The following is a 57,671-nucleotide window of genomic DNA, read 5'->3' on the forward strand; positions in this document are numbered from 1 at the left end:
GAGGTCGATCCACGAGGAGTTTGATCACGTCGGACGGGATCCATGTGATCGCGACGGTCCCCGCGAACGCAGCCGCCGCCTGCAGCCGGCGAGACCGCAACCACACCAGCGCCGTGATCACGATGGTGATCACGATCGCGGGCGCTGGTGAGAACGCGGCGTACACGCCGTTACTGATCGCAGCGATGACCCCGACATGTGCACTGTTCAACCATGTGGTGAGTGACGCGTCGACGGGGTGACTGCGGAGGAGGAACCCCAGAACTGTGATCATCACCACGACGGCCGCTGCGATGAGAACCGTCCGGCCAGGGCGCTGCTCCTGTCGCAGGATCCCTGATCGATCGACGCGTTCGTGGTGAATGATCTGGCCAGTCATGAGCTCACCGCATCTCACCGCCACTAAGAATCGACACAGGCTTATTGCTTAGCGGAATCTGAGTGCCGTTCCGTGAGCCTTAAAACGTGAAGCTGACGTTGACGAAGGCTCGAATGGGAGCGGTTCCTGTCCGCCGTATGCAGGGTGCTGTACGCGCTGAGATCGATGCGTACTGGAGGTCGCGCCCCGTCGACCCCGACGTGGTGTTGTACGAGTCGTTCGCCGGTAACGGTGCCTCATGCAACCCGGAGGCGATCTGGAGGGAGTTGCTGGCTGCTGATGACTTACACCATCTCCGTCACGTGTGGGCGCTTGATGCAGGTGCGATCCGCTCCATCGGTCCAGCGCTTCGCCGCAGCCCACGGACAAAAGTCGTGCTGCGCGACTCCAGCGAGTACCTGCGGTACCTGGCCACCGCGGGCACCCTGATCAACAACGCGACGTTTCCCGCTTCGTTCTCACGCCGGTCCGGGCAGCGGTACCTCAACACATGGCACGGCACCCCGCTGAAGCGGATGGGGTTCGACGAGCCCGACGGTGCGACAGCCTCGGCGAACACGATCCGCAACTTCCTCCAAGCCACGCACTTGCTCTCACAGAGCGAGTGGATGACGGAGCAGATGTACGAGCGTGCGTACCGCTTGGGTGCTATCGCTACGGCGGACGTGCTCGAGGTGGGGTATCCGCGCGTCGATCGTCAGCTTGGTCAGGACTCAGCCAGGCTGCGTCGGTGGTTGAGAGATGCCGGGGTCCAGGTCGGAACGGAACCGATCGTGCTGTATGCACCGACGTGGCGGGGCGATCGGTTCACTGCTCCTGAGGACCGATCGGCCGAGATGGCGCTTCTGGTGGATCACGTCGAAGCGTTCCTCCGCCGGCGGGGCATCGCCGGCACGATTCTCGTCAAGCCGCATCAGGTCGTTGCGAAGTACGCACGAGCAGAGCCTCGACTGACGGGACGGCTTGTCCCCGAGGATGTGCCGGTCAACCTCATGTTGGGCGAAGCCGCAGTGCTCGTGTCGGACTACTCCTCGATCGTTGTCGACTGGCTGGCGACCGGGAAGCCGGTGGTGTTCGCCGCGGACGCGGACCACGAGTACGAGTCCACCCGTGGGCTCTATCTGTCTGCGGGGTGGCCGGGACCGCGCTGTACGACCGCGACTGAGGTTGCCGGCGCCGTCGCCGACGCGCTCCGCAGCGGTGTCGCCGACGCGGATCACGACGCGTACACCGAGATGCAGCACCGACTGGTGCCGTTCGACGACGGGCACGCGGCGCAGCGAGTCGTCGACGTGCTCTTCCGCGACCAAGCTCCTGTCCGTGGCAGCATCCGATCGCTGCGCAGCGACGAGCGCCCGACGCTACTGATCCACGTCGGCACGCTGCGCTCGAACGGGATCACGAGCGCCGCGGTCAACGTGCTCCCGCGGCTGGTGGATGCTGGCATCGACGTGACTGTGACGTACAACCAGACCAGCCGTGGCCCCGGCGTGGTGAACCGCCGTCGCCTCGACCCACGTATCCGCCAGCTCCAGCGCGTCGGCGGCATGAACGGGTCGAAGCTGCTGCACTTGCATCGTCGGGTTACGGAACGACGCGCCTCGACCTGGGCACACGCAACGTCACCCGGGCTGCGCGGGCTCTGGGACGCGGAGTGGCGACGCTGCTTCGGCGACGCGCACTTCGACGCCGTCGTGGACTTCAGCGGCTACTCCCCGTTCTGGGCGGAACTGCTCCTCCATGCCCCCGACCCGGTACGACGATCGATCTGGCTGCACAACGACATGCGCGCCGAATTCGACCGCGAGGTCGACGGCAAGCCCACCATGCGCCGATCACTACGATTCGTCGCTGGCCTGTACCCGCAATACGACCGAGCAGTCTCGGTGTCTCCGACGCTTGCGGCCCACAACAAGCAGGCGTTGCAGGGCATCGCGCCCGCGACGTACGTCGCGGTCTCGAACGTGATCGACGCTGACCGCATCCGTGCCATGGCGGAGGCTCCGATCGAGGCGTCGCCGTGGCGAACGTCGCTCGTCGACCGGGCAGACGGCAGCATCTGGTTCGTCACGGTCGGGCGGCTCTCACCCGAGAAGAACCACGCCCGCCTCCTACGCGCGTTCGCGATCGTGCACGCAGAGCAGCCGGAGACCCGTCTGCTGATCGTCGGTGGGGGGTTCCTGCTGCCGAGCCTTCGGGAGCTGGCCGACTCGCTCGCGGTCAGTGACGCCGTCGTGTTCACGGATGTGACGGAGAACCCGTTCCCGCTCGTCGCCGCGGCAGACTGCCTCGTGGTGTCCAGCGACCACGAAGGGCAACCGATGGTGATCCTCGAGGCAGCGGTCCTCGGGAAGCCGATCGTGACAACCGGGTTCATCTCGGTCACCGACGCACTCCCCGACGGTGGCGCCCACGTCACCGCACTTTCCGATGACAGCCTGGCTGACGGTCTCCGAGCGTTCATCCGAGGCACAGTGGCGTCGACTTCGTTGGATGCCACGGCGTACAACGAAGCAGCCACAGCCGCGTTCGTACGCACCGTCCTCCCGGGACGGCCGGAGGATCATCGTGAATACGGGACGCAGGATCAACGACGGGGGACACCATGACCATCCGTTCCCAGATTCGCCGGTTGCGGCGCCGGATGGGCAGACGTTGGTCTGCCGAGGTCCGCGCCTTCTGGTCCACCCGATCAATCGATGCCGATCTTGTCCTGTACGAGTCGTTCAACGGCAACGGGGTGCTGGACAGTCCGGAAGCGGTGTTCCGCGCGCTCCTTGATGATCCGCGGCACCAGACGACGCAGCATGTGTGGTCGCTCTCCGACGAGAACGACAACCGGTTGATCCGTGCGGAGTTCGCGGGGCATCCACGTGTCCGGTTCGTTGCACCGGGATCGGCTTCGTACCTGCGCGGGCAGGCCACCGCCGGGTGGCTCATCAACAACGCCACGTTCGACCGGCAGTTCGACAAGCGTCCAGGCCAGGTGTACGTCAACACGTGGCACGGCACCCCGCTGAAGCACATGGGCTTCGACATCGGTGATCCGGCGTTCCGTGTTGCGAACGTCATCCGGAACTTCCTGCACGCCGACGTCCTCGTGACCCCGAACGAGCACACCACCGAGTCTCTCTACCGTCGCGCACACCGCTTGGACGGGATCGTAGAACGGCCCGTCCTCGCGACCGGTCTGCCGCGGATCGACCGGGAGTTCCTGGACGACGTCGGCCGCGAGGACGTGCGCGCTGCCTTGGAGCAGCGCGGGCTGGCCGTCGGTGACCGGCGGATCGTGCTGTGGGCGCCCACGTGGCGCGGCACCTCGTTTGTCCGCCCCCGCGACGACGCCGACCTCCTCCTCTTGCAGCTCGGGCAGGTGCAGGCCGCACTCGACCCGAATCGGTTCGTTGTGCTGCTGAAGACCCACCAAGTGGTGCATCGCTTCGCCACTCAGAACCCCGCCGCCACCGGAGTGCTGGTGCCGAACGACATCCCGACGAATCTGCTGCTCGGTGTGGTGGACACGCTCGTGACGGACTACTCGAGCATCTTCTTCGACTTCCTCCCGCTCAGCCGGCCCATCGTGTTCTTCACACCAGACCTCGACGAGTACGCCTCCTACCGAGGTCTGTCCATCCCCACCAGTGAATGGCCCGGGCCGCTGGTCTCGACACCGGAACAGGTCGCTGAGGCGATCAGCACTCGGGTCGATGTCGGTGATCGGGCCGACGTCGATGCCCGGGCCGAGGCGATGCGAGCGCGAATGAACCCCTGGGACGACGGTCACGCCACCGACCGGCTGATCACCGCGGTGTTCCACACCGACGCAGCGACCAGCAGTCTCCCGGCACCCCCGCCCTCCGTGCTCGTCGTTGTCCCAGCCGCCGCGGGTGCCCCGCTGGTGGAGGACATTGTGGGAGGGATCAACGGTCTCGATCTCACGCGGGTTGACGTGTCCGTGTTGCTGTCGGACGCACGGTCCGAGTGGTACCTCGACGCGCAACGGCGGCTCGATCCGCGGATCCGCCAGTTCGCTCGCCAAGGGTCTCGGAACGGGTCCGCTCTCCCATCGTGGGTGCGGCGGCTGGTTAAGTCCGCCGCACCCACGAGTCGCGGCGAGTGGCACCGGATGGTCGCCGACACCTGGTTCGACGTCGTGGTCGATGCATCCGGGACGTCGACGTTCTGGAGCGGGCTCGTCGGGTCAGCTCCGGCGCACGCTCGGCTCTCGTGGAGCGGAGCGGACACTCCGCAGCAGATCATGCGGACGGTGGACGTCGTCAGGGGTGCCTCGTGAATCGCCTAGCAGCCACCAATCGCCCGTGGTTCATCCCCACCCTGCTCGGCATCATCACCATGCTCGTGGCCGCGACCGGATCGTGGGTGCCGTCGTTGTGGGGGGACGAGGGCACCAGTGTGCTGTCCGCACAGCGCTCCTGGTCGAGCTTGTTACGGATGACGCAACACGTGGATGCGGTGCACGGGGTGTACTACGCCGGCCTGCACCTCTGGGTCGACATCTTTGGGGCGTCCGCGTTCTCAGTGCGGTTCCCGTCCGCGGTCGCTACGGGTGTTGCCACGGCAGCGGTCGTCCTGATCGTGCGTGAACTCGCCGGCACTCGCCTCGCCCTGCTCGCCGGCATCGTATGCTGCACCTTGCCGCGGATCACGTACGCCGGTGAGGAAGCGCGTTCCTACGCGTTCAGCGCCGCCCTCGCAGGTTGGACGTTGTGGGTGCTCATCCGGCTTCTCACCGGGCAGGCTTCGGGATGTCGGTGGTGGGTCACGTACGTTGCGCTGCTGACGGTCAGCATCTGGGTGTTCCTGTTCTCAGCCCTGCTCCTCGCGGTCCACGCCGTCATCATCGCTTCGGTGCGCCCCCAACGGCGGTTCATCCGCCGATGGGGCGGTGCCGTCCTCATCACCATGGTGCTCGTCAGTCCGATCGCGGTCGCGGGTGCGACGGAGAGCAGCCAGATCGCTTTCCTCGCGCACCGTACGACCGTGACGTTCACCTCGCTGACCGTCGGCCTCTGGTTGAGCAGCGCCTCGTACGCGTCCCTCGCGTGGGCGCTGATCGTCCTCGCCCTCGTTGGGGCGATCGCCGGAGTCCTGCATCACCGACCCCGATCGATTCCAGCTGGCACGCCGGGACGGTCCACTGCACGGGCCCTGCCCCCGGTGTCGCTGACCGTGGTCGCGGCGGCGTGGCTGCTCGTCCCGGTCACGCTGCTGGTCCTCGCGAATCTGGTGCACCCGGTGTTCTCCGGCCGGTACATGACCTCATCGGCGCCGGCCGCCGCGATCCTCATGGCCCTCGGACTGGACCGTCTGGGCCAACTCGTTCGCCGTCCGGTGGTAGTTGCGATCGTCGGTGCGGTCGTGATCACGGGAGTCGCCGCACCCGTCTGGTTGCAGCAGCGAGGACCGCACGCGAAGAACGACAGCGACTGGGCGGACATCAGCCAGACGATCGGTTCGCACGCGAGCGCCGGCGATGCGGTCGTGTTCGACGAATCCACCAGGCCCTCACGGAATCCGCGGCTCGCGCTGCACACCTACCCGGCCGGATTCCGCAACGTCCGGGATGTGACGCTCGAGACCCCGTACTGGCGACGGGACACGTGGCGCGACTCGGCGTACACGCCGGCGGAAGCGGCAGCACGGGGCCGGTTCGGTGGGGTCACTCGGGTGTGGCTGGCGGAGTACGCCATCAAGGGGCGAGCCGACACGTACGGCGCTGCCGACCTCGCGCGGCTCGGATACAAGCCTGTTCGCACGTTCCACGAGCACCGCAGCACCGTAACCGAGTACCAGCTCGACCGCTGACGAGGCGGGCACGGCGTCCCTGCCCGGGCGTAGAGCCGTCGTCTCGAGCTCCAAACGTATCGGGGCAGTCATGCTCGAGACCAAGCACCTGACGTCTCGCGAGCCAAGGAGGGCGCGCGGCGCCGCGGGCCCAGGTGCTATTCGGGTTCAGCCCGCGGTGCTAGCGAACTGCTGACGGGTGTGTGTCGCGCTCACCCATCCCACCACAACAACGATCGCGGCGACGAGGAGCGCGCTCACCAGCCCAGTGCCGACATCGAGTCCGCCGCGGCTGGGGGAGACGGCGACCCAGTCGGCAAAGGAGGCGCCGACGGGTCGTGTGAGGACGTAGGCCGTCCAGAACGCAGCCACCGGACCGAGCACACCGCCGAGCCGGCCGAGGACGACGAGAACCATGAGCCCAACGAAGAGTGCTCCGCCGCCGAAGTAGCCGAGGTGAAGGGTGCTGGCAGCGAGGTCCCCGGCAGCGGTTCCCATCGCGAACGTCGCGATGACGGCGGCCCAGTAGAACAGTTGCCGACGGGTGCTGGTGATGGTGTGCACGTCGACGGTGCCCTCAACCTGTCGCCAGAGGACGAACACGACGATCAGTGCAGCGAGGAAGACGGGTGTCGACACGAGGTAGGGGACGCCGAGTGCGACGTGGGTGACGTCGGCGACCATGGTGCCGAACACGCCCACCATGGACACGGTGCCCCAGTAGAGCCAGGGCCGGTACCGGTCTGCTCGGAGCTGTGCGGTGAGGATGATGGCGAAGAGCGCCGCCGTGATCAGCACCGTCGGGGCGGGGTCGAACCGGGTGACGAGGAAGTCGGAGAGCGCTTCCCCCATCCCCGTGGTGAGGACCTTGATCAGCCAGAACGACGTCGTCGGTTCGGGAACGCGATTCTGCTGGGCCATCGTGCTGCTCAACGCTCTCGGTCCGTCCGCTCGGCGGGGGCAGCGGATGCTTCCCGGTGCTTCCGGGTGACGTGGCGTTTGCGAAGCGCGCCGATGACGATGGGGAGGACCGAGACCAGGATGATGACGATCATCAGCGCGTCGATGTTGTGCGCGATGAGCGGGATACCGCCGAGGAGCACGCCGACGACCGTCAGCCCACAGGCCCAGGAGATCGCGCCGATGAGGTTGAACAGCAGGAAGCGTCGGTAGTGCATCTGCGCGGTGCCCGCCGCGAGTGGCACGTACGTTCGGACGATCGGAACGAAGCGGCCCAGCACCAGGCTGAGGCCACCCCACTTCGTGAAGAACGCTTCCGCCTCGTCAAGGCGGGCGGTGGTGAGGACGCGGGCGTCGTCCTTGAACAGCCGCCGACCGTAGCGTTTGCCGATCCAGTACCCGACTTGGTCGCCCGCAATCGCGGCGATCGATGCGACGACGGCGACCTGCCACGGTGTGACGCCGAGCGTGCTGCTGATGATCGCGGCGGTGACGAGGAGGGAATCGCCGGGCAGGAAGGGGAACAGCACGCCGGACTCGATGAAGATCAGTACGGCGATGCCGGCGAGGACATACGGGCCGAGAGCGTGGAGGACGGACGCGGCGTCGAACAAGCTGACGGCGAGCGGAAGGGTGTGCAGCACAAGGAGCCTTTCACGGCAGCGCTAGTGCCGCCGCCTCGGCGGCGGCACTAGCCGGAGGGTCAGACGGTGAGGCGGACGTTCTGCGCAGAGGCGTCGCGGCGGAGGCGGATCACGAGGTAGCTGATGATCGCGGCGATGACGACGAAGAACACGACGCTGGTCGTGATCGTCCCGATGCCCAGGCCGCCGTCCTTCGTCGACGCCGACAGCAGGTCGCCGGTGGATGCTCCGAGCGGACGGGTGAGGATGTAGGCGATCCAGAAGCAGAGGACCGGTCCGCGGCGGCCGATGAACCAGACGGCGGCAGTCAGCGCGATGGCTCCGGCGAAGAGCAGCAGGGACGGGAAGTAGCCCAGCCCAGTCTGTTCGGCGATGAGGTCGCCGGCGGCGGTACCGAGGGCGAAGGTGAACAGGATCGCGAGCCAGTAGAACGCTTCGCGGCGGACGGTGTCGATGCTGTGGATCGAGAGGGTGCCCTCGGTGCGGTACCAGATGGTGAACACGGCGAGCAGTGCGACACCGAACACGGCGGTGCTGACGGCGAGGGGGACGCCGAGGCCGTCGGTGAGGTTGTCGGTGACGCAGGTCCCGACGATGCTGATCAGCACCACGGTGACCCAGTACAGCGGTGGCCGGTAGGCGCGGGCCCGGAACTGCAGGACCAGGAAGACGGCCAGCGCGACTGCCATGATCAGCGTCGTCAGGGGCAGCCCCAGTCCGACGGTGTCGCTAAGGAGGTCAGCGGCGGTTTCCCCGACGGTGGTGGCGAGGACCTTGATGATCCAGAACGATGCGGTCGGGTCCGGCACCTTGTTGGCGCGTGTCCGGGTCGGCAGCGGCACTGCGGGCGAGTGGGACATGGTGTTCTCCTCGTCGGGACGGGCCGAGCCGCGGGATTCGCGGAACCGGCGATGCACCGACGGTAGGAAGGTGCGCGCAAGACTTCACCAAGAATCGCGTCTGGGACTCGGGCTGGTACTTTCTTGGCGGTTCCTTGGCTGGCTGCGGTGAAGATCGATTCGCCCGATGCTGCTCTGAGCGAGGCAGGATCGAGCCAACACGGTGACGCCGGAACGCATCCCCCCTCGCGTTCCGGCGTCACTTGTACGGAAGGGATCAGATGTCAGTTGGATGGCGGTCAGCAATCGCAGACACGGTGACCAGGTGGTCGTTCCGGTCCAGTTCGGAAGCCGACCCGGACCGGTTGGCGTACCGCCGGTCAGTGATCGGCATTGCGCTCCGCGTCGCGATCGTCTCGGCCGCGCTCGTCATCGCGATCATCGTCCTCGTCGTGGCGTACGTGCTGTGGCAGCTGACACCGAACCAGCTGCACGAGCGCCCCGGGCCGACAGATATCCACATCTACCTCGACACCGTCGACCTCAGCATCGCGGTAATCGGGGTCGGCGGTCTCGCGATCGTGCTCGCCGGTATCGCCGCGTGGCTGATTGCCCGCCGCGCAGTCCGGCCGATTGCCGACGCCGCACGGATGCAACGCACCTTCGTCGCTGACGCCAGCCACGAGCTGCGCACCCCGCTGACGGTGCTCAACGCCCGCGTGCAACGCCTGCAACGCATGACCCCGGCAGACGACCGACGGCGCGCCGTGGTTGACGAGCTCCGCGGGGACACACAGATCTTGATCGACATCGTCAACGACCTCCTCGAAGCCGCCGCCGGAACAGTGGACGCCGAGGGCAGCGTCGACCTGCGGGCGGCGATGGAGGCGGTGCACCGTGACATGCGCGTCCTCGCCGCCGACCGGGACGTTCATCTCGACGTCGATCCGATCGGCGTCCACGTGCGCGTCTCGGAGACGCAGCTCCACCGCTGTCTCGTCGCACTGACCGACAACGCCATCGGCCACACACGCCCTGGTGGCCAAGTCCACGTCACCGCGACGACGACCGGAAACCGCGTCACGATCCGCGTCACAGACAACGGACCCGGCATCGGCGGCATTGAACCGGCAAGGGTGTTCGATCGCTTCGCCCACGGCACCCCAGTCGAAGCAACAGGGACGACGACGAGCACCCGTACCGGATATGGCATCGGGTTAGCGTTGGTCCGCGACATCGCCGTGCGAGCCGGCGGCGACGCGGTCGTCGAACGCACCGACAGCAGTGGGACCGTGTTCGCGTTGCACCTCCCGATTGCCGCTGACAGCGCACCGGATCACGATCGGAAGGCCCGCGCATGATGCCCCGACTCCTCCTCGTCGAGGACGACCCCCGCCTCGGCCCGCTCGTCGCCGATGAGCTAGGTGAGCGGTGGAGCGTGACGCTTTGCGCTGACGGGGAATCGGCGCTCGAGACTGCCGCCGCGGAGTACTTCGACGTCATGGTCATCGACCGTCGGCTCCCGGGTATCGACGGCACCACCGTCGTCGCGACTCTCCGCCAGCAACGCATCAGCACGCCCGTGCTGATGCTCACCGCCCTCGGTGAAGTCCACGACCGTGTCTCCGGGCTGGATGCCGGCGCCAACGACTACCTCGTGAAGCCGTTCGACTTCGACGAGCTCGCCGCCCGACTCCGGGCCCTCACCCGCGACTACACCGGCGTCGGCACCAGCATCGACATCGGCGGGTGGGCGTTCTACCCCGACGATCACAGCATCACGTCTCCGTACACCGGCCGCGTGATGTTGACCGAGAAGGAGACCGCGCTGCTTCGGCTCCTCGCGAACGACCCGTCACGTGCGTTCACACGGCAGCATCTGCTGTCCGCGGTGTTCGACAACGGTGAGCAGCTCGGCACGGTCGACACGTACGTGCACTACATCCGGCGGAAAACCGACCGAGACCTCATCAACACCATCCGCGGCGTCGGGTATCGGCTCGGCACCCCGGCCTAACTTCGCGCCTCAGTCGTCAAGGAACGTTTCCTGCTCCACTTCTGACGCCACCGCGAGCAGCGCAGCCCCGACCGACCCGACGACCACCAACAGCGACACGATGACCACTGCGAGGACAACCCACACACCCAAGAGAACCACCTCCGAAAACCACCTTCAGAGCAAGCCGCCAAGGATTCACCCAGACGTCGCCTCCATTTCCCAGCGAGCAACGCAGCGCGACTGACGGTCCGAACAGGGTTGACGGTCAAGGCTTCGCGCGCATGCTTCCATGAGCTCCCCGTCGTCGCCCGCCCTTGAGCGCTTCCTCACCGCTATCAGCGCGGCACGATGAACATCGTCGTGTCCAAGACCTACGACGGACTCGAGCACGTTGCCGCGGCGCCTCAAGGCTCTGAGTTCGACCACCGCATCAACAAGCGAGTCGTCCTACTTTCCCCGAACTGAGATGTCTCAATAGCCGATCCGCTACCGGACTCGGCAGCGTCGCGCACGCGGGTCGCTGGCTACGACCGAGGTCACTGCATCGCTGAGACCCTCCTACGCGCGCTGGCTTCCGGCAGTCTCCGTCTCACATAGCTGGTCCGCGACCTTTCGCACTGAAGGTGCGTCATGCGGACGTGTCACGCGAGCTGCCCGGTCCTGACCTTGCGGGGCAGGACCGTGGCGACACCCGCCCGCGCACACGGCGACAAGTTGCGTGCGAAGGAGACACGTTATTCGCACGGCGACAGAGGTGTCTGGTCGCTTCTACCCCCGCCAAGATGATCCGAGAATGACTATTATCGGAACTGAGATAGTCAGAGGCACAGGCCCGTTCTGAACACGCAATTGGCAGCGAGGCGACGCCGAGCCGTCACGCCGAAGGGAGAGCTGTGCACACGAAGTCCGAGGCGCACCGGTGAACGGCGAGCCGGGGGAGGAAGTCGTCCTAGCCAGCGACGCGCGCGACGATCTCGTCCCAGAGCTCATCGCTGACGACCGGCTGACACGCCGGCCGCTGCGGGCAGTGTCGGGCAAGGCGCTGACCGCCGAGCAGCGCGCGGCCGCCGAGCGCAGTCGCACCGCGGCTGCCGTTCGTCGTGCTGCAGCACGGGGGCCGCGGCCGCCTGTCGTGGCGAAGACGGCTGAGCAGTTCGCCCTCGAGGCGAAGTCCGAGAGCACGGTGCGCGCCTACCAGAGTGATCTCCGTCAGTTCGCGCGCTGGCTCGCTGGCTTCGAGGACGACGAAGTGCATGATCCAGCCGACATCGCCGGCGTGCGCACAGCGCCGCGGACGCCCAAGGAGGTTGCTGACTTCCTGGCGGCCAAGGCTGCCTCGGAGGTGTCGCCAGGGGTCCGCCGCTATGTGCCGTCGACGATCGCGCGGTACCTCGCCGCGATCAACTGGGAGCACGAGCGCCGCCACTTCGATCCGCCCGGGAAGCACCCGCGCGTCCGCGACACCATGCGGGGCATCCGTCGCGATGACCCACCACCCGTCGAGCGTGCCGCTCCGCTGACGCTGAAGCTCCTGCAGCGCACCCTGCGAGCGATCGACCTCACCGACTTCCAGCGTGGCGCCATCAACACCCGCGACTACGCCCTGATCCTGTTCGGCTTCGTCGGTGCGTTCCGTGAGAGCGAGCTCGTCGCAACCGACGTCAGCGACTACCGCCTCGTGCCCGACGAGGGCGTCCGCATCCGGATGCGTCGATCGAAGACCCGGCAGGAGGGCGACGGACCGCCGAAGGTCATCCGCTTCGGCTCGAACCCGCTGACGTGCGGGCCCTGCGCGTTCGTGCGGTTGTATCGGCTACAGGTCGAGCAGCATCAGCGCGGAGAGGCTGGGATGTTCGCTGTGCTCAAGGACGTCGCGACCGACGTCCACATCTGCGACGAGGGACTGCCACCGCACGAGGAACGTCTCGACCCCGCCGCGCCGTTCTTCCCAGCGGTGAGCAAGTGGGGCTTCTTCCGCGAGACCCGGCTCACCCCGACTGCCGTCGGCAAGGTCGTCCAGTCCCGGATCTGGAAGGCCGGCCTGAACGCCGCCGGCTTCAGCGGACACTCGATGCGCGCCGGTTTCATCACCGAGGCGCGCAACGCCGGCGCGACCGACGACGAGATCATGAACCAGACCGGCCACAACTCTGCAGCGACGCTGCGGATCTACGACCGCGAGTACGCGCCGCTGGTGCGCAACGCCTCGACCCGGATCAAGCTGTGACCGGGACGCCGCAGCTCGAGCGGCACTGGGCACGCTTCGAGGCCTGGTGCACGGCGTCGGGGCGGGACGCCCTCCCGGCGACGCCTGAGACAGTCGAGGAGTTCCTCGTGCTGTTCCCCGGGTCGAAGACGCAGCAGCGCATCCGACGCCGGGCGATCGCCGTCCAGCACCTCGCCGCGGGGGAGCCGTCCCCGATCATCGTGCCGCCGTCGGATCGTGTCTGGAAGGGAGAGGCGTCAGTCGCGGACGTCGAACGGGCGCTGGCGGAGATTCCGAAGTACCGACACCCTGTCGGCCTCCGGGGCCGGCGTGACGCCTTCCTCGTGGTCCTCGTCGGGTTCCTGCAGCTGAGTCGCCAGGAGGCCCGGAACATCTCGCCCGGGCTGATCGAGCTCGGCAGCATCGTGAAGATCCACGGCCGCGTCATCCCCAGCAGCGACGACCCGGTCACGTGCCTGGCTTGCGCCGTCACACGCTGGCTCCGGGTGGTCGGGAACGCCTACCTCGGCCATCAGCACGAGACCCGGGCGCTCCTGGACTCGACGAAGGCTGATCTCTCCGAGCACGACTGCGGCCGCCCCGTCACCGAGCCGTGGCGCCGTGCGGTCAAGATGCTGCTGTCGCTCGACACCTACGGCTGGGCCAGGACGGACGTGCCGCTGTCGAAGCGGTCGGTCACGTCCATCGTCCCGGCCAGGCGTAGCTCGTCCGGGTTCGTTGAGGACGTCGGGCCGCACACTCGGAAGCCGAGCCGTTTCGACGCTCTGAGCGCCGCCGAGACCTACAAGGAGGCCGGCGAGCTCGAGGTGCGGGCGGCCGCAGCGTTCGCACGATCCGCCGAGGTGCTCGCGGAGGCCCACCGGCTCGGCCTGGCGATCGACGACCTGTTGGTGCCGATGCCCGACGACGACGATGGCTGGTGAAAGATGACGCCCCGCCGACCGAAGCAGGCGGGGCGTCCGGCCTGATCTAGATCAGGCCGGGGAGAGCCTCGAGGACGACCAGTACGACAGTGCACACCATGGTGATCACTGCCCCCAGTCGACTCGACGTCCGCGATGCCGGTCATGATTCCTCATGGCATCACCTCCCATCGTGTCGACGCCCACGGACACGAGAAGCGGGGAGGCCAGGGATGCCCATGCGTCGCAGATTGCAAGCTGTTCTCAGGCTCCGCGCACGCTCGACCGCGTGATGAAGCGTGCTTTCTGGTCTCTCTACGGGTGTGAGTAGCGAACGGTTTCGGTGGAAGGTTGTTCTCGAGGTTGATGGCGTGGTTTGCCAGACCATCGTGGAAGCGGCATCTGTGTGGGACGCGGTGGTCGAGGCGAGGGGTGCCGACGCGGGCGCCCCTCGGCTGCTGTTGGTCACCGATGCGCAAGAGTAAGAGCAGGGAGTTCGACCGCGCGCTGCGCGATGCGATCGTCGATGAAGCAGTCGGTGCGTTGCCGGTTGCGATGACGGTTGAGCAGTTCCAGGAGCTCGTGGCGGCCGCGCCTGCTGACGCCGCGCTGTGGGAACGGCAAGGGCGGTTGCGGCCGGTGATGGTGGCCGGACGCCGGTATGTGTTCCCTGGGCTGTTGCGGGCGCTGTTGTTGGAGCGGGGTGTGCTTCGATGTCCGCGATCGACGTCGTGCCCCGCGTTCGCGCGTGGGCCAGGAATCGTGCGGCCAGTGGTGTCGGGGCCGGCGCTGGAAGTGTTCGTCTTCGAGGCTGGTCGCGCTGGTGTCTCGGTTGATGAGTACACCGCCGAGGTGCTGGAGCGATACGCGTTGGATGGGCGTGTGAAAGAGCCGGCAGTGCGGATCCTGCACAACCTGGCTGTTCGGCGCTGGTTCAGTTGGCGACGGTGATCGTTACCGTCGTGCTGGCGCCGTTGCCGTAGGCGACGGTGAGTGTGTGGGTTCCGGAAGGGAGCCCGCCCTGAATGCCGGTGCGGATGTGGCCGCTGAACTGCTGATCGCTGCCGATCGTGATCGTGCGGAGCAGGATGTCGTCGACGCTGACGGCGACGGTGCTTCCCGCCCATCCCCGGATCGTGACGGGGATCGGTCCCCACGGCACGATGTCGCCATCGGCCGGATCGGTGATGGTGGGGACGAACGCGAAGGGGCTGCTGGCGGTCAACGCGGACGTATTGCCGGCGGTATCGGTCGCTATGGCTTGCACGCCCGACGCCGTCGGCGGGAGACCCGGCAGTGTTGCCCGCCACGTTCCGTCTGCTCCGGTGATGGTCTCTGCCTCGAGCGGTTGTCCGGTGGCGGAGATCGCGATCGTGCTGCCGGGTTCTGCTGTACCGGTGAACTCCGGCGCAGCGGTGTCGGTGTCGCGCCAGGTGGTGGCGATCGTCGGTGCTGCCGGCGCAGTCGTGTCGACGGTGATCCACATCGTCGCGGGAGCGGACACGGTGTGGCCGGGAGCGGTCGCGGTGACCGTGACCCGGTGGACGCCGTCGGTTGCGAACTGCAGCTGGGTGCTCCACCGTCCGGCCGCGTCCGTGGCGGTGTCGACTGTTCCGCCACCGGTCTGCAGCACAATGCGACTGTCCGGACTCGCGGTCCCGGAGACATCGACGACGAGGTTTGCGACGAGGAAGGTGCTATTCGTCGGCACGGGGGATGCGGAACGGGGCGTGGGAGTGCTCGGGTCGGTGGGCGTTCCGGCGGGAGGGGATTCGACCGTCGGTACCGGCACCGGCGTTGGCGTCAGGGGACTCGCCGCGGCTGCCTGCACATCGGAATGTGCCTGCTCGTCGGGGGTCGGATCCATGGCCGTGTGAGACCGTCCGCCAGGTGCCGGTGCCGGTGCCGGTGTGATGGGTCGGGGGAGCGCGAGGTGTGGCGGCGTCGCCGGGACAGACCGTGGAACGGTTGGCGCCTCGGGAGCAGTGGGGGCGTCGAGAGCAGCAGCGTGCGATGTGGTCGGGTCGGGACGCTGGTCGTCCAGCAGTGGAGCGGTGACGGCGACCGCGATGGACACGGCGACGGCCGTGCCGCCGGCCACGATCGTGACCACTGCTCCGGCTCGTCGGGGGCCGGTGGGTCCGCGTGCGGGGGCGGCGGATGCTGCGGAGGTCGGTGGGGTAGTGGACGCTGCTCGCGCGGCGGCGAGACCGCCGACGGTTGGGAGGATGGCGGCGGCGATCCTCGCGGCGAGGCGTCTGGCGTCCTCCACAACCGGCGGGCAGTTCGCGCACCCCTGGATGTGTGTTTCGAGGCGGCGTCGGTCTCGGGCGGCGAGCGTTCCCGCTTCGTACGCGCCGAATCCCGCGAGGTGCTGACGGCACTCCTCGGGCAAGTTCTGCAGCGCCAAGTGTTCCTGGACCCATGCCGCGCGGAGTGCCTGTCGCGCTCGGTACGCCAGGGACGACACGGCTCCTGGTTTCAGGCCGACCAACGGGGCGATGTGTCTGGGTCGCATCTGTTCGACGTCGAGGTACCAGAGCACGCTCTGCCATCGTTCTGGTAAGGATCGGAACGCCCGGCCCAGCGTCGAGCGGTCCGCGGCTTGCGCCATCTGGGCTGACGCGTCGACGGCGTCATCCTCCAACGTGTCGAAGTCGATCTCGCGGTCGGTGTTGCGAGCACGCCTCCGGAACTCGTCCCCCGCGAGATTTCGGATCACGGTATACAAGTACGGTCGGAACAGCTCATCCGGCCCCGCGCCGCGGGTGATGGCGCCGATGACACTCGTGAACGCATCCGAAGCGACATCTTCAGCGTCAGATGCGCCGACGAGCGTGCGGGCGTGCAGCACCGCTGAGCGGTGGTGGCGGCGCCAGAGCGCTGCGACCGCCGACTGGTCGCCCGTCCGGGTCGAACTGATGAGCGCGGCGTCACCGCTCACCTCATGGACAACAGGCACGTCTCGACCTCCTCGCGTCCAGGAACGTGTCGCGCCAGCGTGTCCCCCAGACCGAACACACCGACTCCTGACTACGAGTGCCCGCCCGCGGTTTCATCACGCGATTGTGATGACCATGTTGCGAGGCTTCGCCAGAGCCACCAGCTCAGGCGCGTGTGGCTTCGATGATGAGATTCTGGGTTGAGGGTGATCCGTCTGGTCGCTCCAAGCACGTGATCAGCAACAGCCGGTTCGGCGCATCGTGCCACACACGCTCGTCGTGGTCGATCTTGTCCTTTGCCACAAGGGTCGAATTCGACACGGTGTAGTCGACGCCGGCAACTGAAACGACCGCGCCGGCTGGCACGCGGCTCCGCGCATGATCGACATCCGCGAGGTAGTTGCCAGGGGCTACGCCACCCCCGCGCAGCGAGTGCATGACAACGACCACGGTTCCGTCCGCTGCATCCTCGGGACCGACACCCATGTTCCGTACAAGGTAGGCGGATGTGAAGCCGGGTGGTGTGATCCTCCCGCCGACAGCATCCAGCGAGCCGATCGGAACGTCGAGCCCGACGGATCTCACGCGCAGTTGGCCGGCGCCATTCGGCGTCGCATGAGCGTTGGGGATCGGGTTCTCAGACGTTTCAAGACGTACCGGACTGCCGTGCATGTCTTGGACGGGACTCGAGGTGTCCGACTCGGTGCCGTGCACGATTCCGGTCAGTCCCACTACGAGGATTCCCGTGGCCGCTGCGGCAGCGGCCATCGCCAGCACGGGTGACCAGCGCCGTCGACGAGGTCCGGCAGCGCGCATGTTCGAACCTCCAGATACGAGTGCGTTGCGGATAGGTGAGCCGGTGCACGCTTCGGGTGCTATACACCGGCTCACGAGCTGACCTGTTCGTTCGGGTCGACAGATCGGCATGGATGGCTTTGCTCCTGTTCGGGTCTGGGAGCAACGTCATCCGGGGGTACCGGTGGATGCGCTGAGCGCACCCACCGGCTCACTGGACGGCCTGTTGGCTAGGGACCACAGACCGGCCAGGCGCTCTACTCCGGGTTCAGGGATACGGAGCAGAGCCGTCTGGGGCGGGGCGCCGGATCAGCGGCGGGCCCGCCTTGCTTGGGACACCCAGCCAGCCAGCAGGATGAGCAGTGTCAAGCCGCCGGCGCCGACCAACGCGATCGACGGCCACGGCAACCCGTCGTCAACAACGGTGCCCCCGGTTTCGACTGCAGCACCGATCGGCGCCGTGGAAGGCGTCGGCGATCCGGTTGGCGCAGTGGAAGCGGGAGGCGTTGCAGTCGCGGATGGCTTCGGGGTGATCGAGGGGGCCGGCGTCTTGGTCGGAACGGGCGGTTGGCTCGGGGTCGGGGTCGGGGTCACCGTCGGCGTTGGAGTCGGAGTACTCACAGGTGCGGTTCCTGATCCGTTGCCGCCGCCGCCCTGGTGCACCACGGTGCTGGTGACCGGGGTGGAGTCACCACCGTCGATGGTGATCGTCGCTCGGTTCCTGTACGTGCCGGCGAGGCCGCCGTCAGTGACCTTTGTCGCGAAGTGGACGTCGTAAAAGTAGCCCTGCCGCGTGGTGAACGTGACCGTGCCCCCAGCGCTCGCGAAGGCATCGCGTGGCGCTGGGCGCATGCCGGTGATGTTCTCGTGTCCGTCGGAACCGGTCGTCTTCTGATTCGTCTCCCACAGGGCTGGGAAATCGTAGCCGCGGAACTCCGTCACGAACTCCTGGTTCGCCCCCGGCTCGTCGGTGACGGTGACCCGTTGTCCACCGGTCATGCCGTCGGCGCCGGAGCCGACCACGACGGTCCACTCGATCACGCCGTTCGCGGCGTCGTAGTTCCCCCACTTGCCGCTGGTGCGGCCGGTGAAGTCGCAGCCCACGGTGCACACGCCGGTACCCGGGTTCGACGGCGCGGGCTCGACATTGATTGTCACCGCTTGTCCACCGACCTCGTAGGTCGTCGACGTCGCCGCGTCGGTCTGGGTCTGCACCGTGACCCAGAACGAGAACGATCCGTGCAGATCGTTCGGATGTGCTGCGATGTAGTCGCTGTCGACTGCGCAGTTCAGCTGCGTCGTCGACACCGTGCACCGTCCCATCGCCGACCCGTCCGGGGCCAGCAGGGGGAAGCCGTCTGAGCGGCCCTGGAGTGCTTCGGGCAGATCGATGACGAAGCCCGCTGGTGTCGCCGGGTCGTCCGGCAGGGACCACGTTCCGGACAGTTCAGCGGAGCTGCCCGAGGTCACGGTCTCGGATGTGAAGTGCAGCTCGTCGATGGATGCGTTCGTGGTGTAGCCGTCGGCTGCCGATGCCGGCAACCCGGCAGCGACGCCTCCGGCAACGGCGGCGGCGGCAGCCATCGCGGTCGCGATGGTGAGTGCCCCGCGTCGGCGACGCTGGGCAGCAGTGTGATGGTGCATTGGGATTCTCGGGTTTCTGATGGATGTGCTCGCAGCACCATGCGAGCGCGGTTCCACTAGATCGCGATGTTGGGCTTCGGTGCTACGCAGGATGAGTGTCGACGCCACGAAACGTCACGCGGTTCGTCAAAAGTTCTTTTTGGAAGCTGCTGAGTGGGGCGCGGGATCCTCAGCTGGGCTGGGGCGCATCGGGGGCGCCAGTGCCAGTGCCAGTGCCAGTGCGTGTGCCGGTGCCGAGTTGCTGGGCGAACCACACCCGCATCACCCGGTCCTTCCGCATCGTTGTCGGGGCGTCGGAAGAGTAACCATAAAAACGGCTCAACTGCAAGGTTTTTGTTTCGGAGAGCGGTACGCTCGCTTCGTGACGAACGGAAAACGGCGCGGACCGTACGCGAAGACTGCAGCGCAGCGGGAGAACATCCTTGCGGCGGCGCGGCGAAGCTTTGCCAGGTTCGGGTACAGCGGGTCGTCGATGCGTGGCATCGCGGATGAGGCCGGTATGACGTTCGCTGGCTTGCGCCACCACTTCCCGACGAAAGACGAACTCCTGATCGCGGTTCTCGAGCACCGCGATCAGGAGCACCAGGCCCAACAGCGGAAGCTTCACGGGACGGCGTACGTCCGCGACTTGACGCGTCTGCTCATGCAGTCGCTCGGTGAGCCGTCGATCACGGAGGTGTTCACGACGCTCTCCGCCGAGGCGGTGGCGCGGGATCACCCGGCACACGAGTTCTTCACGACTCGGTATGAACGGGTCCGACGTCAGTTCGCGGACGAGCTCCGCCGGGCGGAGGACGAAGGGTGGTCGCCGCGGATCGGCCCGGACGACGCGGCGGTGCTGATTGCTGCCGTGATGGATGGACTGCAGTTGCAGTGGCTTCTTGACGAGCGGATCGACGCGCCGCGGATCTTCGGCGAGTTCATGCATGCCGCGGGTCTTGAGACGGGGGCTCTGGTCACGGCTCCCGCTGGCGCGCCCGAGGAGGCGCAACACGTATCGGAACACCAGCAACAGCCCGATGGCCGCTGACGTGCACGGCGCCGTGTCAGCGGATTTCGCAGCCGTCGCCGACGCGTTCAAAGCGAATTTCGTCCACGGGGCAGAAACCGGTGCCGCGGTCCTCAAGGCAGCGCATCAACCCGAGGTACTTCGATGACGTCCAGCGCGCAGAGCTCGAACTCGCTCGCCAGAGTCGCATTAGCAGTGGCGGCCATCGTCGCGACCACGTACACCCTGCTCGCACAGCTGCTCGTCATCGTGCCGGTGTCGTGGACGAGGCCCCTGCTGCAGTGGGATGTCTCTCAATTCCTGATCATCCTCCTCGGGACGCTGCGCGATGCGCTCGGCGTCTGGAACGTGGTCGTCGGGATCGCCGGCGTCGCTTGCGCCGCTACACTCTGGCGCGCACCTTCGGCACATCGCGGACGCGACCGACCTGAACGGACGGAACGGTCGCGCCGCCGCTTCCCGCTGGTCCTGCTGCTGACCGGGTCAGTCGGAACCCTCAGCGCGATCACGATGACGACCGTCCTCGCGGTGTCGATCGCCTCGCTCGGCGTCTCCTCAGACCCGTTGCTGCCGAAGCTGCCGTTCACCGGACTGAACAGCACCCCAACCAGGACCGTGACGGTGGGCACAGCCGGGCACACCCCGCTCCTGGCGGACCTCTACCTCCCCCACGGGACCGCACCGAAAGCGGGATGGCCCGTCGTGCTCTCCATCCACGGCGGCGGATTCTCCACCGGCACCCGGGGACCGAACGCGTACACGGGATTCCTGCCAGAGCACGGCTATGCCGTCCTCGACGTCGACTACCGCCTCGCCTCCGCGAACTACCACCCATGGAAGACACAAGTCACGGACATCGGCTGCTCACTCGCCTGGATCGGCAAAGCTGGCGTCAAGGAGCAGCTCGATCCGAGCAGGATCGCGACGCTGGGGTTGTCCTCCGGCGGAAACCTCGCCGTCAACGCGGCCTACATGTCCGCGAACCACAACCTCACCTCGAGTTGTGAATCGTCGGGCGCTCCCATGCCCAGGGTGCGGGCTGTGATCGCGGGCTATCCGGCCGTCGACCTCAGCGGCATCGGGAACCGCAGCGCGATCGGCCGTCTCGTTGAGCAGTGGTACGTCGGGGGCACGCCCGCTCAGTACCCGGATCGTTACCGTTTCACGGACTCAGCCACCCACATCAGTGCCCACACGCCTCCGACTCTGGTCTACCAGGGGGCACGTGATCACCTCGTCTTCGCAGACCGTGCACGCCACTTCGCCGACATCCTCACCAAACGTCATGTCACACACCGCTACGTCGAGTATCCCGGCCTGGAACATGGTGCCGGAGATGCGAACGGAACGCTCACTGCTGCCGCAATGTCAAGCCGGCAGCTCACTCTTGATTGGCTCCGACGCCACGACACCTGAACCAACGACCGACCGGCAATCGAAGGATCGGATGATTCAAATCGACCACCTCGACCACCTCGACCACCTCGTCCTCACTGTCGCGTCGATCGATTCGACAGTCGTGTTCTACGAACGGCTCGGTTTTGAACACGTCGTCAAGGACAGTCGGCACGCACTCCGGTTCGGGCAGAGAAAGATCAACTTGCACCAACACGGCCACGCGTTCCCGCCGGCGGCCGCGCACCCACGCCCGGCAGCGGAGATCTCTGCTTCATCGTCGACGCCACCCCAACAACTATCCACGCGGCCATCAGCAGCGCTGGGATCCCGATCGAAGAGGGCCCCGAGGAACGCTCCGGTGCACTCGGACCACTGACCAGCATCTACGTCCGAGACCCAGACCAGAACCTCCTCGAGTCCTCGACATATCAATGACCTGACAGGCCCGTACCTGCTGGGTCTGCCGAATTCACGGTGTCACCGGGCTCGCGTTCCTGGGCTCTGAGACGCCCATCGAGCGGCGTCGAAGACGACCGACTTCATAGGCACCATGAGCACGAGAGGGTGCTGCTGTGGTTTCATTCACGTCGTTCGATGCCAAGGTCGGACACTGCTTCGCGCACCCCAGGCGTGATGAAGGTGCAGACAACACATTCCACGGATGCCGGGTGCGTCAGCGCTCCGACAGCGCGACCGTCTCACTCCCGGTCCTCGTGTTCGACGTGACGGACGGCACCTGCAGTGTCGAGGCGAGCCCCGTGCCGAGGTGGACGAGGGCAGTGCCTGGCTCGATGCGGTTGGAGATCGACGACCGCGAGATCCGGACGCCGATGAGGTCACCGGCGAGCGTGTCCTGCGGGGACAGGAGCGCACCGCGACGGTTCTTCTTGGCGTCGACCTGCCACCCGCCGAACCCGACTGCGAGGCCCGTGGTGTTCCCGCCGAGCAGGAGCCCCTGACGGTTGTCCGCGGCGGCTCGGCCCCACTCGCGCAGCCACTTCGCGGCGGAGCAGTCGATGAGGAGCTCGCCGTCGTCGACGACGAGGACCGTCGGCCTCCCGGATGGCGCGAGGACGGAGGCCAGGTCCTCCACAGTGACGTCGTCGCCGGAAAAAACCGCGCGGACCCCGGGCAGCCCGTCGAGGTCGCGGACCGCCCCCTGGCGTGGTGCGAGTACCACGAGTTCCGTCCCGCTAGCGAGCAGCGACCGCGCCATCGAGGCGAGCATCGTCGACCGTCCAGACCGCGACGGCCCGGCGACGATGAAGGTCCCGCCACCGGTCGACAGGTCGACGGTCTGCAGCTCCATGTCGTCGCCGCCGATCCCGGTCACGGCGACCATCGGCGACAGCGACGGTGCCGACTCGAGCGCGAGTGCCCCGTCGAGGTCCAGGTCCTTCGGCAGGGCGTCGACGCGGAACGGTCGCGGAGACGGCGGCACGACACCATCGGCACGCAGCGATGACGCGAGGTCTCGGACGGCGGCGGTCTGTCCCGCTCCGGAGACATCGGACCCGAGCGAGGCGAACTGCACCTCGATGCCGGAGTCCGCCCGGAAGCCTCGTCCCGCCGGGATCGTCGCGGGGAGCTTGCGGTGGTTGATGCCGCCGAGCGAGTAGTCGAGCCGGTCGGTCAGACGCAGCACGATCTTGTCGTCGGTGAGCGTCGACATCCGTGACGACAGCAACGTCCGGTCGCCGGACACAACGACGTGGATGCCGGCCGCGGCACCGTCACGCAGCAACGCCTGCAGCGCGTCGGTGAGTGCACCGCCGTCGACCTCACCGAGCGATGTGGCGAAGTTCTCCCACCGGTCGACGAGGAGCAGTACGTGCGGCAGGCGTTCGCCCGGCTCGGCGAGGAGCCGCTGCTCGGTGATGTCGGACGCGCTCGCGGCGGCGATGACGTCGTGCCGACGGGCGGTCTCGCGGCTGAGCCGGTCGATGAGCCGCGTCGCGCGCTCCACCTGGGTGCGCTGCACCACCCCGCCGCAGTGCGGCAGCGTCTGCAACGATGCCAGAGCGCCGTTGCCGCAGTCGATCGCGTACAGGTGCAGGTCGGTCGACGGAATCGACGCGGCAGCGGACGCCGCGATGGTCCGCAGCGCCAGCGACCGTCCGGACCCTGGTGCGCCGACGACGTAGAGGTGGTTGAAGCGGTCGAGGTCGATCTCGGCGGCGCGCTGCTCCTGGGTGTCCGGCAGGTCCTCGGTGCCGTAGGGGAAGCGGAGCGCTCCGTCGACCGCGGCGTGGGTCCGTCCGGCCCCGACGGCTGTCGTGCCGACGTCGTCGAGCGGGAGCAGTTCGGGCAGCGGCGGCAGCCACGGACTGTGCAGGTGGCCGATGCCGAGTCGGTCGCGGGCGTCGGTCATCGCGCCGACGAGGACCGATAGGTCGGTCGCGGCGGTCGCGCGGTCGCTTCGGACGGGGCGGGCGGGTGGTGCGGTCGCGAAGTCGCGCCAGTTGAGCACGCGGACGAACGGGAGGCTTGTGGCTGGGTCCTCGTCGCCGGCCCACTTCCCGCCCACGCGCGCGGACTGGAAGGGCACCACGGAGGAGTGCCCGAGGCGCGCGAACGCGCGCCCTGGCACGCTCTTCTGGATGCGTGCGGCGTCGGCGATGTCGATGACGTCGGTGCTCTCCCCGGAATCGGTCATGCGGAGGGCGACGCGCAGGTTCGTGTTCGCGCGGATGTCCGGCCCGACCACGCCGCCGGGCCGCTGCGTCGCGAGGATGAGGTGTACACCGAGCGAGCGGCCACGCTGCGCGATGCCGATCAGCCCGGAGACGAAGTCGGGCAACTCGGTGGCCATCGCCGCGAACTCGTCGATCACGAGCACGAGCCGTGGCATCGCCTCGCCGGTGCCGCCGCGGGCGAGATGGGCCTGGTGGTCCTCGATGTCCTTGACACCGGATGCGGCCAGGATGTGCTCGCGTCGGGTGAGTTCCGCGCGCAGCGACCGGAGTGCACGTTCGACCAGGTGCTGGTCGAGGTCGGTGACCAGCCCGACGGTGTGCGGCAGGTCGGACGCCACGCTGAAGGCGGCCCCGCCCTTGTAATCGACGAGGACGAAGGTCATCTGGTCGGGTCGGTTGCCGAGCGCGAGCGACGCGACTAGGGTCTGCAGGAACTCGGACTTGCCCGAACCGGTCGTTCCTGCGACGAGACCGTGTGGGCCGTCCTTCACGAGGTCGAGCGCGAACGCCCCGTCGATCCCCACGCCCACAACCGCCGACGTCGTCGCTGGGCCGCGCTGCCACCGCTCCGCGACGATCGCCCCGGACGGCTGCGGCAGGTCGACCACGTCGAGCAGCCGCGCAGCGTCGGGCACCAGGCCGTCCCCGTCCGAGCCGCTCGTGTCCCGCAGCGGGGACACGGCACGGGCGACGTCGTCGAACCAGTCGTCCTCGACGCGGTCGGCGAGCACGAGCTCCACGGGCGCGGAGAGCTGCCGCCGCAGGACCAGCTCGGTCTCGGTCCGGTGCGTGACGGTCGCGACGCACTCCTCGGGGAGCTGCCACTCCTCCTCGTCGATGCACACCAGTCGGATGCCACACGCCGGCCCGTCGCGGAGCAGTCCCACGACGCCCGGCATCGCACGCAGCCGACGGGCGCCGTCGAGCACGACGACGATCTCCGGCAAGAAGCGCGCGCGCATCGAGCCGTTCTTGGTCCGCTCGGCCCGGCGCTCGGCGAGCACCTGGGTCAACTCGGCCAGTCGACGACCGATGGTCTCGCCGTCCGCGCCGATGAGGGCGAGAGCGTCCTGCCCGCCGGTCGGCCGCATGTGGGGGAGCCAGAGCGTCCATGCCCACTGCGGAACGTGCTGCTGGGCGGTGAGCACGACGAACTGCACCTCGCGCGGACTCTGCGTCACGGCGAGCTGCCCGAGCACCCACCGGCCGAGTTCGCGCGGCGACGCTCCGGCCCCGGCGATGCCGAGCACGCCGACCTCGGCGAGCGGCACGGTTACTGGGACGCCCCTGGTGATCCGGTCCTCGTGCGCGAGGCCGTCGAGGTCGCGGTCGTCCTCGACGGTGACCGTCGAGGGCAGGTCACCGATGCCGATCCGGACGTGCAGGTGGTCGGCGTCCGAGGGGCGCCGCTCCCAGAGTCGACGCCCCGGGGTCGTCGCGACGACGCGCAGCGACCCGGCGTCGGACGATGACGACCTGCGCTCGTCCCGCTCGGCGAGCACCGCGGCGTCGATCGCACGCTCGAGCGCCGAGACCCGCTCCCGGTGCTCTGCGGTCTGCTTCCGGTGGCTCTTCTTGCCCGTCCGTCTGGCGGTGACGGTCTGCCCGATGACCATGATCGGCGTCATCGCGGCGAACAGCAGGTAGAACGGCGAGTGGAACACCGTCGCCATGACGATGCCGAACATCGCCGGGACGAACACCATGATCCACGGGATCGCGGACCGCTGCGGCGGCACGGGCGGCTTCGGGATCCGGAACTGCGTCGTCAGAAACGGGGGCAGTAACCGGGGAGGCCGGTTGAAGTCCAGCTGTCCCGAGTCCGGCGGCCGGAGCAGCATGCGATCCACGACCTCGACCGGGCGCACCGTGAGGACGGTCGAACCGAGGCGCACGAGCGCGTCGGGGACCCAAGCCATCCACTCGTCGCCGATCTCGTCCTGCTCGATCGTGACCGAACCGGCTGAACCGATTACCGGCTCGTCCGTCGGTGCCTGCCGGACCGTCACGCTCCCGTCGAAGGCGATCCGGGCCTCCAGTCCGGGGTGGTCCGCAGCGTCCGCGCCGACCGTCGGCGACCCGTCGTCAGCGGCTGCGATCCGGAACGTGCCCGGCGAGAGCCGACGCGTCCGGCCTGCGTCGACACCACCGACGACCAGCAGGTGGACGACCCCTCGCTCCGTCTCGGGGCGGTCCGGTCCGCCGACGTGCAGCACCGCACCGTCGACCAACCCGCTCCTGGCGAAGGGGACGTCGCCGTCGGGTGCGTCCTGCGGCATCGCTGCGCCGCCGGTGCGGCGAGCGAGCGCGTCGACGACACTGCGCATCGGGGTCTGGCCCGGTGCGTCGACGAGCACGTCGGAAGAATCGCCTGTGACGTCGTCGACGACGGTGACGACGACGCGCATCAGGCGTCCGCCTCCATCGGGAGCACTGTCGGATCGAGCTGCGTTGATGCCGCAAGGGGCCTGGACAGGCCGACGTCCATCCACCGGACCGTCCCGAGGACGTCCGAGACGTGTGTACCGTCGCGGCGGGCCTCGACCGTCCACCGGGCGAGCGGGTGCGGCGCGGCCGCGACACAGGCCCACCGGCCACCCGGCCGCTCGAGGAGCCGGGCGAGCTCGCGACCGTCCTCCCCGGACGGCACCTTCGCCACGACCAGGAGGCCCGGGGTTGCGTCCGCCGCGACGGCCGCGATCGCGTCGTGCACCGACACGGCCACACCGAACGCGGAGCCGGTACCCACGCTGAGCGAAGCGGTCCCCGTGGCCCACGGAGCGGTGCGAACCTGGTCGACCACGCGGCGGAGCACCGCGTCCCGTGCGGCCTGCTCACCCCGGAGCGCGACGATCCCGCGCACACGACGCAGGTCGACGAGGACGTTCTCGTCACCATCGGTGCCTAGGGAGACCACCGTGGCGAATTCGCTCGGGGCCGGTGCGGTGAGCGGCACGGCCTGCAGCGCCCACATCGGGGCCGACCACGAACGGCCGTCCGGGGTCGCGGCCCACGGCTGCGGCGGTGCGATAGTCGGGGAAGCGAGGTCGAGCCGCACGGTCGTGCCGACCAGGATGCGGACCGCGCCGGGGAAGACGACCCCGGCGGCTGCGCACGAGGCGTCCACCGCGCGGAGGACCCGGTCGATGCCCCACGGCGCGGCCGGGTCACGGCGGACCTGATCGGCCCACGCGAGCGCGTCGGTCGCCGTGCGCCGACGGACGGTGATGATCGTCGGGATCACGAAGGCCAGGGTCCCGAGGAACAGCACGACCGACATCGTCAGGAGCAGGTGCGACTCGGGGTGGGCGAAGGACCAGGTCACGCGGCTCCTCCGAGCTCGGCCAGACGGCGTTCGAGGGTGGTCGGTTCGGCTCCGGGGACGTCGGTCCACCGGAACGTGGTCATGATCGCGTCGAAGAGCGAGACGAGCGCATCGGTGAGCCGCTCGTCGGTGCCCGGGAGGCAGATCGCCGAGAAGGACATCACGACCCATCGGCCGGGCCGATGCGGGACCGGGATCGTGTACACGACCTGGCGGTCGTCCACGACGGGCAGGTCCTCGCCGATGCTGGGGAGCTCGGCGCCGGGGTCGGCGCGACGGACCACCGTCTCCGTGCGAGCGGCGATGCCGCCGTCCACCTCGCGGATGCCGGGGTCGTCCTGCTCCCGACGGTCAGGCAGGGCATCGGCGAGGATCTGCGCGATCACCTGCTCCGGGGCCTCGTCGGACTCGTCGTCCACCTCAGTCTCGATGACGGACACCGGGGGCGTGAAGCTGTCGACGGGCTGCACGGGCAGGTACACCGCCGTCGCGCCGTTGTCGCCGGCCTCGACCACGGTCGCGGTCAGGCGCTTCCGCATCTCCTGCCGCAGCGGTTCGGCACGGTCGCGGGGCAGGTCGCCCGGGAGCGCGTTGGCGATCACCTGCCGGACGATCTCACCGAGTTCTTCGCGATGGGGCACGTCTGCGGGGAGCCGAGCCCACCCCGGCGGGACGACCATGAAGAAGGACGCGGTCGGTTCGGTCATGCGGCCACCTCGTTCCGGATCGCAGCGAGCAGGTCGACGACCTCTGGTCCGAACACCGGGACAACGTCGAGGTCCCTGGTGCGCCAGAGGACGCGGGTGTCGACGGCGGGGCCGTCTCTACCGCCTTCCCGCCGGACCGCACACACCGTCGCCCAGATCGCGCCGTCGTCGTCGAGGTCGTACCGGGTGACGACCGGCCCCTCGCCCCCGACGTGCTCGGGAAGCTCGTCGACCGCGGGCTGCTCCACCGGGAGCCCACCATCGGCACCGGCGAGCTCGAGGAGCGCGCGGGTGCCGCGTGCGTCGTCTCCGTCGGTGACCCCGACCGAGACCACGACGGGGAGCGGCCACCGGTTCGGGACACCGAGACCCGCGACGAGCCGGTCGCCGCCGTAGAGCGAAGCGCGGAACTCGAGCAGGGTGTCGAGTGCCGTCTGCGGGTCGACCTCCCGCCCATCGTCGAAGATCCGCTGCTCGCCCTCGGCCTCGCCGTCCACGTGCACGATCGCCTCGAACAACCGCAGCACCTCGGCACGCCACTCGGGGGTCGCGTCGGCGACGTCCGGGATGACGAGCCACTGCGGGGACTCGACGTCGATGCTCGACGTGACGGCGGGTGCTGCTGTGGTCATTGCGCTGCTCTCAGACGGCGATCGGGTGCTTGATCGCGTTCCAGTCGTCGGTCCACGGACGCTTCTTGTCCGCGCCGTCGCCGATCGGGTTGATGACGAGCCCGGCGATGGAGTAGTTCTTGCCCCACACGGCCATCCCGCCGTTGACGTAGGTGTGCCACTTCGGGGCGTTCCCGACCAGCGTGCCGAGCCCGTTGGCGCCGCCGAATTTGCCGAGGTCGTTCCGCAGTAGCTGGAAGTCGACGCCGCCGATCCGTTCCGCCCAGCTCGTGAAGCCCTGCCTGGTGAACCGGTCGGCACCGAACTGTTTCGAGATCGTGGCCCAGTCGTTCTTGATCGTCGTGCCGACCTTCGGGATGTTCCACCAGTTCGGGTTGTCCTTGAACTTGCCGGCGAAGTCGTCCAGCTTGTTCAACCCGTTAGTCCTGACCTCGTTGCCCAGCTGGTTGGCGTACCGCACCTTGGTTGCCGACCCAGCGCTCGTCCAGTCCTTGATGGCGGCGTCCCGGATCTTCGAGATCTTCCCGAGGTCGACCTTCGTGGCGTTCTGGATCGCAGTCTTGCCGGCGGTGACGCCCTTGCCGACCGCGACGGAGGTCGCCTTCGTGATCCCGGCACCGACCCCGAGCGTGACCACGCCGACGACCGCCATGACCAGGTCGAACACGTTCCCCTCACCGAGCGCGGTCAACCCGATCTGCGCGACGAGACTGACCCCGGCCGCGACGGCGCCCATGATGGCCAGCACACCGACGCCGGGGATCAGGATCGCCAGCGCAGCCAGGGCTATGCCGATGTACGTGAAGATCTTGACGATCAGCTTCAGCAGCTTCGAGAAGAACGCCTTGATCTTGTCGCCCAGGGTGTCGTGCAGGCCGTCGTCCCATGCCGCCCGGATCGTCGACGCCGCCGCCTTGCCCGCACCGTCGAGCGCCGACAACGCGTTCCGCAACTTGGTCTTCGCCGCGTCCATCGCGTCGTTCGACCTGGTCGTCGCCGCGTGCTTCGCGTCGATCTGCCCCTGCTCGTCGTCGGTGAGCGGGGGAGCGTCGTCGGCGCGGTTCTCGGACGGGTCCGGCATCGCCGACGCACTCGCACCCGACTGCTGTGCGGTCTCCGCTGCCTGCAGTGCCGCGGCCGACTCGCTGAGCCCGTCCTCGAGCGCCGGCAGGTACCCCGTCAGCGCATCCCGGATGGCGTCGTACCGGCCTGACATCTTCTGCAGGGACTCCGCGACCTCCTTGCTCTTCTTCCGGACGGCGTCAGCGGTCTCGCCCTTGAACTTGCTGTCGTCGCCGTCGCCGATGCTCTTCAGGACAGCCGCCTCGGAGGTGATCTCCGACGCCATGTCCTTGTAGTAGGTGATGAGCTCCTGCATCACGCCGGTGTCCGCGATCACCGGGTCGGTGGACTCGCCGAGCAAACCCCAGTTGCCCTCGCGCACCGGCATCAGGCGTTCCCCGCGTCCGTCGTCTCGGTGGTGAGCTTCTCGCTGAGGTCGTGCTCAAGGTCCGTCCAGTTCTGAGTGACCTTCTGCATCTTGTCCCGCAAACCGGCGATGGCGCCCTTCATCTTGTTGCGGTGGATCTTCCAGTCGCCGGAGAAGTCGTTCATGGCCTTGTACACGTCGTGCTGGCCGTAGACCTGGTCGAGCGCGCGGTCGTCGGACTTCTGGTGCTCCAGCTCGTCCGAGATGTGCTGCAGCTTGGTGGTCGAGTCCTCGAGGACTTCCTTCGTGATGATGAGGTCTGCCATGACTGCTCCTGGTCGGTGAACGGGATCGGAACCGGATCGGCCCCGGTGCTCGTCGTCATGACGAGGACCGGGACCGATTCGCGGTCGCTACTTGATGGCGTTCGCGAGTTCCTGGTCGGTCTGCTGGAGCGCCTCGGACGCCTTGTTCAGGTACATCGACATGCCCTCGAGGCCCTCGATCGTCTTCGTCGCACCGTCGTTGAACTCCTGGTACGAGCTCCCGAACGCAACCGATGACTGGTCCGTCACATAGCCGCCCGAGATGAGCGAGTCGACGAGGGACTTCAGCTCACGCAGCTTCGAGGTGATGTCCTGCTCACCGTTCACCAGCCGAGTCGCGGCATCCTGCATCTCGCCGTAGGTCACGTTCAAGTTGGGCATTGCCTGCTCCTGTCGTTCGTCTGCACCCCCGATCGAGGGACAGTGGCAGAGTATTCCGAACCGAAACCAACGCACAAGAGCTTTTTTCGCGATGTTCGACGACCACGACCGAGATCGTTGCATCGTCGTCCTCGTCTCACCGGGTACGTGGTCCACGACCTTTCGCAGTGCAGGCGCTACGTGCGAGCGACGGACCCTCTCGTCGTGTCGTGGACCGGAACCTCCACGCGTAGGCGTTCGGGGGCAAGTTGAAGGCGAAGGAGACAAGTTGCATGCGCGACGACACGCGGTGTCGTCGAACTCTCTACTTGTCGGCAGCCTCGACCCAGGGGATCGGCGTTCGACGTGTGGGGCGCCCAACTTGATCGAACATCTTGTCGCCATTTTGCCGCGACACCGCCCGCTTCCGCGACGTTGCGATGGCTGGTGTACCGGCCAATGGACTATCAAGACACCTCGAGAGTGATGGATGGTCGGCGACGAGTGCCGGGGTCACCAGGGGATGACGTTGCCGTCCTCGTCGAGGAACAAGCCGTTGGCAGCTGCAGTGTCGGCGGTTACGAGGCTGATGATCGTCGCTGCTCCCTCGGCGGGCGTGAGCGGCGCATTTCCCTCAGTGAGATCCGTGGCGACGTGTCCGGGCGATACGGCCGAGACTGCGTAGCCCTGTTCGCCGAGCTCTCTGCCCAGGTGCACCGTGATCGCGTTGAGGGAGGTCTTGGCGGTGCCGTACGCCGTGGACCACGGCCCGACCCAGCTGTCCTTCGATGCAAGCGAGCCGCGGTAGCTGCTCACGTTCACGATGCGGGGGACGTCCGACCGACTCAGCAGAGGCAGGAACGCCATTGTGACGTCGACGACTCCGAACAAGTCGGTGGCGAACACCGCTCGAAAGTCGTCCAAGTGCGACTCCGACGGCTTGTCGAGGTACCCGACGTTGATGCCGGCGTTATTGACTAGTCCGTCGAGCCGGCCGAATCGTTCCGCGACCAACGCCGCCGCCGCGTGGATGAAGTCGTGGTCGGTGACGTCGATCTCGACTGCTTCAACGTTCCCGGCGATGCCGGCTGCTAATGCCTGTCCTCGTTGGAGATTCCTCGCGCCAAGGAGGACGGTGTGTCCGAGGGCTGCAAGACCCTCGACGGCCGCGTAGCCGATACCGCGGGTTGCGCCGGTGACGAGGATCGTGCGGCGGTTTGCGGTCACCATGCGAGCTGCGTGTCGTCTTCAAAGACCGCGCCGGTGGGGCCGTCGGCGGGGAGGGTCGCGAGGCGCACGGCGACCGCGGCGCCCTCGTCGGGGGTGCGGGTGCCGCGGAAGTTGTTGAACTCCGTGGCCACGTGGCCGGGGGCTGCTCCGTTGATCTTCAGCGGGGTGTCTGCGAACTCGCGGGCGTAGTGGACAGTGAGGGAGTTGAGAGCGGTCTTCGAGCTCGAGTACACCATCGAGGGCTGGCCCACCCAGGCGCCTTCCTCGCCGATCGAACCACGCTTGCTCGTCACGTTCACGATCCGGGGCGCGTCGGCCTTCGTCAGCAGCGGCAGGAACGCATTGATCATCCGCACGACGCCGAAAACGTTGACCTCGTAGACGTTCTTGAAGTCGTCGACGTTCTCTTCCGTCGGCTTCGGCAAGTTCTCGAGCGGCCGGAACGTGATTGTGTTCACGCCCGCGTTGTTCACCAGGACGTCGAGGTGACCGAAGTCGGCTGCGACCTCCGCCACGAGGGCGTCGATCTGTTCCTGGTTCGTCACGTCGAGGATCACCGGGCGCACGTCGCCGTCGATCGTGTCGGCGGCCTTCTGGCCGACCTCGACACTGCGGGCCCCTAGGAGAACTGTAAAGCCCTCGCGGGCGAGGCCGCGAACGATTGCGATTCCGATGCCCTTGTTCCCACCGGTGACGAGAGCGACTTTTGGGTTAACGATTCGTGTTGTCATGTCAACAGCATGCACCCGAGCCTGTTGATGTGTCAACATCAAGTGCGATAGCTTGTTCGCATGACAGCGCCACTGACTGAGCAGGAACAACGCCTTTGGCACGCTTGGAAGATCGCAGCCGACCACGTCCGACAACGAGTGGCGGAAGACATCAAGGCCGGCTCAGGGTTGTCGGATCAGGACTTCGGGATCGTGACCCGACTGGTCGAGCTGGGCGGCGGCGAGCTTCGGCAGAACGACCTCGGGGCTTCGTTGCAGTGGGATCGCACCCGCCTCTCTCATCAAATTACGCGGATGGAAACCCGCGGACTCGTCAGTCGCAGCACGGTCGACGGCGGCGTCCTTGTCCGAGTCACGGATAAGGGGGCAGGCCTCGTGCGCGTGGCCCGACCGATCCACGCTGCCGCGGTTCGCAAGCACCTCCTTCAACGAACCGAGGGCATCGATCAGGCGACGCTCCTCCGGGTCCTCGAGCATCTCGCAACCGATTGACTGTCATCTCGATAGACAAGGTCAGCGTGCGCGAACACGACACGGAGAGAAGCGAGAACAACGACATCGAGCGAAGCTGTTCACAGGTCAGGTCTTTGGAGGCTCGTAGACGAGGTCACCTTTGGAGGCTCGTAGACGAGGTCACGGAGGAGACGGCGGGGACCCTGGCTGGTCGGAGACTTCGGTACAGGCATATATCGGCCCGCACACCCGGAACCCGACCCACTTGGACAGCCTCAGTGCAGCCGCCACGTACCGAGCCGCCGGCCTACTCGAAGCAAAGGCCGCTGCAGCGTTCGCGCGATCCGCTGAGGTGCTTGTAGAGGCACATCGGCTGGGCCTCGCGATCGACGACCTGCTCGCGCCTCTGCCGGACGACGACGAGCCCCACTAGCAGCTTGCGGCCGGGACCGACAGGCTCGCGGGGTGGTGATCACGATCTCCGGTTCGCGGCCCATCCCGAGTAGTCCCAATGGTCGACATTTTGTGAGGGAGCGCTCACACCGCGTCAGCACTATGCCTCCTGATCTGGGCGTTTGTCGGGGCGCCAGGGACCTGTTCGGTTCGCACGCGGGCCTTCACGTGACTGGATGCCCAAGGTGGAGCTTCACCCACGGGCACTGCGCGCGCTTCTCGACTGCCGCGAGCGGATAACGCGGCCGTCTTGTCTCGCGGGGCGGGTATCGTCAGCGCGTGAACGAACCCGAGGCGCCGACGATTAGGGAACGTTCGCGCCGCGCGATGCGGGACGAGCTCACCATGGTTGCTCAGGACCTCTTCCTCGACCGAGGCTTTGACCAGGTAACGGTGGATCAGATCGCTGAGGTTGCGGGCGTATCCAAGCGCACGTTGTTCCGGTACTTCGCGTCGAAGGAAGACATCGTCGTGGGCAGCTACGAGCGGTACGGCGACCGCCTCGCGGCCGGGCTTGATCAGCGGCCCGCCACGGAGCCCGTGTGGGACTCGCTGTGGGCGATCTTCACCCTGATGGCTTCGCAGGAAGCGGCCGTGCAGGACCGCACACGAGGGCGAGCCCTGGAGCAGATCGTGCACTCCACGCCCCAGCTGACGGCTCGGTTCTTGGAGAAGATCCAGATGCAGCAGCAGGCCCTGGTTGGTCCCGTCCGAAGTCGTCTGGCGGCCCAAGGGGTCGCAAGTGCTGATCCCCGCGCCGCCGCGATCGTCGGAGCGGCCTTTGCCTGTCTGTACGCGGCCCGGTCCTCTTGGCTCGTTTCCGATCCGGCTGAGCACTTCCGCGAGCACCTCGACCGGGCGATGGCCAGCGTTACCAGCGTCGGGTAGCAGAGGCAGCTGCGAAAGGCTGTCACTTAGTGACATATGCGCTACCGTGTGACGGTACGTGTTGTTGTGCTGCACATCAAGGATCAGCGTTCGTTGTGAGCATCGTGAGCTGCTCGCGCGACCAGGCGCGAACGTCTTCCTGTGGATTTGGAAAATCCGCGTGATGAAACCCGAGTGAGCGACTCGTCCCTTGGGCAGGCCTATGTCTAGGCCTCCTCTGGTGTGCCAGAAACCTGCGGGAGGTCACTGTGCAGCGGAGCGACGCGGCGCTCATTGCGGCGGCAAGAGACGGCGACAATGACGCGATCGGCGTCCTCTGGAAACGCCACGCACCCGCGGCGCTGCGTCTTGCGCGTCGTCAGTCGAGTGCCTCTGATGCGGATGACCTCGTGTCGGAGGCCTTCACTCGGATCATCAAGACCCTCCGCGGGGGAGCGGGTCCAACGGAGCTGTTTCGGCCGTATCTGTATACGGTGATCAAGAACCTCACGGTTCGAGAGCAGCAGCGAGATACTCGGTTCACCGACGCGGATACGGACTTCGACCAGCTCGAGACTGACGATGAGGCCGATCCTGCCGACACGGTCGCTCGGGAGCTGAACCGTCACATCCTTGGGCGTGCGTTCACCGCGCTTCCGGAGCGTTGGCAGGCGGTCCTCTGGTACCTCGAGGTCGAGGCGATGAAGCCGCGGGAGGTGGCTCCGCTCGTCGGGTTGAACGCGGGAGCGGTGTCATCACTTGCATACCGGGCGCGACGTGCGCTCCGGGGTGCGTGGGTGCAGGAGCATATCGATCTCGATGCGGTGCCGGCCGAGTGTCGACCGGTGTTGGCGGACTTCGGCGCGTACGAGGCCGGCACCCTGTCCACGAGCGCCCGGCGACGCTTCGAGCAGCATGTTCGCGACTGCGAATCGTGCCCGGACTTCCTCGCGCAGTCCCGTCGCGAGGTCACCAGCATCGCAGCGGTCTTATTACCTCTCATCGCGGGAACAACCGCTGCCCACCTGGTCTACAGTTCCGCCTCGGGGACAGCGGCCGCGAACGCGGCCGGCGTGCGAACCACGGTACGGCACGGCCGTCGCACGAGCACGGTCGTAGCAGCCGCGGCAGGCGTCGCTGTCCTCGGCGCTGCGGCCTTTGCGAGCACGATGTCGACGACCAGTGACGTGCAACCCCTCGCCGCTGATTCGACACCTTCCGCAGGCACAGCCCCCAACCAGCCCCGCACCGAAACCGAAAGCCGCGGCGGTGCCTCGCGCCCCGCGGAACGGTCTGCTCCTCAGGCGTCGCCGCCCGCGACAACGACGCCGCTTCTGCCGCGACGCCACAGCGACCTCCCGGATGCACTGCCTACTGCTCCAGGAGGTCCGTCGCGATCGGTCCGCAGCGAACCACCCGACGCGAACGGCGACCAGGACGCCCCGGGAGCGCGACCGGGACCAACGCCCGACCCACATTCGCGCCCGCGGCCAGACCCGGATCCGGATCCCATCCCCGTGGCTCAGCCGTTGGCAGCACCAGTTCCGGACAACGAGCACGAGGCAAGCGCACGTCGCATCGTGCCCCTGTCCGGGCGAGGGGAGGCCGGTACAACGGTCACCGCGATAGCCACGCAGGCTGCACCGTCCGTCGAAACCGAGGTCGACGCAGACGGCCGGTGGAGCGTGACGATGGAATTCGCCGCCGACGGCCTCCACAAAGTGCAACTCACTGCGGTCGCTGCCGGACGAGCCTCGTCGCGTGCAGCCGTCGTCCGGGTACTCGTGGACACGCAGGCCCCTGCCCCGCCGACGTTGATCGTGTCCTGGGCAGACACAGCGGTGACGCCACCCGTGTTCGAAGGGACGGCCGAGCCGCTTTCGCGTGTCGAGGCGCGCACGAGCGACGGTGCCGTCTCGGCATCGACCATTACCCAGGCCGACGGCACGTGGCAGCTCAGGCTCCTGACGTTGCCACCGACCACGGATCGCCTCGAGTTCACGGCGACGGACGCAGTCGGGAACACCTCGGAGAAGACGACCAGCCCCGCGTTCGCGTTCCGGCCGACGTTCACGGCGCCGACACCTGACGCGGTCCTGCCTGAGGAACCCATCCCGGTGGGGATCCAGGGGTGGCCGGGCAGCTCGGTGACCGTGTGGCTCGGCGGACGGCCCCTCGGCGCACTGAGCCTCGATGCGGCCGGTACGGCACGGGGTCTCGTCGGAACCGGTGACGGCAGCAGCCTGGCACCCGGCTCGTACGAGCTGGGTGTCTCCTACATCGCGGGCATCGCTCCGCTGTCGTCAGCGCCGCGGACCACCATCCAGGTGACCATCGGCTGAGGATCGATCGGTCTCTTCGGCTCGAGTCGCGTGACGTCCGCGCCCATCTCGACTCCCTCCTGACGAGTGCGCGTGCTCATCGACGAGTGTCGCGCCTGAACCGTGAGTCGTCAGGAGGGCACGAACAGACATGGTCGTCCACACATCCCCCAGTACGACGGAAGCCGACTTCCGTCGCATGGTCGCGCAGCAGTACATCGCGACGCTCCCCGCCCTGATGCCGCTGGCAGCGTTCCAAGAGCTCACGCAGCAGCAGGACACGGGCCGGATGCAGGTGGTGCGGCTCGGTGGTGCCGAGTACGTCGTTCCTGCACAGCACCAGGACATCCTTGCCGGCGACGCCCCGTTGAACTCGCCCCGTGTGCGCGATACGCGCTGGCACCGGCACGACGACGAACGGACCATCGTCATCACCTGCACACCGTCGACCTGGGCGGTGATCACGAACGCCGCCGCCAACGCTCAGCTCACCCCGCACGACCTGGTCCATCGCACCGTTGAAGAGCGTTTCGCGCATCGACCGGTGCCCGCTAGACCCGCCGCAGGCTTCCATCGGCTCCGCCGGTGGCTGCGCGCCTGGCTCTGGGACGAGCGTCGGAATCGAACGCGAGGCATGTTCCGCCGTTGTTGCGTGACGAACGATGCAGCCCCGACTCCCTCTAGGTGAGAGCAGGTCATCTGCTCTTCGTTCGTCCCGACACTCCAGAGAAAGCAGCACCCGATGAAGAAGACAACCAAGGCCGCCATCGCCGCCGGCGGTGCCGCCGTGCTCCTCCTCGGAGGCGCCGGCTCCCTCGCGTTCTGGAGCGACAGCGGCACGGTCGCCGGCGGCACGATCACCACGGGGTCCGCGTCGCTCTCCGACGGCACCTGCGACGACGGCTGGGTGTACGCCACCGGCACCGACGCGGGCAACCCGGTCACGGCGATCGTGCCCGGCGACGCGATCACACGGGACTGCACCTTCACCATCAACGGCGTCGGAGACCACCTCACCGTCAACCTGACCGCCCCCGAGGCGCTCTCGGTCACGACCACGAAGGGCACCCCCACCACACTCGGTGTGACCGCCAGCGCCTCCTACGTCCGCGATGGAGTCGCCCTCGCCAACGGTGCCTCCTTCGCCGTCGACGGCCCGGAGACCCTGCAGGCGGCGATCACCGTGACCTTCCCTTACGGCACCGCGACCACCATCAACGCCAACGACACCCAGAGCGTCGTCGGCCAACTCGACGACATCACCGTCGGACTGACGCAGGACCAGTCCTCAGGCGCGAACCCCAACGCCTGAGATGACCAGCCGGGCTCGCACATCACCGGCCCGGCACCGTCGCCGGAGCCTCGGCCGCGAGATCAGACGTCTCGTCGGCCGGGGCGCCGCATGGACGGTCATCGTCGCCGCGGCAGCAGTCCTCCTCGTCGCGGTGGTCATCCCGACGCTGGCCGGCGGCACGGCGCTGACGGTCCTCACCGGCTCGATGCGCCCGGGTATGCCTCCGGGCACATTGCTCGTGATCCGGCCGGCCGAACCGAGCACCCTCCGGATCGGCGACGTCGTGACCTACCAGATCGAGTCGGGCAAACCCGCCGTGGTGACGCACCGGATCGTCGGAGTGTCCTTCGACGGCCACGGTCACCGGCTCTTCACCACCAGAGGTGACGCCAACGGCTCCGACGACCCACGCCCCGTCCGAACCGTGCAGATCAAGGGCGAGGAGTGGTACTCCATCCCCCACCTCGGATGGGTCAACTCCCTGCTCTCGCCACAGGAGCGCGGCATCGGTCGACTCGCGATCGCTGCAGCGCTGTTCGTCTACGCCCTCTGGATGCTCATCGGCAGCATCCACGGGCGTCGGAACCGACGCCGAGCACCACAGAAGCAGGAAGGCACACCATGAGCTGGCACCGACGCGCCGGAACGATCGCAGCGGTCACCGCGCTCGTCCTCACGGCTGGACTGACGTCGACGTCGCCCGCCCTCGCGGAAACGCCACCCCGCCCGAGCCCCGGAGTCTCCCTCAGCTCGAACGGGAGCGTGTGGGCACCCGACATCACCTCGCCGCTGTTCGACCCCGGCACTCGTTGGGTGCCGGGCGACCGCCGACACGCATCCTTCTTCGTCCGGAACGACGGCGAGGCCGACGCTGACCTCGCCGTCACCATCCGCGCCGAGGACCCAAACGGCCTCATCGCAGGCAACGCCATCGACCTCACCGTGAGCACTCCGCATCGGCCAGGAATCGCACCTCCCACGACTCTCGGCAGGTTGGCACGAGGATCCTCCGAACGAGTCGACGTCGCGGCGGTGTTCCACGGGACTGCGTCCAACGCGACGATGCGCAAACTCCTCCGCTTCAGCGTCGTCGTCGACCTCGCCGGTATCCCGACTGGCGCCACCAACGCGACCAGCGCTGCCGGACAGGTGAGCGACGGCCGTCCAGCCAGCGATGCCGATCCGATGCCACGCACCGGCCTCCTCGCCTACACGGGCAGTGAACAACTCTGGACGCTCCTCGTCGTGGGGCTCACCACGCTCGCCATCGGTCTCGCGACGCTCATTCGCCGAGCCTCCGCCCGAAGAATCGCCACCCGCAGAAACGGAGCACGACCATGAAGGACCACACGACACCCCGTCGCCGGACGCGACCCGCCCGCCACGGGGCGATGCTCGCAGTGGCTGCCGCAGCGGTCGGCGTCGTCGCACTCTCCTCGGGGGCAACATCAGCGTTCTGGACGGACACCTCCGCGGCGACGACCGGCGCGATCACCTCGGGCGCCATGGACCTGCAGCTGCAGACGACGAACCCCACCGGAGCGCAGGGGCTCGGCACCGCGTACGACGCGAGCGACATCGCCGTCACAGCCATCACTCCGGCGGAATCTCGAGCGTTCCCGATCACCGTCAAGAACGTCGGAGACGCCAACTTCACCTACTCCGCCACCGTTACCCGCAGCACCAGCCGCGCCTGGGGCTTCGCGGACGGATCCATCACCCTCCAACTCTTCACCGGGACCCCGGACAAGTCCGACACCACCTACCCCGTCCAACAGACCTGCTCGGGAACCGCCCTGACCGCCGCGCAACCCGTCGGCACCGGCAACACCACCATCGCCCCGACCCAGCCCCTCTCAGCGGGAGGGTCACGGACCCTGTGTGCCGTCGTGGCGATGGTCACAGCCGCACCGAACAGCGACCAAGGCAAGTCGGGAGTCCTCCGCATCGACGTCAGCGCCGCACAGGTGACCTCGTGAGTCGTCCACAGCGACGGTTCGGCCTCCCCACGCTCCTGCTCGCGCTGGCACTGGCCATGCCTTCCGGTGCCGGAACAGCCGCCGCGTACACCGACTCCGCGCCGGCAACCAGCGGGACCATCACCGCCGCAACGCTTCCATCGCCCGCAGCACTGCCTCCAGCGTCGACCTGCACCGCGAACAACGGGCTCTTCAGCAGCAGCATGACCATCAACTGGGGCGGAGTCGCTCCCACGGCCGGTTCGCCACCGCTCTCGGCGTACGAGTACCAGCTCGAGTTCCTCGACAGGAACAACGCCAACCGAATCCTGAACACCGCCACCGTGACGCACACCGGCGGCTCCGGCGCGCAACAGAGCTACGTCGTCACCTCCGGCACGTTCGCGAACCTCCTCGGCCTGAACTGGCTCAGCCTGAACCGGATCACGACGCAGGTGCGGAGTCACCTGGTGGGGACCTCCTGGCGCGGCGCGACCGCGATCCCGGTGAACTGGACCACCTCCACACTCTTCGGCGTCACATCGTTTAACTGCCTGCAGTGACCAGGAGCAACCCAACGTGCACGGGGTTCTCGGCGGCCATTCGACATGCACCCTCGCCACCGCACCTTCTTCACGAACACAAGGAATTCACGAATCAGCTCGAAGGAGGCCGACATGGCAGAACCAGCCACCTGTATGACCAAGAAGCTCGAAGAGGAAGTCGCCGCAATCGAGGGCGTATCTCGCCTCTATCCCAATAGCATCTTCGCCTCGTTGGCGGAACTTGTGCGGCGGGACGGGGCCGGCAACTCTCGCGTGATGATGCGCGAGGGTGTGGTCACGGTCACGATCGGTACCGCACCCGGCAGCATCGCCCGCGACGTCGCGCACGAAGTCCACGAGGTCGTCCGTCGCTTCCTTCGCGGCAATGATTTGCCGTGCACACGCGTCAACATTACGATCGCGACCATCGGAGTCTGAGCCGACCTCTCGGGGCCCCGAATGCGACTGACGGGAGTCCGAGGTCGTGCGTACGGTGTTGGTCCGCGCCTGCGTCATTCCGCAGTGGATTCGGGTGTCGCGGCTCGAGCGCGCTCCGTGTGCGAGCCCCGTTTCGTACTGCGGCTAGGAAGCGATGCAATCGCACTGTTCAACGCCTCAAGTGGACCTCGACGTTTCACCAGCGTCAGAATCGTGCCGAGTAGCAGAACTCCAAAGACTTGAAGTGCAAGAGCGCCGGGACCGAATGCCCATGGGGGCAGCGTGTCGTCCGTATCTCGTGTTGTGATGTACATCGTTGCAGCGGCCGTTGCGAGGACGTGTAGCGTGTAAACCGTCAGTGGGGCGCCGCCAGCTCGCTGCAACGGCTGCAGAATCACCGGCACATCCCGCATTCGGTTCGTCAGTGCAACGAACACGGTGATGACGATCATCGCGGCACCCATGGTTTTGATGATGTCGCCGGTAGAGCCGGTGTGCGGTGCAGCGTTCAGTACTGCGAACCAGCCGCCCTGGATTGGCGCGCCGAAGCCTTGTCCGGTCGCGACTGCTTCCGCTGCCTCGTGTGAGAGGCCCTTGCCTTCCAAAACGTTCATGACCGCGCCTTGACTTGCGATCTGTACTGCTGCCCCCACTGCGAAGAGAGCCGCGCCCACGCTGCCGAGCGTGACGAGAGCGCGCGGCCGGTTCGGTCGGTCGACGAGCAGGCGGCCGATCAATACTCCAGAGAGCATGTAGGCCAACCAAGTCACGGCTGGGTAGGTGCCTGTGAACAAGGCGGACCGTGCGAACGCTGCGGGATCGTCATAGGACAGTTCACCTATTGTCAGAAGATTTGAAGTCGCGCGAACCCAGACATTCAGTTGCGGTCCGCCGACGGCGAGTGCGGCCACGATGCACAGGATGGCCGCCGTGGGGAGCCGGAAAAGTAGTGCCGTGAGTATCAGCGCCACCCCGTAGTACACGAGGACGATGATGATCGGTGACTGGAAGACGCCGATCAGGCCACCAATAGCGATGATGACGATTGCGCGGAGCATCAACGACAGGGTTGCTCTCATCGGATGCCCTGAAACGGTGAGGCGGCCTGTTGCCAGTACGGCGCTCACGCCGCCCAGTACCGCGAAGAGCGTCGATGGGAAGCCTGTGACAGCCACCTGCAGGGCGTTCGGCCCCTGACCCGCGAGGAGATGATCTGTCATCATTCCGAGAATTGCCAGGAGGCGGGCAAGATCGAGTCCAACTATCCTGTCAGCATTCACCCTTGTCCATCCGGACGGCGTGGTGCCTCGCTTGCCTGTTGTCATTCTGTCGCTTCCTAGATCATGTCAGTGGGTGCCACCGAGATCGCGTCCGAATTGTCGGCGATCATCTCCCGAGCCGTTGCACGTCTACGACGTGGGGTCACGGCGCAAAGGGTCACGGCGTATTGTGCTTTCGAGTGGCAGTTGTTCGTGGCGAAGTCTCGCCATCGAGTGCGTCAAGCCGTCGGTCCTTCGGCGGAGGTGACGCAGCTGGGTTGACGTTTCGTCAGGTGGTGCGAACCCTGGGCGCGCTTCGAAGATCCAGGGATTTTCGCGGATGCGTCCGATGTTCGCGATATGGGCGATGCGGGGCGAGACGGCAGGGAGTATCCGTCTCGCCCCGCGCTCCGCAGGGACGGAGCACGAGCCCGAGGGCTCGCCTTCCTCGCTCGACCGAGGAAGATTTGGGAGGCGGTCCGACAGGCGAAGCGGATCGCACCGCCGTCGAGGGTTGTCCTCGCTAGTTCCTTGTCTTCTTCGTCAGCTGCTTGCGGCGTCGGCCAAGTACCGCAAGCCACAGGCCGCTGGCTGCGACGATGAGGACCGCGACTGCAACGCGGGGGTCCACGAGCGGCGTCGGCAGATCGTGGATCTCCGCGAACTCTGCCTGCACCGAAGTTGGGTTGAGGGGTGCACCGTCAACGGTTCCGGTGACAGTGACAGTGCCTACCTTGTCGCTCGTGAGCTCCACGGATGCAACGCCCGAAGCATTCGTCGTGGCCTCGTCTGCGCTGAGCTTCCCGCTCGGTGCGGAGAACTTCACCGTCACCCCGGGGAGTGGATCTCCGCTGCTGTCGCGCACTGTGGCGGTGACGCGGTGTGCCGTGGCACCGTCCGCGGGCACGGAGGCCTTGGAATCGACGGCGAGCGTGGACTTGCCGGTGGCGCCCGTATCCGGCCCGATCGCGTCCGGAAGGTCCCAGAACACTGACCCGATCTGTGCCGCGTCGGACATCTTGGTGGGATCCATGGCGACGCCGGAGCAGTCAGCTGATCCGGCCGAGCTCCGTGCATTCGCCCACGCGAGCAGCTTGTAGTAGCCCGGCTTCTCGAACTTCACCGATCCAGGGAGGAACGAGTTGATCCATCCCGACTCGTGTGACTTGAAGCCGATCTGCTTCTGCGAGGTCACGGGGTTGTTCTGAGAATCGACCCACTGATAGGTGACCTGATCAGTGATGTCGCATCCGGCTGCTGCGGAACGGCGGCTGCTGAGGGCGTCCACGTAGAAACGTCCACCGGGCAGTGTTGTCGTGGCATCGTCGACAACGTTGCCCCAGGCGTACTGCGAGTTCTTGCCCACGGAACCGGGCTGCCCGGAGAGGACGTTGTCCCATGGAACGTTGATGACCGGTCGGCGGGACTCCTCGTCGCCGCTCGTCGAAACGACCTGCATCGGCATTTCCCCGTACAGCACCGTCCCGCTCTCGAGCGTCACCCGAATCTTGGGAGCAACCTTCTCAGTCTTCGACGTTGCCCAGGAATCGCCACGTGCGGCAATGTAGACGATCTTCGTCCCACGCCCGGTTTGAGTCTTCGCGACGCTGTACACCTGGTCGATGCTGTCCTGCGAGTCACCGACTCGGGAAGCGGTGATGAACGGAGCCTCTGGCAGCTTCGTCAGGTCGTACTGATAGGACACATCCTTGATCGCGTCTCCGGGGCGCATGGTGACTGCGAGGTCGGCGCGGAACTCACTGTCCGAAACGGCGGTCTCACTCGTTGTGTTCAACCACCCGAGCATCTTCAAACTCGGCTGGACGGTCGTGCCGGACTTGATCGTGACGGGGGTCGACAAGGGTTTGCTTGTGCCGAGTGCGCTGGCGGAGGCTGTTGGGGCGATGACTGCGACGCAGGAGAGAAGAATCGTCCCGGCGGCGACAATTGCATTGGTGCGGAAATTCATTGGTGCCTTTCATGAAAGTGTCTTGTGGATTTGACTTCTAGAGTTCGTGTGCGGTTCCTCCAACCGTGAGATTCTCTGCATTCCGCCTAGTTTTCGACCAGGTGGTCTTTCGACGCGCCGCTCGGACCATTGCTCGGGGGGTCGTGATCATGACGTACAAGGTGTAGATGAAAACCAGCCCCCCCAACACGATCGATGCAGCGAAACTCATCCCAGGTTCGCATTCCTTGCGGTAGATGGGCCCCCACATGGCAAACGGAACAAGCCCAAGCAGGATCAATGCGCCCTTCGTTGCCCACTCGCTGGGCGCGATCGTGACGTCGATTCCCTGTCCGATCATCTGCAGAACGGTCATGCAGAGCTGTGTGCCCCAAAAAGCGATCACGACGATCTGTGTGTACGGCAGAAGCAGGTAGTAAGCCGTTTCGAGTACACCGGGAGGGCTGATGTGCACTGAGTTGCGCATACGTCGCAGGTACAGGAGGCATTGAATGTTCCCCTGAGCCCACCGGGTTCGTTGCGTGAGTAGCCGGGGCAGATCCTCCACAGCCTCCTGAGTGACGTGGGTGGAATGGACGTGCGCCGATTGCCAGCCACGAAGCAGCACGTGAACGCCCATCTCGTAGTCCTCGAGAAGAGAGCCGTGCCAGGGGCTCCCGAATTCGTGGTGGAGCTCTTCCAACACGCGCAGCCGGGAGAACTGACCGTTCCCTCCCATCCCGACTGTCCCGGTGCGTGCGCGCAGGCTCTGCATGCCGGCCACAATGGTGCGGAATTCGAGGTCTTGCATGATGACGAGGAACCGTCGCCACGCTCGTCGAACGCGTGAGAGGTGCAAGTAGCGTTCGTGCCGATTGTGCATGTGCACAGTGATCTGGGCGGCACCGACATCGGTCCGGGCGAATGCCCCCGCTCCCGCGATCGCGCTAAGCGCGTTCGGTGCGAGCCGCCCGTCCGCATCAACGATCCCGACGATCACGCGATCGGATGAAGCCTGGACACTGTTTCGTTGACGCCACGCCACGAGGCTCTGATACGCCGCGTTGAGTGCCGCACCCTTGCCCTGGCGCGCCTCGGGGAGCACCCGCCGGACCAAGTGCACGTTTGAGTCCTCGCTCATAGATCTTTCGACGATTTCGGCGGTTGAGTCGACACTCGCGTCATCGATGATCCAGAGATGAGCCTCAGGAAAGTTGGTGCGCGCATCGTTGATCGTCCGTCCGATGACAGTTTCTTCGTCGCGGCAGGGAACGAAGAGATGCCACTCAAAGTAGCTGGCGTCCGCGTCGGCGTATTCCCTACGGCTCAGGAATGACGTTGCGATGAGTGCCGCGTAACAGGCGAAGGAGAGAACTGCAGTGAGCGTCACTGCCGCGTAGATCGTCTGCCACATAGTTCATCGACCCCCGAGTTGCTTCGGAAAGCAGATGCGAAGGGCCAGCAGGATTGTTGCCCCTGCGCCGACGAGGACGATGACCGTCCCGATGCCCGAATGCAAAAGAGGATAAATGGCAAGCGTTCCGGCGCGGGTGCCGGCGACGACGAGGGTCAGGCGCGCGACATTGACGAGACAGAGCGCGCAAGAGCCGACGACGACCATAACGGCACCTCTGGTCAGCTTCGGAAGGCTCACTGTGACGATGAGGGCGCAAAACGCGAGAAACGGCACGAGCAGGAGTACCGTCGAGCATTCCGGGGTGATCACGAATCGCAACCAGTCGCCGTGGGTGGACTGCACGGTAATTTTGTCCCCGAATGCTGAGACGGGAACACCGAGTAGCCGTGCGCTGATGAGTGCTGTGGTTTTCGCTTCGACGTCGCGGAGGTTCACCTGATCGTGCAACATCCAAAGAATCAGGAGAAGTGCGGTTCCGGCGAAGAACGGCACGGCTCGTCGTCGTCGGTGTTGCTGCCGCTGTTGCGTGCGGAGATGCTTGCGGTTCGGCCGCGGGGTGCTCGTCACACCGACGACAGGTGTTGGTGCCATCACGCCACGCCCGCGCTGCGGCGGGAGTTGGCGATCTCTGTAGCGAGGGCGGCGATTCGTGCACTCGCATGTCCGTCGCCAAACGGCGATCCCATGCCGGTCAGCCGTTGCTCCCACGACGTGTCCTTGATGGCGTCGCGCATGCTGGCAGACAGCGAATCGGCTGGCTGAACGAGGCGAACAGCGCCGCTGGAGAGAGCTTCGGGGCGTTCGGTGTTCCGTCGCACGAGGAGGAGCGGTTTCTGCAGGACTGTCGTTTCCTCTTGTAAGCCCCCGGAGTCGCTCACGATGAGTGCAGCGTCTCGGGCGAGTAGGAGAAAACTCTCGTACCCGAGTGGCTCGATCGTTCTGATCTCCCGGAGCAGCGACTCCATGCCGAAACGCTTTGCAGCAGCGATGGTGCGTGGATGTGCCACGAAGACGACGGGGAGGTCGGCCTGTGCGAGCGCGGACAGTGCTCGGCGGAGCGCGTCCGCGTTATCGGTGTTTTCCGGTCGGTGCACTGTGGCGACGATGTACGGACCGAGCCCTGCAGTAGCCGGGTGGGATGTCTCGGACAGCGCCGCGAGGGTTCGTCTGCACACTTCGACGACAGTGTTACCGGTGACGTGAATCGCGTGTGGCGGAACGGACTCGGCGATGAGGTTGGCGCGGGACCAGTTCGTGGGCGCACAGTGGACGTCGGCGAGTACCGCGGTCAACCGGCGGTTGATCTCCTCTGGCATCGATCGATCGTTGGAACGAAGGCCAGCCTCGACGTGGATGACAGGGATTCCGGTGATGTTGGCTGCCATCGCGCCAGCCAGCACGGTGTTTGTGTCACCTTGCACCACGAGGGCGTCGAACCGGTGGTCGCGGAACAGGGCGCCAAGTGAGCTGACCATGATGCCGATCTGCGTTGCGCGATCGGCGCCACCAACTCCGTCGAGAGAGAAGGCCGGTGCCGGCAGCCCGAGTTCAGTGAAGAAGTCGTCGGAGAGCGACGGGTCGTAGTGCTGCCTGCTGTGGATGAGCACGGCCGTGGGGCCGAGCTCATCCACGACGGGCGCAAGCTTGATGATCTCTGGGCGTGTTCCGAACAGGACGGCGACGCGAGGCGCTGACGTTGTTACCACTGATCCTCCCTAGGACATTGGGTCGGCCAGTACCATCGCCCGAAGACGACCTCGCTCAGTGGGGTGCGGTCCGAACCTCGACGGTGACGGAGGTGTTCCTCAGTGGAACCTGCGTACTGTTCACGGCTTGCACGTAGGACTACTGACGCCGAGGAGGCGAGGAAATGTTCATGTTCGCGAAGGAAGTCTCCGCCGCTGCGTCGATCGTGCGTTCTGGCTGGAGCGTCCAGGTTCGTTCGCCGTACCCAGGTCTTGGGCTCACGACGACGCTGAACCAGCTCGAGGCGCTGCTGTCCGAGGAAGGACACACGGTGTTCCGATTCCGTTCAGTCCTCGGAAGCGACCAAGCGGCCTACTTCGCACTCCAGTCGGCCGGCCTGGGAGCGCAAGCGCAACGTCTCGCTCGGCCCGCTGGCGACCTGATCGATGAACTCACGGGTGCGCTCAACGCTTCAACCCGGACCGTCGTGATGATCGATGATGTGCGCTCGATCGACGCGGAATCGCTCCGCGTGGTGCAGACAGCCCTCGCCCGAGCGAAGCGACCCGTGGTTGAGGGTCGGGCGCTCGACTATCTGAGCCTTCGCCGTTCGGGAGTGCGATGGGTTCCCACCCCCGACGCTGTGGTCACCTTGCACGCGCTGGGCTATGTCGACACCGCCAGCCTGCTCCACGGCGATCTCGGCGCGCCGCTGTCGTCAGAGGTCGTCTCGCGGATCTTCGCGAAGTCCGGTGGCATCACCGGGCTCTCCCTCGCTATTCTGCGAGGCGCGCGAGCCGCCGGGCGGATCGCTCTGCACGACGACCGTTGGGAGCTCGCAGCACACGATCTCTGGTCCGCCACGGTAGACGCCTGGTTCGACGCCGCGCTGACGTCACTGTCCTACGAACAGGTGCAAGTACTCGTCTCGCTCCCAGCCGGCCTGGACAGCGACACCGAGGTGATTGACGGCCTGATCCGCAGCGGTCTACTGACGCGTTCCCGCCACACACCTGACGCGGTCGTTCCGACACCGCCAGCGCTTGCGACCTATCTCAAAGCGAAAAGCGTCGCACCGGATCTGCGCCAGCGCCGTACGCGGCAAGACATGGGATCCATCAGTGTGATGGAAACCGCTCGGGTCGTGCGGCTCGCACGCGAGAAGGCGGAAGCCCGCGTCCTTCAGCAGCGAGAGGTCTGGCTCGCAGTGCCGACCCCGGCGAATGCGCTGCCCTACCTGACCACCTTGTCGAGCTCACCCCGCAACGATCGCGCTATCCAAGAAGTATTCGACCGCACGCAACTGTCCATGGCCAACAATGCGGATGATGTACTCGACTTCGTCCTCTACGACGTGCTACGCGAGGACAGAGGTACCAGCCCGAGAGCTGCTTCTATAGTGAAAGACTTCGTAAGCACTGATCCCCAGTGGGCACACGTGTTCCAAATCCTCAGCTACTTCCGCAAAAATCGGTCGGTACCCGCCGGCGAGGTGTCGGCTGCCCGATCGGAGGCCGCGGTCGATCCCATTTCCACCGTGATCGTCGCGCTCGACGCCTACGCCCAACTCGGCGAAGGGCGCACATCTCGCGTCCTGCGTGATCTCCGCGTCCCAACGTTTCCCATGCACAGCGCTGCCCGCTTCCAGACATTCGTCGACCCACTTGTCCGACTCGTTCAGGGGCGGCTGCCGGAAGCCTTCAGTGTTTCGCAAAACGAATTGCTACAAGCCATAGAGAGCGCCGACTATCGCCAAATCATGATCCATAGCTACGTGTGCGCGATGGTATCAACGTTCAACGGCGATCACAGCCGCGCGCTTGCGTTCATCGACCAGGCACTCGCGTTCGGCACGCCGGGTGGCGGCACAACTTCGTTGTACCGAGCCCTGTTGTTCCTCGGCTCGTTTCTCCATGCCGGCGCTGGCTCTGAGAACGTCGCCCGAGCGTTCCTTGACGAAGCGCGCTCCTTCGAAACATCGACACCACCTCTGCCGTTCATGCAGGCCGCCCTCGCGGAGGCACTGGAAGCGTACATCGACGGCGATATCGCCACTGCGGTCGCTATCTCACGCGAAGTCTCAGCCGACATCGCAACGGAAGGTGAGCTGTTCGCGGCGGTGGCCACGCTCGAGTTCACCCTCAGCATCCGGCCTGAAATCCAGACACTCGACGCGCTCACGCAGTGCCGAACCTTGCCGAGTGGCCGTGTCCTGCCGACTCCGGACTGGGTCAACGTCGTCGCTGCGACGTTTGCATCGGACGAAGCGTTCTCCCGGGCCGTGTCGGGGATATCGACCTGGGTGCGCAACCCGCTTCTGGAGCCTGCTCTTCGGGCGAGGTTGCAGCAAGACGCCGGCTGGCATCCGGGCACACGAGAACGAGTAGAGCGATTCCTCACGGCGGGAGGAACCGACAGCTCAGCAACTCCCACCGTGATCCGAGGCGCTACAACGGCTCCGGGCATTCTCACCCGTCGAGAACGGGAAGTGAGTCTGCTGGCCGCGCGGCTCTCGAACCGAGAAATCGCAGCGCAGCTCGGGGTGAGTGTGCGGACGGTCGAAAGCCATGTTCGCAATGCCATGAAAAAGACGAACACGCGTCAGCGCTCAGCGCTCACGATCAGCGCTGAGGGGTCAAAGGGCGGCATCAGATCCGCGTGATTTTTCGTTGCGCTCCGAAGACAAGCGCCCCCATCCGGCGTGGTCTATCTCTGTCAGGTGCACCGGCGTCCAGCTGGTCCTCCGAGGCCGCATACGCATCATCTCGGATCAATCGTGACCGGTCAGCACTCGCGCGCACTGAGAGGTCTCCCATGATCGACGCGATGCCGCGTTCGGTCGTACGATGCCGGTGCGTCCTCCGGACGCACCGGCATGCACACGCGGACGACGAGGAGACCAAGCACGATGAAGAAGCGGCTGACGGCGTCTGGTCTCGTTCTCAGTGCCCTGCTCGGCGCGGCACTCGTGGCGGCGTTGCCTGCCGATGCGGCGACGACCAAGGTCGGCGGGGTACCAGTAACGGACGGCACAACCACATGGGTAGCGGCATCCGACATCTCCGCGATCACCCAGGCGGTACCGACCGGCTGGGCAGTATCGAATCCACCGCCGGTAGAGGACGCGAACGGTCTTCAGCTCACAGGCGGTGAGCTCCTGCTGCGAGGCGTCGATGGGACCGTACCCAGCGATCTCGGCCGCATCCATGGTGGGACCGCGGGTGAAACGAGCGGAACCCCGTTCATCTACGAGGCGTCCGGTCCGGCCCACTACGTCCTCCTGATCAACCGCGCAGGCAGCGATTCGGATCAGGACCTGGTGGTGCTCTACTCGACAGGGACCACGCCATCTGCCGTTGACGGAACTTGGACAACGGACGTCACGATCGGCGCGATTCCGCCGAACACGCCCAGAACGTTGGCAGAACTGCAGGAGCAGCTCACGGTGTCCTCACCGGCCGCCACACTCAGCGCGTACGGGGTCGGGACAGACGATTCCGAGCGAGCAACCCTCTCGGACATCACGTTCGGACCGCAGCGCGCCTATTTCACGCCCCGACCAGCTGGTGAGCTCACCGCGGCAGGCACTGTCACGCCCGCGCTTCTGCACGGCGAGGGTGTGGAGATCACAGCGAGCGGCTTCCGTCCTGGAGAACCTGTGGCGGCAACTCTCGTTGACGACAGCGGCACGCGGAGCAACGCGACACGAGGATACGTCGCCGACACAAACGGTGAGGTTCACGCGACGGTGGCCTTTCCCTCCAACCTCAAACCGGGTCCCGCAAGAATCCTCCTTGCTGGTCAGCAATCTGCAGTGGTAGTTGCTTTCCCTCTGGCGATCAACGAGTCCAACTCATCCAGCACACCAACCCCACCCGGAGCGAGGCCGTCAGGTCCGGAGACCCCTCCCGCAACGATGACCCCACGCGGACCGGATGGTGAGCCTTCGAGCTTCCCGACGGGAACTGGACTGTCCTTCACCGGCTAAGCACAGTCTGAAGCGGAACTGTCAGCACTGCTTGGACGAGTCCAGTCCACGACGCGGGGGTCGGAGTGGTTGGGCGCCGGCGAAGCCCCATGGTTCGGCCGCAACCCGCATGCACAAGTTCTCGTGGCGATGGGCGAGCCTTGCTGGGGGAGCGGATCGCTGGTACTTCCGCGGCGTAGCCTTGCATTGAGTCAAACGAGCCGTGGAGCGGTGCTCGCCCCGGCGTCGGTACTCGAGCAGGTCATCGCTGCTGTGACGTGTCTGCCGGCAATGAGCTTCCTTCGCGAACGACCGGCTGACTCTGCTGCACGCACTGACGAAACAAGCAAGGAGAAGTACCGTGGGCAAGGCAACAACTCTGATCATCGGCGGAACCGGAACGGTCGGATCGGCCGTCATCGCCGAGGCGCTTCGACGGGGAATGACCGGACTGCGGGTCCTGAGCCGCGACGCACAGCGGCTGACGGATCTTCCCGATGGCGTCGAGGGTGTCGTGGGTGATCTGGGCGATCCCTTCGACGCGATGCCGGCGTTCGAGGGCGTCGAGCAGGTGTTCCTGGCCCTGACCGGAACGCCCACCGAGCTGTACGAAACGACCGTCGCGGTGAACCACGCCGTGGCGGCAGGGGTCCGCCGGGTCGTGTACCTGTCCGTCCAGGACCTCGACCGGGCGCCCCGGGTTCCCCACAACGCCGCGAAGCTCGCGGTGGAGGCGCTCCTCGAACGGAGTGACGTCGAGGTTTGCTTCCTCCGGGTCAACAACTTCTACCAGAACGACGTCTGGTACCTCGATGCCATCAACGACGGTGTGTACCCGCAGCCGATCGGCGGAACGGGTGTCTCCCGAGTCGATGTGCGTGACATCGCCGAGGTCGCGGTGAGTGCTCTGACGCCGGGGACGGAGCTCGCGGGACCGATCGACGTGTTCGGCCCGACCGCGTGGACCGGTGCGGCAACGGCAGCGGTGTTGTCCGGCGCCCTGGGGAAGACTGTCACGTACGGGGGAGACGACCTGGCGGCGTGGCGCGAGTCCTCCCTAGAGTCCATGCCGGCATGGCTGGTGTACGACTACGAAGCCATGTACTCCGGCTTCCAACGGACCGGTCTCATCGGAACCCCGGAAGCCCTCGCTCATCTCAGCGCGGTCCTCGGGCACGCTCCCCGCTCCTACGAGGACTACGTGCGCGAACTGCTCCGGTCAGCCGTCTGAAGCAATCCGTGCCGTCGTTTTCCGAGTCAACAGTCTCGATCGCATCCCAGTAGCAATCGGCAAGCTGCGGCCCCGGGACAGCGCGGCATCGTCGAAGCCGTCACCGAGCGCGTACGCGGCCACGCCTAGCCGCAAAAGAAGTTCTCGACGAGTTCGACGACCTCGTCGCCAGCATACGAAAACGCCACACCCGACTCCGCACAGCGCGCTTGGGTGCCGGTCATCGCCCCGGGCCTCGGCCTGGTCTAGCTCGCGGTCATTCGGACGCAGGCAGCCGGCTGCGTGATGTGCTGCATCACCTCTAGACCTGCGCACACCTGTCGCACATCGCGGACACGGGCTTCCGGGCTCGCTTGCAGGACGGTCGGGAAACGTACGCGAATAACGGCAGAACGCGATGCTCGAACGCCGTGCCCGCTACGCCCGGAGAGCGAAGTGCGATCAGGCTCCTTCATCGGGATCGTCATCTTTACTCGACCAGCTCGCCAAAGCTCTCGCCGTGCCCCTCGTGTCCAGGGAATGTCGCGTACGGCATGGCCGTCGTCGGAGCCTCCTTGACATGCATGTTGCTGAAAGAACAGCCCCGCACTGTTGACTAGGCGGGGCTGTTCGCAGGCAGTAGCACTACTAGTAGTGGGTACCGCCGTCGATGCGGATCTCCGTGCCCGTTATGAATCGACCGTCGTCACTGGCGAGCATCGCCACTACACCGGCAACGGTTTCTGGACCAGCAAAACCTGGGCCAAGACCGGGCTGCAACTTGTGCATCAGCATCAGGTTCGCATCGTCAGGCAGTCCGGGGCCGACGGACTGTTTGCTCGCTCCTGACCCATCCGTCATACCCGAGGAGATAGAACCCGGCTGTACAGCAGTGAAGCGGATACCTTGCTGGGAGTACTCCGCCGCTAGTGCATGAGTCATGGACTGGATTCCGCCCTTGCTGGCTGCGTACGCGGCCATGTACGGGTGTGCGAAGCCGGCGGAGGTCGAGCTGAAGTTCACCACGGCAGGAGCGTTGCCTTCGAGCAGCGCGGGAATCGCTTCACGGATCATGAGGAAGGTGCCGACGAGATTGACACGGATGACCTGCTCGAAGTCGGTCAGGCTTGTCGCGTCCGTGTGCGATGACCGAAGAATGCCCGCTGCGTTCACGAGCACGTCGAGACCACCCAGTAAAGCGATCGACTCGGTCACTCCGTTGCGGACCGAGCCTTCATCGCCGATGTTGACGTGAATCGCGTGAAGGCGATTTGCGGCGTCGCCAGCCTTCATCCGGGTGTCTGCGAGGCCTGCTTCGCTGATGTCCGCTGCGACAACGGTGCCGCCTTCTTCCAGCAGTCGTAGCACCGTCGCTTGTCCAATGCCAGATCCTCCTCCACTTATCAGCGCGCGGCGCCCATGGAATCGAGTGAGCATGGTTCCCTTTCGTCGATGTATTGCGGTGCGCAGCACCGATGGTCTGCGCGGATCGTGCTCAGCTGCGGCTCGGCGCCTGCACGCTGATCTGCTGGGGGCCCTCAGCGTGGGGAGTGACCGTGATGAGCGCGCCCGAGCCGAACGAGTCAGCATCGATGGCGACGGTGTCTGCGGGCACGCCGGCCACCTGGAGATGTGTGACCGCTCCTAGGCTGGGCACGTACAGCACCGTGCTGGTGTCGTGCTCGGCATGCCAGTCGACGGTGAGGGTGTGGGTGTCGTAATCCCAGCGGTAGCTACGGAGGGTTCCGCCGATAGCGAGGGGGTACCCACGAACGAGCGGCGTGAACTCCGGGTCGTCGAGCATCCCGGGCTGGTAGCACCAATAGGCGCTGCCCCATCGGTACTCTTCAATGAGGCCGAACATGTGGCGGAGCCGCTCGGGAGTTGATGGCTCGGACGGGAACGCGCCCCATTCGCCGACGACGGTTGGAAGGCGCAGCAGGTCCTGAGTGCCGTGCTTTTGGTGGGCGAGTGCTTCGAGGTTCTTTGGGTCGTACCCCTCGTAAGAGGCGGCGTCGGTGACCGCGTCGTACACGTGTGGCGCGTACGCCTGAGCGCCCTCTGGAAGCCTGCCGATAGCGGTGTCGATGAACGAGCTGCTGTAGATGTTTCCGCCGGTGAACAGTGCCGGGCCGCTGGCAGCGATGGCATCGCTGGCACGCTCGAAGAATGGCGTGAGGGTGTCCCGATCGAACGCCGTAAAACGATCGTTGAGGATGTCGCTCATCGCCGAGCGGGCTGCAGGGCTGATGGTGTCCGGCTTGCTGAGGTCGAACATCGGGTCGGCTGCTGTCGCGGCGGCGGTGGCATCACGGAATGCGGTGCCTGCGATGCTGCCCATGTAGGGCTCGTTCATCGGCTCGATGCCGATGACATTCTGCTGGGGCGTGAGCCGGTTGGCGAGATGCCTCAGCATGGCGATGTACCGAGTTTGAATCCCGACGCCGTCCGCGGCGGGTTCGTCTGCCCAGAACGCGTCGGCCGCGCGCATCAGCGCGGGGCTGGTGATGTAAGCCTGATACCACATGGTGTCGCCGGGGAGGACAGGCAGGTTACCGTGCAGGGTCGCCCAGGGCGGGGCGCCCTCCCCGCCGACCGCTGAACCATAGAGGTCTTGGTGTAGGTCAATGAGCACATGCAGTCCGAGAGTGCCGGCCTGCTCAATCACGGCGCTGACCCTGCCGATGTAGTCGTTGTCGTAGTTGCCCGGGGCAGGTTCAACGCTCGCCCAGAAGACCCCCAGGCGGAGGAAATTGAAGCCCAGGCCGGCCAAGCGCGGGAGCAACGTGTCCATATCCGGGTACATGTGGCCGGTCGTCGGGTCCTTGCACACCACGTTGATGCCATGCAGGATCACTTCTCTGCCCGCGACGTCGACGAATCGACGGCCATCCACCGTGACCCTCGAGACGATGCCAGGATCCGGCACCGCCACGCTGCCCGTCATGCGGGGACCGACAGATTCGCTCGGCTGAGTTCCATGAGGGACTCAAGTGCACTGGAGGGAAACATGTCGCCAGTGAAGGAGAGGAATTGACGCATCGGCATCGACTCGACCATCCGCAGTTGGTCCTGCTGCTGCGCAGCTTGAGCCTGCTGCTCCTCGGTCATGGATGCGGCCATGCCCTGCATGATCGCGGGACCAACTGCCGGGTGAGAGAACCACTCACCGACCGTTGAGTCGAGTGTCAGCGGCTGCATTCGCTCCTCGCCGAGGAGCGTTATCGTCTGCTCCGCTACGACCGTGTGTGCGCTCGCGCCAATCTGAACGGTGTAGTCTCCGGGCGCAACAACCCAATCGTGTTCGGTGATGTCCCAGTACGCGAACGAGCGACGGTCGAGCTGCAAGGTGATGGTCGTTGATTCACCGCTGTCGAGGCCGATTTTTGCGAACGCGCGGAGTTCGCGTGCAGGTCGGCGTACTGGCCCGGTCTCGGTCGCGACGTAAACCTGCACGACGTGCCTTCCAGCACGCGTGCCAGTGTTTGTGATCGTCACGGCGACCTCGGCGGTCACATCGTCAAGAACCGTGACCTCGACATGATCAGTGCTGAAGGTGGTGTAGCTCAGACCGTGCCCGAACGGGTACCGGACGGGGCTGTTCAGTGTGGTGTGGTGTCGGTAGCCGACCATGACGCCCTCGCCGTACCGCACATGACCCTGCTCTCCAGGGAAGTTGAGATAGCTGGGGATGTCTGCCAGGCGCAGCGGAATGGTTTCCGCGAGGTGACCGGATGGATTCGTGGAACCGTAGAGCAGGTTCGCAAGCGCTGATCCGCCGGCCTGCCCGAGGAGGAAGCCGTCCAGAATCGCGTCCACCCCGTCGTGCCAGGGCTCGAGCGATACAACGCCACCGTGGGACAGCACAACGACGGTCTGAGGCGCGGCTGCGGACACCGCTTGAATGACCGCAATCTGGTCGGCGGGGAGGTTCAGGTTTTCCCGGTCAAATCCTTCGGATTCGTCCGCTTCTGCAAGTCCGGCGAAGATGACAGCAACGTCAGAGCCGCGAGCGACGGAGACTGCCTCCATGAGCAGCACGTCATCGACAGTGCCGTCACCGGAGACAGGGAACCCCTCAGCGAACTCGACCTGCCTTGCATCGGGGTGTGAGCGTAGAGCTTCCAGTGGCACATCGATCTTGGTCGGATTGATGTGCGAGCTGCCGCCGCCCTGGAAGCGGGGCGTGGTGGCGAACCCGCCGATGACCGCGACCCGCGCGTTGGTCTGCAGCGGAAGCGCGTCGTCCTCGTTGCGGAGGAGCACAGCGCTTTCCTCGGCGAGCTCTCTGGCGAGATCGTGGCTTGCGTCGATGTTGAGTTCTCCGGCTGGTGCCGTGTGGAGCTCGGTGAGCTGCAGCACGCGACGCGCTGCCTCAGTCACGGTGTTAGGGTCCAGTTCCCCTCGGCGCACGGCGTCGATGATCTGCTGATCGGTATCGCCGCCGCTTCCCGGCATCTCCAGATCCATCCCAGCTCGGAGCGCCGCAACCCGGTTGCTGACAGCGCCCCAGTCGGACACGACGGCACCCTGATAGCCCCATTCGGAGCGAAGAAGGTCGGTGAGCAGCCAGGGGTTCTCGGACGAGTAAACGCCGTTGATTTTGTTGTACGAGCACATCACCGTTGCCGGCGCCGCCTCCTTAACGACACGCTCGAACGCCGGGAGGTAGATCTCCCGCAGCGTCCGTTCGTCGACGTCTGCACTGACTCGCATGCGGTCGGTTTCCTGGTTGTTCGCGGCGAAGTGTTTGACGGAGGCGCCGACGCCGGCGGACTGTAGGGCCTTCACGAAGTCGGCACCGAGGACGCCCGAGAGATACGGGTCTTCGCTGTAGTACTCGAAGTTCCGGCCGCACAGGGGTGAGCGCTTGATG

47 protein-coding genes (2 of these 47 only partly in view) are annotated in these 57,671 nt (G+C 66.3%); 23 read left to right on the forward strand and 24 right to left on the reverse strand.

The features are described from left to right. A protein-coding gene (locus BR70_RS21620; RefSeq protein ID WP_155896929.1) for a phosphatase PAP2 family protein crosses the window boundary here: on the reverse strand, positions 1–379 show its 5' portion. The gene continues 326 nt to the left of window position 1, outside the view; only the first 379 of its 705 coding nucleotides appear in the window; it begins with the start codon at positions 377–379; the stop codon falls past the left edge of the window. Positions 380–465: 86 nt separating this feature from the next. On the opposite strand from BR70_RS21620, the gene BR70_RS21625 reads away from it, so the two are divergent. From BR70_RS21625 to BR70_RS21635, 3 genes are read left to right on the forward strand one after another with little or no spacing between them, the layout of a single operon-like run. Beyond that, the gene (locus tag BR70_RS21625) at positions 466–2,988 is read left to right on the forward strand and encodes a glycosyltransferase (RefSeq protein WP_155896930.1); all 2,523 of its coding nucleotides are present in this window, start codon (positions 466–468) and stop codon (positions 2,986–2,988) included. Next, positions 2,985–4,673 (forward strand): CDP-glycerol glycerophosphotransferase family protein, encoded by a 1,689-nt coding sequence (locus BR70_RS21630; RefSeq protein ID WP_081827437.1) that lies wholly within the window; start codon positions 2,985–2,987, stop codon positions 4,671–4,673. The genes BR70_RS21625 and BR70_RS21630 overlap by 4 nt, the downstream gene beginning before the upstream one ends. Next, positions 4,670–6,205, forward strand: coding sequence for a glycosyltransferase family 39 protein (locus tag BR70_RS21635; RefSeq protein ID WP_081827438.1), 1,536 nt, complete (start codon positions 4,670–4,672; stop codon positions 6,203–6,205). Before BR70_RS21630 ends, BR70_RS21635 begins: the two co-directional genes overlap by 4 nt. 147 nt (positions 6,206–6,352) lie before the next feature. Here the strand turns inward: BR70_RS21635 and BR70_RS0117440 are convergent, their stop codons facing one another. The 3 genes from BR70_RS0117440 to BR70_RS21640 all read right to left on the reverse strand — a co-directional run bounded on the left by BR70_RS0117440 (position 6,353) and on the right by BR70_RS21640 (position 8,648). Then, positions 6,353–7,105 carry a COG4705 family protein gene (locus BR70_RS0117440; RefSeq protein WP_051597066.1) on the reverse strand — a complete coding sequence of 251 codons (753 nt, stop codon included), beginning with the start codon at positions 7,103–7,105 and terminating at the stop codon, positions 6,353–6,355. 8 nt (positions 7,106–7,113) lie between these two features. After that, positions 7,114–7,758 (reverse strand): DedA family protein, encoded by a 645-nt coding sequence (locus BR70_RS0117445; protein ID WP_231495724.1) that lies wholly within the window; start codon positions 7,756–7,758, stop codon positions 7,114–7,116. 89 nt (positions 7,759–7,847) lie between these two features. Next, a complete protein-coding gene (locus BR70_RS21640) occupies positions 7,848–8,648 on the reverse strand; it encodes a COG4705 family protein (protein ID WP_035809596.1) in 801 nt (266 codons plus the stop codon). 362 nt (positions 8,649–9,010) lie between these two features. On the opposite strand from BR70_RS21640, the gene BR70_RS21645 reads away from it, so the two are divergent. From BR70_RS21645 to BR70_RS0117480, 5 genes are all read left to right on the forward strand, one after another. After that, entirely contained in the window at positions 9,011–9,988 is a 978-nt protein-coding gene (locus BR70_RS21645; protein WP_051597067.1) for a sensor histidine kinase, read from the forward strand. Beyond that, positions 9,988–10,644, forward strand: coding sequence for a response regulator transcription factor (locus BR70_RS0117460; RefSeq protein WP_231495725.1), 657 nt, complete (start codon positions 9,988–9,990; stop codon positions 10,642–10,644). Before BR70_RS21645 ends, BR70_RS0117460 begins: the two co-directional genes overlap by 1 nt. Positions 10,645–11,758: 1,114 nt before the next feature. Next, entirely contained in the window at positions 11,759–12,853 is a 1,095-nt protein-coding gene (locus tag BR70_RS0117470) for a site-specific integrase (RefSeq protein ID WP_155896931.1), read from the forward strand. Then, the gene (locus tag BR70_RS0117475) at positions 12,850–13,776 is read left to right on the forward strand and encodes a hypothetical protein (protein WP_027467094.1); all 927 of its coding nucleotides are present in this window, start codon (positions 12,850–12,852) and stop codon (positions 13,774–13,776) included. Before BR70_RS0117470 ends, BR70_RS0117475 begins: the two co-directional genes overlap by 4 nt. A gap of 450 nt (positions 13,777–14,226) precedes the next feature. Then, complete coding sequence (locus BR70_RS0117480) at positions 14,227–14,706, forward strand: hypothetical protein (protein WP_027467095.1); 480 nt, start codon at positions 14,227–14,229, stop codon at positions 14,704–14,706. Here BR70_RS0117480 and BR70_RS22970 read toward each other — a convergent pair. The 3 genes from BR70_RS22970 to BR70_RS22620 form a co-directional block, all read right to left on the reverse strand. Next, positions 14,690–16,717 carry a sigma-70 family RNA polymerase sigma factor gene (locus BR70_RS22970; protein WP_081827440.1) on the reverse strand — a complete coding sequence of 676 codons (2,028 nt, stop codon included), beginning with the start codon at positions 16,715–16,717 and terminating at the stop codon, positions 14,690–14,692. The two genes, BR70_RS0117480 and BR70_RS22970, sit on opposite strands and share 17 nt — an antisense overlap. 145 nt (positions 16,718–16,862) lie before the next feature. Beyond that, positions 16,863–17,513, reverse strand: a complete 651-nt coding sequence (locus BR70_RS22975; RefSeq protein ID WP_081827441.1) for a class F sortase — start codon at positions 17,511–17,513, stop codon at positions 16,863–16,865. Between the two features lie 288 nt (positions 17,514–17,801). Next, positions 17,802–19,244 (reverse strand): hypothetical protein, encoded by a 1,443-nt coding sequence (locus tag BR70_RS22620; RefSeq protein WP_155896932.1) that lies wholly within the window; start codon positions 19,242–19,244, stop codon positions 17,802–17,804. A gap of 253 nt (positions 19,245–19,497) precedes the next feature. On the opposite strand from BR70_RS22620, the gene BR70_RS22980 reads away from it, so the two are divergent. Both BR70_RS22980 and BR70_RS21660 read left to right on the forward strand, forming a co-directional pair. Next, the gene (locus BR70_RS22980; protein ID WP_197019667.1) at positions 19,498–20,166 is read left to right on the forward strand and encodes a TetR/AcrR family transcriptional regulator; all 669 of its coding nucleotides are present in this window, start codon (positions 19,498–19,500) and stop codon (positions 20,164–20,166) included. A 174-nt stretch (positions 20,167–20,340) separates the two neighbouring features. Then, complete coding sequence (locus BR70_RS21660) at positions 20,341–21,561, forward strand: alpha/beta hydrolase (RefSeq protein ID WP_051597070.1); 1,221 nt, start codon at positions 20,341–20,343, stop codon at positions 21,559–21,561. A 655-nt stretch (positions 21,562–22,216) separates the two neighbouring features. Here BR70_RS21660 and BR70_RS21665 read toward each other — a convergent pair. The 9 genes from BR70_RS21665 to BR70_RS0117545 form a co-directional block, all read right to left on the reverse strand. Then, entirely contained in the window at positions 22,217–26,647 is a 4,431-nt protein-coding gene (locus tag BR70_RS21665) for an FtsK/SpoIIIE domain-containing protein (protein ID WP_051597071.1), read from the reverse strand. Beyond that, the gene (locus tag BR70_RS0117510; RefSeq protein WP_027467097.1) at positions 26,647–27,564 is read right to left on the reverse strand and encodes a hypothetical protein; all 918 of its coding nucleotides are present in this window, start codon (positions 27,562–27,564) and stop codon (positions 26,647–26,649) included. The genes BR70_RS21665 and BR70_RS0117510 overlap by 1 nt, the downstream gene beginning before the upstream one ends. Then, positions 27,561–28,271 (reverse strand): hypothetical protein, encoded by a 711-nt coding sequence (locus BR70_RS0117515; RefSeq protein WP_027467098.1) that lies wholly within the window; start codon positions 28,269–28,271, stop codon positions 27,561–27,563. Before BR70_RS0117515 ends, BR70_RS0117510 begins: the two co-directional genes overlap by 4 nt. Continuing rightward, positions 28,268–28,903 (reverse strand): hypothetical protein, encoded by a 636-nt coding sequence (locus tag BR70_RS21670; protein WP_035809358.1) that lies wholly within the window; start codon positions 28,901–28,903, stop codon positions 28,268–28,270. Before BR70_RS21670 ends, BR70_RS0117515 begins: the two co-directional genes overlap by 4 nt. A gap of 10 nt (positions 28,904–28,913) precedes the next feature. After that, complete coding sequence (locus tag BR70_RS0117525) at positions 28,914–30,353, reverse strand: hypothetical protein (RefSeq protein ID WP_027467099.1); 1,440 nt, start codon at positions 30,351–30,353, stop codon at positions 28,914–28,916. Continuing rightward, entirely contained in the window at positions 30,353–30,658 is a 306-nt protein-coding gene (locus BR70_RS0117530) for a hypothetical protein (RefSeq protein WP_027467100.1), read from the reverse strand. The genes BR70_RS0117525 and BR70_RS0117530 overlap by 1 nt, the downstream gene beginning before the upstream one ends. Before the next feature lie 87 nt (positions 30,659–30,745). Continuing rightward, positions 30,746–31,039, reverse strand: a complete 294-nt coding sequence (locus BR70_RS0117535; protein WP_027467101.1) for a WXG100 family type VII secretion target — start codon at positions 31,037–31,039, stop codon at positions 30,746–30,748. Positions 31,040–31,531: 492 nt separating this feature from the next. After that, a complete protein-coding gene (locus tag BR70_RS0117540; RefSeq protein WP_027467102.1) occupies positions 31,532–32,248 on the reverse strand; it encodes an SDR family NAD(P)-dependent oxidoreductase in 717 nt (238 codons plus the stop codon). Next, positions 32,242–33,018: an SDR family oxidoreductase gene (locus BR70_RS0117545; RefSeq protein ID WP_155896951.1), complete on the reverse strand. Its 777-nt coding sequence runs from the start codon at positions 33,016–33,018 to the stop codon at positions 32,242–32,244. Before BR70_RS0117545 ends, BR70_RS0117540 begins: the two co-directional genes overlap by 7 nt. Before the next feature lie 21 nt (positions 33,019–33,039). Here BR70_RS0117545 and BR70_RS0117550 point away from each other — a divergent pair, with 21 nt between their 5' ends. From BR70_RS0117550 to BR70_RS0117600, 10 genes are all read left to right on the forward strand, one after another. After that, positions 33,040–33,471, forward strand: a complete 432-nt coding sequence (locus tag BR70_RS0117550; protein WP_027467104.1) for a MarR family winged helix-turn-helix transcriptional regulator — start codon at positions 33,040–33,042, stop codon at positions 33,469–33,471. Positions 33,472–34,164: 693 nt separating this feature from the next. After that, entirely contained in the window at positions 34,165–34,773 is a 609-nt protein-coding gene (locus BR70_RS0117560; protein ID WP_027467105.1) for a TetR family transcriptional regulator, read from the forward strand. A gap of 248 nt (positions 34,774–35,021) precedes the next feature. Beyond that, entirely contained in the window at positions 35,022–37,094 is a 2,073-nt protein-coding gene (locus BR70_RS22990) for a sigma-70 family RNA polymerase sigma factor (RefSeq protein ID WP_155896934.1), read from the forward strand. Between the two features lie 178 nt (positions 37,095–37,272). Then, complete coding sequence (locus BR70_RS0117570) at positions 37,273–37,761, forward strand: hypothetical protein (RefSeq protein ID WP_197019669.1); 489 nt, start codon at positions 37,273–37,275, stop codon at positions 37,759–37,761. Between the two features lie 54 nt (positions 37,762–37,815). Continuing rightward, positions 37,816–38,385, forward strand: coding sequence for an alternate-type signal peptide domain-containing protein (locus tag BR70_RS22625; protein WP_051597073.1), 570 nt, complete (start codon positions 37,816–37,818; stop codon positions 38,383–38,385). A 1-nt stretch (position 38,386) separates the two neighbouring features. Beyond that, entirely contained in the window at positions 38,387–38,992 is a 606-nt protein-coding gene (locus BR70_RS21680) for a signal peptidase I (protein ID WP_051597074.1), read from the forward strand. A gap of 137 nt (positions 38,993–39,129) precedes the next feature. Then, positions 39,130–39,708, forward strand: a complete 579-nt coding sequence (locus BR70_RS0117585; protein ID WP_155896935.1) for a hypothetical protein — start codon at positions 39,130–39,132, stop codon at positions 39,706–39,708. Continuing rightward, entirely contained in the window at positions 39,705–40,346 is a 642-nt protein-coding gene (locus tag BR70_RS0117590; protein ID WP_035809361.1) for a hypothetical protein, read from the forward strand. The genes BR70_RS0117585 and BR70_RS0117590 overlap by 4 nt, the downstream gene beginning before the upstream one ends. Then, positions 40,343–40,888, forward strand: a complete 546-nt coding sequence (locus BR70_RS0117595) for a hypothetical protein (protein ID WP_027467110.1) — start codon at positions 40,343–40,345, stop codon at positions 40,886–40,888. The genes BR70_RS0117590 and BR70_RS0117595 overlap by 4 nt, the downstream gene beginning before the upstream one ends. Before the next feature lie 114 nt (positions 40,889–41,002). Continuing rightward, complete coding sequence (locus BR70_RS0117600; RefSeq protein WP_155896936.1) at positions 41,003–41,308, forward strand: hypothetical protein; 306 nt, start codon at positions 41,003–41,005, stop codon at positions 41,306–41,308. 74 nt (positions 41,309–41,382) lie between these two features. Here BR70_RS0117600 and BR70_RS23440 read toward each other — a convergent pair whose 3' ends face one another. From BR70_RS23440 to wecB, 5 genes are all read right to left on the reverse strand, one after another. Further along, entirely contained in the window at positions 41,383–42,633 is a 1,251-nt protein-coding gene (locus BR70_RS23440; protein WP_155896937.1) for a heparan-alpha-glucosaminide N-acetyltransferase domain-containing protein, read from the reverse strand. Between the two features lie 457 nt (positions 42,634–43,090). Further along, the gene (locus BR70_RS22630) at positions 43,091–44,536 is read right to left on the reverse strand and encodes an Ig-like domain-containing protein (RefSeq protein ID WP_081827447.1); all 1,446 of its coding nucleotides are present in this window, start codon (positions 44,534–44,536) and stop codon (positions 43,091–43,093) included. A 37-nt stretch (positions 44,537–44,573) separates the two neighbouring features. Continuing rightward, positions 44,574–45,929, reverse strand: a complete 1,356-nt coding sequence (locus tag BR70_RS0117610; RefSeq protein WP_027467113.1) for an XrtP-associated glycosyltransferase — start codon at positions 45,927–45,929, stop codon at positions 44,574–44,576. A gap of 3 nt (positions 45,930–45,932) precedes the next feature. Beyond that, positions 45,933–46,424, reverse strand: coding sequence for an exosortase/archaeosortase family protein (locus BR70_RS0117615; protein ID WP_027467114.1), 492 nt, complete (start codon positions 46,422–46,424; stop codon positions 45,933–45,935). A gap of 98 nt (positions 46,425–46,522) precedes the next feature. Then, positions 46,523–47,638, reverse strand: coding sequence for a non-hydrolyzing UDP-N-acetylglucosamine 2-epimerase (gene wecB / locus BR70_RS0117620; RefSeq protein WP_027467115.1), 1,116 nt, complete (start codon positions 47,636–47,638; stop codon positions 46,523–46,525). 164 nt (positions 47,639–47,802) lie between these two features. Between wecB and BR70_RS0117625 the strand changes: the two genes are divergently transcribed. From BR70_RS0117625 to BR70_RS0117630, 3 genes are all read left to right on the forward strand, one after another. Beyond that, positions 47,803–50,280, forward strand: a complete 2,478-nt coding sequence (locus tag BR70_RS0117625; protein WP_027467116.1) for a helix-turn-helix transcriptional regulator — start codon at positions 47,803–47,805, stop codon at positions 50,278–50,280. Between the two features lie 246 nt (positions 50,281–50,526). Beyond that, entirely contained in the window at positions 50,527–51,606 is a 1,080-nt protein-coding gene (locus tag BR70_RS23445) for a hypothetical protein (RefSeq protein ID WP_155896938.1), read from the forward strand. A gap of 340 nt (positions 51,607–51,946) precedes the next feature. Next, positions 51,947–52,816, forward strand: a complete 870-nt coding sequence (locus BR70_RS0117630) for an SDR family oxidoreductase (RefSeq protein WP_035809368.1) — start codon at positions 51,947–51,949, stop codon at positions 52,814–52,816. Between the two features lie 627 nt (positions 52,817–53,443). Here BR70_RS0117630 and BR70_RS0117635 read toward each other — a convergent pair. The 3 genes in view from BR70_RS0117635 to BR70_RS0117645 are tightly spaced (at most 58 nt apart) and all read right to left on the reverse strand, a layout consistent with a single transcriptional unit that may run on beyond the window. After that, a complete protein-coding gene (locus BR70_RS0117635; RefSeq protein WP_035809370.1) occupies positions 53,444–54,232 on the reverse strand; it encodes an SDR family NAD(P)-dependent oxidoreductase in 789 nt (262 codons plus the stop codon). A 58-nt stretch (positions 54,233–54,290) separates the two neighbouring features. Next, positions 54,291–55,742, reverse strand: coding sequence for a glycoside hydrolase family 5 protein (locus tag BR70_RS0117640; protein ID WP_027467119.1), 1,452 nt, complete (start codon positions 55,740–55,742; stop codon positions 54,291–54,293). Continuing rightward, positions 55,739–57,671: the 3' portion of a glycoside hydrolase family 3 C-terminal domain-containing protein gene (locus BR70_RS0117645; RefSeq protein WP_027467120.1), read on the reverse strand. It continues 317 nt past the right edge of the window; only the last 1,933 of its 2,250 coding nucleotides appear in the window; the start codon falls outside the window, past its right edge — the gene reads right to left on this strand; the stop codon is at positions 55,739–55,741. The genes BR70_RS0117640 and BR70_RS0117645 overlap by 4 nt, the downstream gene beginning before the upstream one ends.

Source organism: Curtobacterium sp. UNCCL17, assembly GCF_000686685.1.
GTDB lineage: Bacteria > Actinomycetota > Actinomycetes > Actinomycetales > Microbacteriaceae > Curtobacterium > Curtobacterium flaccumfaciens.

Bases quoted from the DNA above. Each gene is read 5' to 3' on its own strand.
- BR70_RS21630 (WP_081827437.1), top strand. From the start codon at position 2,985: ATGACCATCCGTTCCCAGATTCGCCGGTTGCGGCGCCGGATGGGCAGA.
- BR70_RS0117440 (WP_051597066.1), bottom strand. From the start codon at position 7,105: ATGGCCCAGCAGAATCGCGTTCCCGAACCGACGACGTCGTTCTGGCTG.
- BR70_RS21640 (WP_035809596.1), bottom strand. From the start codon at position 8,648: ATGTCCCACTCGCCCGCAGTGCCGCTGCCGACCCGGACACGCGCCAAC.
- BR70_RS0117460 (WP_231495725.1), top strand. From the start codon at position 9,988: ATGCCCCGACTCCTCCTCGTCGAGGACGACCCCCGCCTCGGCCCGCTC.
- BR70_RS0117480 (WP_027467095.1), top strand. From the start codon at position 14,227: ATGCGCAAGAGTAAGAGCAGGGAGTTCGACCGCGCGCTGCGCGATGCG.
- BR70_RS22975 (WP_081827441.1), bottom strand. From the start codon at position 17,513: ATGCGCGCTGCCGGACCTCGTCGACGGCGCTGGTCACCCGTGCTGGCG.
- BR70_RS21665 (WP_051597071.1), bottom strand. From the start codon at position 26,647: ATGCGCGTCGTCGTCACCGTCGTCGACGACGTCACAGGCGATTCTTCC.
- BR70_RS0117515 (WP_027467098.1), bottom strand. From the start codon at position 28,271: ATGACCGAACCGACCGCGTCCTTCTTCATGGTCGTCCCGCCGGGGTGG.
- BR70_RS21670 (WP_035809358.1), bottom strand. From the start codon at position 28,903: ATGACCACAGCAGCACCCGCCGTCACGTCGAGCATCGACGTCGAGTCC.
- BR70_RS0117525 (WP_027467099.1), bottom strand. From the start codon at position 30,353: ATGCCGGTGCGCGAGGGCAACTGGGGTTTGCTCGGCGAGTCCACCGAC.
- BR70_RS0117530 (WP_027467100.1), bottom strand. From the start codon at position 30,658: ATGGCAGACCTCATCATCACGAAGGAAGTCCTCGAGGACTCGACCACC.
- BR70_RS0117535 (WP_027467101.1), bottom strand. From the start codon at position 31,039: ATGCCCAACTTGAACGTGACCTACGGCGAGATGCAGGATGCCGCGACT.
- BR70_RS0117540 (WP_027467102.1), bottom strand. From the start codon at position 32,248: ATGGTGACCGCAAACCGCCGCACGATCCTCGTCACCGGCGCAACCCGC.
- BR70_RS0117545 (WP_155896951.1), bottom strand. From the start codon at position 33,018: ATGTTGACACATCAACAGGCTCGGGTGCATGCTGTTGACATGACAACA.
- BR70_RS0117550 (WP_027467104.1), top strand. From the start codon at position 33,040: ATGACAGCGCCACTGACTGAGCAGGAACAACGCCTTTGGCACGCTTGG.
- BR70_RS0117570 (WP_197019669.1), top strand. From the start codon at position 37,273: ATGGTCGCGCAGCAGTACATCGCGACGCTCCCCGCCCTGATGCCGCTG.
- BR70_RS22625 (WP_051597073.1), top strand. From the start codon at position 37,816: ATGAAGAAGACAACCAAGGCCGCCATCGCCGCCGGCGGTGCCGCCGTG.
- BR70_RS21680 (WP_051597074.1), top strand. From the start codon at position 38,387: ATGACCAGCCGGGCTCGCACATCACCGGCCCGGCACCGTCGCCGGAGC.
- BR70_RS0117590 (WP_035809361.1), top strand. From the start codon at position 39,705: ATGAAGGACCACACGACACCCCGTCGCCGGACGCGACCCGCCCGCCAC.
- BR70_RS0117600 (WP_155896936.1), top strand. From the start codon at position 41,003: ATGGCAGAACCAGCCACCTGTATGACCAAGAAGCTCGAAGAGGAAGTC.
- BR70_RS23440 (WP_155896937.1), bottom strand. From the start codon at position 42,633: ATGACAACAGGCAAGCGAGGCACCACGCCGTCCGGATGGACAAGGGTG.
- BR70_RS22630 (WP_081827447.1), bottom strand. From the start codon at position 44,536: ATGAATTTCCGCACCAATGCAATTGTCGCCGCCGGGACGATTCTTCTC.
- BR70_RS0117610 (WP_027467113.1), bottom strand. From the start codon at position 45,929: ATGTGGCAGACGATCTACGCGGCAGTGACGCTCACTGCAGTTCTCTCC.
- BR70_RS0117625 (WP_027467116.1), top strand. From the start codon at position 47,803: ATGTTCATGTTCGCGAAGGAAGTCTCCGCCGCTGCGTCGATCGTGCGT.
- BR70_RS23445 (WP_155896938.1), top strand. From the start codon at position 50,527: ATGAAGAAGCGGCTGACGGCGTCTGGTCTCGTTCTCAGTGCCCTGCTC.
- BR70_RS0117635 (WP_035809370.1), bottom strand. From the start codon at position 54,232: ATGCTCACTCGATTCCATGGGCGCCGCGCGCTGATAAGTGGAGGAGGA.
- BR70_RS0117640 (WP_027467119.1), bottom strand. From the start codon at position 55,742: ATGACGGGCAGCGTGGCGGTGCCGGATCCTGGCATCGTCTCGAGGGTC.